Source organism: Winogradskyella sp. (genome assembly GCF_016744625.1).
Taxonomy (GTDB): Bacteria; Bacteroidota; Bacteroidia; order Flavobacteriales; family Flavobacteriaceae; genus Winogradskyella.
The window spans coordinates 1-42,771 of sequence record NZ_JADGDZ010000023.1; the positions used below are offsets into that span (position 1 = coordinate 1).

General features: G+C 32.6%; 42 protein-coding genes. 28 read left to right on the forward strand and 14 right to left on the reverse strand.

Features of this window, described 5'->3' with window-relative positions:
- The 8 genes from QZZ53_RS07020 to QZZ53_RS07055 form a co-directional block, all read left to right on the forward strand.
- The coding region (locus QZZ53_RS07020; protein WP_296382981.1) for an adenylate/guanylate cyclase domain-containing protein at positions 1-1,007 on the forward strand (1,007 nt) is incomplete at its 5' end.
- A gap of 20 nt (positions 1,008-1,027) precedes the next feature.
- On the forward strand, positions 1,028-1,564 hold the full coding sequence (locus tag QZZ53_RS07025; RefSeq protein WP_296382982.1) for a Pycsar system effector family protein: 537 nt from the start codon (positions 1,028-1,030) through the stop codon (positions 1,562-1,564).
- A 31-nt stretch (positions 1,565-1,595) separates the two neighbouring features.
- Positions 1,596-2,756, forward strand: a complete 1,161-nt coding sequence (locus QZZ53_RS07030) for a DUF6265 family protein (protein WP_296382984.1) — start codon at positions 1,596-1,598, stop codon at positions 2,754-2,756.
- A gap of 11 nt (positions 2,757-2,767) precedes the next feature.
- Entirely contained in the window at positions 2,768-4,099 is a 1,332-nt protein-coding gene (locus tag QZZ53_RS07035; RefSeq protein ID WP_296382986.1) for a M28 family metallopeptidase, read from the forward strand.
- A 28-nt stretch (positions 4,100-4,127) separates the two neighbouring features.
- Positions 4,128-4,478, forward strand: a complete 351-nt coding sequence (locus tag QZZ53_RS07040; RefSeq protein WP_296382988.1) for a hypothetical protein — start codon at positions 4,128-4,130, stop codon at positions 4,476-4,478.
- A 3-nt stretch (positions 4,479-4,481) separates the two neighbouring features.
- Entirely contained in the window at positions 4,482-6,116 is a 1,635-nt protein-coding gene (locus tag QZZ53_RS07045) for a M1 family metallopeptidase (RefSeq protein WP_296382990.1), read from the forward strand.
- A gap of 103 nt (positions 6,117-6,219) precedes the next feature.
- Complete coding sequence (locus tag QZZ53_RS07050; RefSeq protein WP_296382994.1) at positions 6,220-6,792, forward strand: YdeI/OmpD-associated family protein; 573 nt, start codon at positions 6,220-6,222, stop codon at positions 6,790-6,792.
- Between the two features lie 104 nt (positions 6,793-6,896).
- Positions 6,897-10,112 (forward strand): hypothetical protein, encoded by a 3,216-nt coding sequence (locus QZZ53_RS07055; protein ID WP_296382996.1) that lies wholly within the window; start codon positions 6,897-6,899, stop codon positions 10,110-10,112.
- Between the two features lie 65 nt (positions 10,113-10,177).
- Here QZZ53_RS07055 and QZZ53_RS07060 read toward each other — a convergent pair whose 3' ends face one another.
- Positions 10,178-10,855 carry a Crp/Fnr family transcriptional regulator gene (locus tag QZZ53_RS07060; RefSeq protein ID WP_296382998.1) on the reverse strand — a complete coding sequence of 226 codons (678 nt, stop codon included), beginning with the start codon at positions 10,853-10,855 and terminating at the stop codon, positions 10,178-10,180.
- A gap of 111 nt (positions 10,856-10,966) precedes the next feature.
- Between QZZ53_RS07060 and QZZ53_RS07065 the strand changes: the two genes are divergently transcribed.
- From QZZ53_RS07065 to QZZ53_RS07120, 12 genes are all read left to right on the forward strand, one after another.
- Positions 10,967-13,342, forward strand: a complete 2,376-nt coding sequence (locus QZZ53_RS07065; RefSeq protein ID WP_296383000.1) for a heavy metal translocating P-type ATPase metal-binding domain-containing protein — start codon at positions 10,967-10,969, stop codon at positions 13,340-13,342.
- A 127-nt stretch (positions 13,343-13,469) separates the two neighbouring features.
- Positions 13,470-13,655 carry a cbb3-type cytochrome oxidase assembly protein CcoS gene (gene ccoS / locus QZZ53_RS07070; RefSeq protein ID WP_296383002.1) on the forward strand — a complete coding sequence of 62 codons (186 nt, stop codon included), beginning with the start codon at positions 13,470-13,472 and terminating at the stop codon, positions 13,653-13,655.
- 10 nt (positions 13,656-13,665) lie between these two features.
- Positions 13,666-15,864 (forward strand): cytochrome-c oxidase, cbb3-type subunit I, encoded by a 2,199-nt coding sequence (gene ccoN / locus QZZ53_RS07075; RefSeq protein WP_296383004.1) that lies wholly within the window; start codon positions 13,666-13,668, stop codon positions 15,862-15,864.
- Between the two features lie 6 nt (positions 15,865-15,870).
- On the forward strand, positions 15,871-16,056 hold the full coding sequence (locus tag QZZ53_RS07080) for a CcoQ/FixQ family Cbb3-type cytochrome c oxidase assembly chaperone (protein ID WP_296383006.1): 186 nt from the start codon (positions 15,871-15,873) through the stop codon (positions 16,054-16,056).
- Complete coding sequence (locus QZZ53_RS07085) at positions 16,053-16,943, forward strand: cbb3-type cytochrome c oxidase N-terminal domain-containing protein (RefSeq protein WP_296383008.1); 891 nt, start codon at positions 16,053-16,055, stop codon at positions 16,941-16,943. The genes QZZ53_RS07080 and QZZ53_RS07085 overlap by 4 nt, the downstream gene beginning before the upstream one ends.
- Before the next feature lie 77 nt (positions 16,944-17,020).
- Positions 17,021-18,445 carry a cytochrome c oxidase accessory protein CcoG gene (gene ccoG, locus QZZ53_RS07090; protein ID WP_296383010.1) on the forward strand — a complete coding sequence of 475 codons (1,425 nt, stop codon included), beginning with the start codon at positions 17,021-17,023 and terminating at the stop codon, positions 18,443-18,445.
- Positions 18,446-18,488: 43 nt separating this feature from the next.
- Positions 18,489-18,935 carry a FixH family protein gene (locus QZZ53_RS07095; RefSeq protein WP_296383013.1) on the forward strand — a complete coding sequence of 149 codons (447 nt, stop codon included), beginning with the start codon at positions 18,489-18,491 and terminating at the stop codon, positions 18,933-18,935.
- Positions 18,936-19,637, forward strand: coding sequence for a sulfite exporter TauE/SafE family protein (locus QZZ53_RS07100; protein WP_296383015.1), 702 nt, complete (start codon positions 18,936-18,938; stop codon positions 19,635-19,637).
- Between the two features lie 256 nt (positions 19,638-19,893).
- A complete protein-coding gene (locus QZZ53_RS07105) occupies positions 19,894-21,321 on the forward strand; it encodes an aspartate aminotransferase family protein (protein WP_296383017.1) in 1,428 nt (475 codons plus the stop codon).
- A gap of 199 nt (positions 21,322-21,520) precedes the next feature.
- Entirely contained in the window at positions 21,521-21,955 is a 435-nt protein-coding gene (locus QZZ53_RS07110; RefSeq protein ID WP_296383019.1) for an Rrf2 family transcriptional regulator, read from the forward strand.
- Positions 21,956-22,003: 48 nt separating this feature from the next.
- Positions 22,004-22,735: an iron-sulfur cluster repair di-iron protein gene (ric, locus tag QZZ53_RS07115; RefSeq protein WP_296383021.1), complete on the forward strand. Its 732-nt coding sequence runs from the start codon at positions 22,004-22,006 to the stop codon at positions 22,733-22,735.
- 109 nt (positions 22,736-22,844) lie between these two features.
- The gene (locus QZZ53_RS07120; protein ID WP_365940412.1) at positions 22,845-24,053 is read left to right on the forward strand and encodes a hypothetical protein; all 1,209 of its coding nucleotides are present in this window, start codon (positions 22,845-22,847) and stop codon (positions 24,051-24,053) included.
- On the opposite strand, the gene QZZ53_RS07125 is transcribed toward QZZ53_RS07120, so the two are convergent.
- The 10 genes from QZZ53_RS07125 to nirK all read right to left on the reverse strand — a co-directional run bounded on the left by QZZ53_RS07125 (position 24,040) and on the right by nirK (position 33,720).
- The gene (locus tag QZZ53_RS07125; protein WP_296383023.1) at positions 24,040-24,273 is read right to left on the reverse strand and encodes a cytochrome C oxidase subunit IV family protein; all 234 of its coding nucleotides are present in this window, start codon (positions 24,271-24,273) and stop codon (positions 24,040-24,042) included. The genes QZZ53_RS07120 and QZZ53_RS07125 overlap by 14 nt on opposite strands.
- A 1-nt stretch (position 24,274) precedes the next feature.
- Positions 24,275-24,856 carry a cytochrome c oxidase subunit 3 gene (locus tag QZZ53_RS07130; RefSeq protein WP_296383025.1) on the reverse strand — a complete coding sequence of 194 codons (582 nt, stop codon included), beginning with the start codon at positions 24,854-24,856 and terminating at the stop codon, positions 24,275-24,277.
- A 42-nt stretch (positions 24,857-24,898) separates the two neighbouring features.
- Positions 24,899-26,170 carry an alginate export family protein gene (locus QZZ53_RS07135; protein WP_296383028.1) on the reverse strand — a complete coding sequence of 424 codons (1,272 nt, stop codon included), beginning with the start codon at positions 26,168-26,170 and terminating at the stop codon, positions 24,899-24,901.
- 43 nt (positions 26,171-26,213) lie between these two features.
- Positions 26,214-27,989, reverse strand: coding sequence for a VWA domain-containing protein (locus tag QZZ53_RS07140; protein ID WP_296383030.1), 1,776 nt, complete (start codon positions 27,987-27,989; stop codon positions 26,214-26,216).
- Between the two features lie 31 nt (positions 27,990-28,020).
- Positions 28,021-28,794: a CbbQ/NirQ/NorQ/GpvN family protein gene (locus QZZ53_RS07145; RefSeq protein ID WP_296383031.1), complete on the reverse strand. Its 774-nt coding sequence runs from the start codon at positions 28,792-28,794 to the stop codon at positions 28,021-28,023.
- 80 nt (positions 28,795-28,874) lie between these two features.
- Positions 28,875-30,218, reverse strand: a complete 1,344-nt coding sequence (locus tag QZZ53_RS07150; protein ID WP_296383033.1) for a cbb3-type cytochrome c oxidase subunit I — start codon at positions 30,216-30,218, stop codon at positions 28,875-28,877.
- Positions 30,219-30,236: 18 nt separating this feature from the next.
- The gene (locus QZZ53_RS07155; protein WP_296383035.1) at positions 30,237-30,671 is read right to left on the reverse strand and encodes a cytochrome c; all 435 of its coding nucleotides are present in this window, start codon (positions 30,669-30,671) and stop codon (positions 30,237-30,239) included.
- Between the two features lie 27 nt (positions 30,672-30,698).
- Complete coding sequence (locus QZZ53_RS07160) at positions 30,699-31,376, reverse strand: SCO family protein (protein ID WP_296383059.1); 678 nt, start codon at positions 31,374-31,376, stop codon at positions 30,699-30,701.
- 89 nt (positions 31,377-31,465) lie between these two features.
- Positions 31,466-32,245: a formylglycine-generating enzyme family protein gene (locus QZZ53_RS07165; RefSeq protein ID WP_296383037.1), complete on the reverse strand. Its 780-nt coding sequence runs from the start codon at positions 32,243-32,245 to the stop codon at positions 31,466-31,468.
- Positions 32,246-32,268: 23 nt separating this feature from the next.
- On the reverse strand, positions 32,269-33,720 hold the full coding sequence (nirK, locus tag QZZ53_RS07170; protein ID WP_296383039.1) for a copper-containing nitrite reductase: 1,452 nt from the start codon (positions 33,718-33,720) through the stop codon (positions 32,269-32,271).
- Positions 33,721-33,979: 259 nt separating this feature from the next.
- Between nirK and QZZ53_RS07175 the strand changes: the two genes are divergently transcribed.
- Positions 33,980-34,468 carry a hypothetical protein gene (locus QZZ53_RS07175; protein WP_296383040.1) on the forward strand — a complete coding sequence of 163 codons (489 nt, stop codon included), beginning with the start codon at positions 33,980-33,982 and terminating at the stop codon, positions 34,466-34,468.
- A 72-nt stretch (positions 34,469-34,540) separates the two neighbouring features.
- Here the strand turns inward: QZZ53_RS07175 and QZZ53_RS07180 are convergent, their stop codons facing one another.
- Both QZZ53_RS07180 and hemN read right to left on the reverse strand, forming a co-directional pair.
- Positions 34,541-35,374: a universal stress protein gene (locus tag QZZ53_RS07180; protein ID WP_296383042.1), complete on the reverse strand. Its 834-nt coding sequence runs from the start codon at positions 35,372-35,374 to the stop codon at positions 34,541-34,543.
- Positions 35,375-35,385: 11 nt separating this feature from the next.
- On the reverse strand, positions 35,386-36,750 hold the full coding sequence (gene hemN, locus QZZ53_RS07185) for an oxygen-independent coproporphyrinogen III oxidase (RefSeq protein ID WP_296383043.1): 1,365 nt from the start codon (positions 36,748-36,750) through the stop codon (positions 35,386-35,388).
- A gap of 246 nt (positions 36,751-36,996) precedes the next feature.
- Between hemN and QZZ53_RS07190 the strand changes: the two genes are divergently transcribed.
- The 7 genes from QZZ53_RS07190 (at position 36,997) to QZZ53_RS07220 (ending at position 42,371) form a co-directional block, all read left to right on the forward strand.
- Positions 36,997-37,578, forward strand: a complete 582-nt coding sequence (locus tag QZZ53_RS07190; RefSeq protein ID WP_296383045.1) for a superoxide dismutase family protein — start codon at positions 36,997-36,999, stop codon at positions 37,576-37,578.
- Positions 37,579-37,667: 89 nt separating this feature from the next.
- Positions 37,668-38,198, forward strand: coding sequence for a sigma-70 family RNA polymerase sigma factor (locus tag QZZ53_RS07195; RefSeq protein WP_296383047.1), 531 nt, complete (start codon positions 37,668-37,670; stop codon positions 38,196-38,198).
- A gap of 1 nt (position 38,199) precedes the next feature.
- Positions 38,200-38,994 (forward strand): anti-sigma factor, encoded by a 795-nt coding sequence (locus QZZ53_RS07200; RefSeq protein WP_296383048.1) that lies wholly within the window; start codon positions 38,200-38,202, stop codon positions 38,992-38,994.
- Positions 38,995-39,419: 425 nt separating this feature from the next.
- Positions 39,420-39,629 (forward strand): hypothetical protein, encoded by a 210-nt coding sequence (locus QZZ53_RS07205; protein ID WP_296383049.1) that lies wholly within the window; start codon positions 39,420-39,422, stop codon positions 39,627-39,629.
- 4 nt (positions 39,630-39,633) lie between these two features.
- Positions 39,634-40,089, forward strand: a complete 456-nt coding sequence (locus QZZ53_RS07210; protein WP_296383051.1) for a hypothetical protein — start codon at positions 39,634-39,636, stop codon at positions 40,087-40,089.
- A 389-nt stretch (positions 40,090-40,478) separates the two neighbouring features.
- Positions 40,479-41,621, forward strand: a complete 1,143-nt coding sequence (locus QZZ53_RS07215; RefSeq protein ID WP_296383053.1) for a DUF6090 family protein — start codon at positions 40,479-40,481, stop codon at positions 41,619-41,621.
- Between the two features lie 54 nt (positions 41,622-41,675).
- The gene (locus tag QZZ53_RS07220) at positions 41,676-42,371 is read left to right on the forward strand and encodes a DUF6090 family protein (protein WP_296383054.1); all 696 of its coding nucleotides are present in this window, start codon (positions 41,676-41,678) and stop codon (positions 42,369-42,371) included.
- Positions 42,372-42,425: 54 nt separating this feature from the next.
- Here the strand turns inward: QZZ53_RS07220 and QZZ53_RS07225 are convergent.
- The coding region (locus QZZ53_RS07225) for a transposase (protein ID WP_296383056.1) at positions 42,426-42,771 on the reverse strand (346 nt) is incomplete at its 5' end.

Genomic DNA, 42,771 nt, shown 5'->3' on the forward strand with positions numbered 1-42,771 from the left:
ATTTAGAGGTTTTAATCAAACAAAAATTTAGAAAAAAAATTAGACAAAACGAATACGAGTTTCTTTTCGCGGAGAATGGTAAAGTAGCACTACAGAAAATCGCAGATAATACTGAAGTAGATATTGTGTTAAGTGACATCAATATGCCAGAAATGGATGGCCTTACACTACTCTCAGAACTCAATGAATTAAGTCCTCTTATAAAATCGGTAATTGTTTCTGCTTACGGAGATATGGAGAATATTAGAACTGCAATGAATAGAGGAGCATTCGATTTTATCACTAAGCCCATCAATTTTGAGGATTTAACCCTTACCATAGAAAAAACCTTAAAACATGCAGAACATATTAAACAAACCATTCAGGCGATTAAGGAAAACAACATTTTAAAAATGTATGTAGATGAGAATGTCCTTAATTTTATGGGAAATCGTGAGTTTGAATCCACAATTATGGCAAATGAAACTATTGAAGCCACAGTAGTATTTATTGACATATGTGGGTTTACTGCTATTAGTGAAAATGCACCTGCAGATACTGTTGTTAAATTAATTAATTCCTATTTTGATGAAATGGTCAAAGAAATTATGGACCAGGATGGTTTTATTGATAAGTTTATTGGAGATGCAATTATGGCTGTATTTAAAGATGATTATCATTTAGATAGAGCAATAGATGCCGTTCTTGCGGTACGTAGTAAAATTAATAGTTTACCAGCAATTGGTGACAAATTACAATATAAACCAAAGGTATCTATAGGTATAAAAAGTGGAGAAATGATTTCTGGTAATATTGGTTCTTCTAGTTTAAAAAGACTAGATTATACCGTTATTGGTGATTCAGTGAATACTGCTGCAAGATTACAAGATGCGGCAGAAGAAAATCAAATTATTATTGCTGAAGATTGTTATGAACAAATAAAGGAATCCTTTAAATGTGAGAAAGTAGGTAATATCAGCTTAAAGAATAAAGCCAACCCAATTACTATTTACCAAGTATTAGAATAAATTCTGCTATAACTAAAACAATGAATAATCAAAAAAATAAACATACCGACGATTTAATAGATCATTATTGGGGAACCATAAGTTATCTTACTAGTTTAATAAAAGCTTCTGAACTTAAAGCAGGTTTGATTCTGTCGTTTTATGGTATTCTATTAAATTTCATCTATCAAGGCACAAGCAATTTTTTAGATAAATTAAGTAATGACACGCTTTTATTTATACTCATTGGTTCTTGGGCAATTTGTACTGTAGCTTCAATCTTTTTTTGTGTACGTTGTTTTATTCCTAAAATTGAAGGTAAATTCTCAAAAAATATGTTTTTCTTTAAAGACATTATTTCCAAATTTGGAGATATTAAAGAGTTTTCAAAAACGTTTTTAACTTTGAGTAAAGACGAAGATTCATTATTTGAACAATTAGGAGAGCAAATTTTTATTATTTCAAAAATTTCAGATTGGAAATTCAGAAATGTAAAACGTGCTATAAGCTTTTTGGCTATTGGACTTGTAATATTATTTATAACAGGATTATACCATGTTATTTTTCTACTGACCTAATAATACTATAATTAATTTTTAATACTATTAAATGAAATATATCTTAATATTCCTATTCACTATTACCTGTTTTGCACAAAACAAGAATAACACACTAATTGAAGGTAAATTATCTCCACGATTAGAAAATGTAAAATGGATAGCTGGTACTTGGCATGGTGAAGCCTTTGGCGGAATAACCGAAGAAATATGGAGCGAACCATCTGGTGGCTCTATGATGGCAACCTTTAAATTAATTAACGACGGAAAAGTGACATTCTACGAGATTGAAGTCATTAGAGAAATTAAAAACACATTAGTTCTTCAGCTCAAACATTTTGGACCAGATCTAAAAGGTTGGGAAACTAAGGATGAAACTGTCGATTTCCCTCTAAAAGAAATCACAGAAAATAAAGTCGTTTTTGAAGGTATGACTTTTCAAAAAGTATCTAAAAGTGAAATGAATGTTTATGTAGATATCGAAGAAAATGGAAAAACTGAAACTGTAAAGTTTAACTATAAAAAGACTTCAAAAACTAAAAAACCAATTAAACAACTTATTAAAGTAAAACAAGCAGATGTAAAACCAACAATTGATGGTATAGCAAACGAAGCGATATGGAATAATTCGCAATGGCATCAAATGGATCAATTATGGTTAGGAAACCCCTACACTTCTGAAGATTTTCAAGGCAAATATAAACTCACTTGGACAGAAGATGCACTTTATCTTTTGGCAGAAATAAAAGATGATATTCTTATTGATTCTTATGAAGATCCATTAATGACCTGGTGGGACGACGATTGCTTAGAAATTTTTATAGACGAAGATAACAGCGGTGGAACACACCAATTCACCCATAATGCCTTTGCTTATCACATTGCTTTAGATGGTAACGTAGTAGATATGTCACCAGAAAAAAAAGGAAAACTATACAATTCGCATATAGAATCTAAACGTATAACAATTGGCAAAACTTCACTATGGGAAGTGAAAATCTCTATATTTAATGACTCATATTTAGATGATAAAAATAATTCACCTGTAAATTTAGAGGCTAACAAAAATATTGGCTTTGCACTCGCCTATTGTGACAATGACAATAGTAAAACACGCGAAAATTTTATTGGGTCAATTCCTGTTGAAGGCAATGATAAAAATCAAGGTTATAAAAACGCAAATATTTTCGGAACATTATTATTAGTAAAATAGAAATCATTAAAATGAAACAATTTCTTCTCACTTTAACCGTAATTATATCTGTTGCCGTTCAAGCACAAACAGATCCTAAAATCTATGATATTATTGACGCCGTTTCAGAAGAACGCTTACGTAATGATGTCAAAACTTTAGCCGATTTTGGGACACGACATACTTTAAGTGACACAATATCTAATACTCGAGGAATTGGTGCTGCTAGACGTTGGATAAAATCTCAATTCAATAATATTTCAAAAGAGTGCAATAACTGTTTAGATGTTTTCTATCAAAAAGATTTAGTTGAAAAAGGGAGAAACCAACGTATTATTAATGATGTAATGGTAGTTAATGTTGTAGCGATTCAACGTGGCACCAAATATCCAAATCGTTATATCATTATGAGTGGTGATATCGATTCTAGAGTATCTGATCCTACGGATTTCACTTCAGACTCACCAGGAGCAAACGACAATGCAACTGGCATGGCAGGTGCTATTGAAGCGGCTCGTGTTTTATCCAAGTATAAGTTTGAAAGTAGTATTGTTTATTTAGGTTTATCTGGTGAAGAACAAGGCTTATTTGGTGGTCAAGGCATGGCAAAATATGCACAAGACAATAATTGGGATATTATTGGTGTTTTAAATAATGATATGATAGGTAATATTTCTGGAGTTGATGGAGTGATAGATAATCGTACATTTCGTATTTTCTCAGAACCTGTGCCTCCAACAGAAACTGAGCGTCAAAGACGTTCTCGACGTTTTTATGGTGGTGAAGTAGATGGGACCTCACGTCAATTAGCACGTTATATTTATAAAACCACAAAAACATATATGCCAGAAATGAATCCAATGATGGTCTACAGATTAGATCGTTTTGGTCGTGGTGGACATCACAGACCATTTAATGATGTTGGCTTTGCAGGCATAAGAATTATGGAGGCTCATGAAAATTACACACAACAGCATCAAGATATAAGAATAGAAAATGGTATAAATTATGGAGACACATTTGAGCATGTAAATTTTCCTTACTGTAAAAAATTAACAGCTGTAAATGCCATTACTATGGCGAGCCTTGCCTCTGCTCCACCAACTCCTAAAGAAGTTGGTATTGGAGGTATTGTAGAACCTTCTGCAAAGCTAAAATGGGATAAAGTTGAAGGAGCAAAAGGGTATAAAATCTATTGGAGAGATACAACGTCACCAACTTGGGATAATAGTCGTTCTGTTGGTGATGTATTAGAGTTTACCTTAGAAGGTATAGTAATTGACAACTTCTTTTTTGGTGTTGCTGCCATTGGAGAAGATGGACATGAAAGCATGGTAGTGTTTCCGAATAAAATTATTAGGTAAATCTACTCATCAAACAAAAAATAAAACTATGAACGTTAAAACATTAAAATCTTTCATACCAGAATTATTCTTAATTGCTTCAGTTATCTATTATTGGATATTGACTTCCAATCTATTAAATCCAATTGCAATTGCATTATTGACTATTATTGTTTATCAAATTATTAGCAAGAAATCTACTTTAGGGTTAATTATTTCAGGCGTATTTATATTGCTAAATTTATTTTTGGTGTTAGCATTGATTTCAGAATTATCTGAATTCGATGTCGTCAATCAAAATTATAAGAACCTTATTATTTTTGGTTCATTATATCTCGGTTTAAATTTATTTTTGGCAGGATTAATGTTCTTAAAATATTTAAAACTAAAAATCAACTAAAAAGTGAAGCATACACTACTCCTAATTTTTGTACTTATTTTCTCAGCTACACAAGCACAATTACTTCAAGATAAAACCGAATTTACAAAACAAGATACTCTAAGAGGAAGCATAACACCAGAACGTGAATGGTGGGATTTGACTTACTATCATTTAGATGTCGAAATAAAACCAGATTTAAAATTCATATCTGGTCAAAATACGATACAGTATAAAGTGATTTCAAAGCCCAATAAGTTTATGCAAATAGATTTGCAACAACCTATGGAGATAACTAAAGCTATACAAGATGGCAAAGAATTAGAAGTCCTAGTAGAAGGAAATGCAAATTTTATTTTAATACCTACTAAGCAAAAAATTGGAGACCTAAAAACTATTGAAATCTATTATAATGGCTATCCTAGAGAAGCAAAACGTGCACCTTGGGATGGCGGATTTTCTTGGAAAAAAGATAAAAATGGAAACCATTTTATAGCAACGTCTTGCCAAGGTCTAGGTGCAAGCGTTTGGTGGCCAAATAAAGATCATATGTACGATGAAGTGGATAGTATGTTGATTAGTGTAACGATTCCGAAAGGACTTACTAATGTTTCAAATGGTAGGCTTAGAAAACTTGAAGATTTAGGCGATAAGGTGAAATCACACTGGTTTGTAAGCAATCCCATTAATAATTATGGCGTTAATGTAAACATTGGCGATTACGTTAATTTTTCTGAAGTATATCATGGTGAAAATGGTAAACTAGATATGGATTATTGGGTATTAAAAGACAATCTTGATAAAGCCAAAGAACACTTTAAAGATGCTCCAAAAATGATGAAAGCTTTTGAACATTGGTTTGGTCCTTATCCCTTTTATGAAGATAGTTTTAAATTGGTAGAAGTACCCTATTTAGGTATGGAACACCAGAGTTCTGTAACTTATGGTAATCAGTATAAAAAAGGTTATTTAGGAAGAGATTTATCTCGTACTGGTTGGGGCTTAAAATGGGATTTTATAATTGTTCACGAAGCTGGTCATGAGTGGTTTGCCAACAATATCACTAATAAAGATGTGGCAGATATGTGGATTCATGAAAGCTTTACTTCCTATTCTGAGAATCTATTTTTAGATTATTACTATGGTAAAAAAGCTTCGGCAGATTATGTAATTGGCACGCGTGCCAACATACAGAACGACTGTCCGCTAATTGGTAAGTACAACGTTAATCAAGAAGGCTCAAGTGATATGTATTACAAAGGTGCAAATATGCTCCATACGTTACGTCAATTGATTGAATATGATGAAAAATGGAGACAAATACTTCGAGGTCTAAATTCAACTTTTTATCATCAAACGGTTACAACAAAACAAATCGAAGATTATATAAGCGAACAAACTGGTATTGATTTAACTGAGTTTTTCAATCAGTATTTACGAGATATTCGCATTCCAACTTTAGAATATAAGATTAATAATGAGCAACTAAAATACAGATATGTAAATATTGTTAACGGCTTTGATATGCCAATTGAAGTTGAAATTGATGATAAAACAGAATGGCTATTTCCTAGCTCAGAGTGGAAAACAAGAACTGTTGAAACTTCTGATTTTAAAGTAGACCGCGATTATTACATATATTCTAAACAAATAAAATAACAATTACTCTGTTACATCGAGCATAGTCAAGATGTCATTCTAATTTATTGACAATCATGACAGTAATCATGACAGTGTTGGTTTTTAAAAAATTATATTCCCAATGCAAACACCTGAACTTTATTTTAAACGAGATATAGATTGGTATGATTGGTTACTTCAAAACCATGACAAGCATAAAGCTGTACATCTTGTTTTCTATAAGCTTGAACTTAATGTGCCCACAATGCGATGGGAAGAAGCTGTAAAAGTGGCATTATGCTTTGGTTGGATTGACTCTACGGTTAAGAGTTTAGGTAACGGAAAGCGCATTCAATATTTCTCACCGAGAAATCCAAAAAGTACCTGGAGTGCATTAAATAAAAGATATATCGTTGAGCTTGAGAAAGCTAGCTTAATTCAGACGTCTGGTTGGAATATCATTAACTTTGCTAAAGAAACTGGCAAATGGACAGAAATGGATGCTGTTGAAAATGGTATCATCCCAGAAGAATTACAATTAGCTTTCGATAAAAACCAAAGTGCATATGCAAACTACTTAGGGTTTTCAAAAGGCTATAGAAAAAGTTATCTATCGTGGTTACATAGTGCAAAACGAGAAGCTACGCGACAAAAAAGAATCGCAGAAATCATTAAACTTTGTAATGCAAATATTAAGAGTCGTGATACATGGTAATAGTATAATTTATTTAATAGAGCTTACAACAACTTAACAACTCTTTTTGAATTCTATAATTTCTTTTCCTTAATTTTAAGCATTACTAAACTAACTTTTAATAAATGAAACGTTTTTTCTCAATTGTTATGCTATTCTGCGTAACACTCATTTCCGCACAAGAATTTTCAATGGACATGGTCAAAAATATGGCACCCAGAAATATTGGTCCTGGTGGCATGTCTGGTCGTGTTACTGCTATTGATGTGGTTACTAATAATCCTGATGTGATGTATGTCGGAACAGCTTCTGGTGGTTTATGGAAATCTACTTCTGGTGGAATAACTTGGGAGCCTATTTTTGAAAAAGAGTTAACAGCTTCCATTGGTGCTGTTGAAATTCAACAATCTAATCCAAGTGTGATTTGGGTTGGTACAGGTGAAGGAAATCCACGTAACTCATTAAATGGTGGTTATGGTGTGTATAAATCTCTTGATGGTGGAAAAAATTGGATGGCCATGGGACTTGAAAAAACAAGACACATTCATAGAATTATAGTTGACCCAACAAATCCAGATATTGTTTATGTTGGAGCTATTGGCTCTCCTTGGGGAGAACATCCTGAACGTGGTGTTTTTAAAACCACTGATGGTGGAAAAACATGGAATAAAATCTTATTTACTAATAATAAGACCGGAGTTGCAGACTTAATAATGGATCCTACAAATCCGAATAAATTAATTGCTGCTATGTGGGAACATAAGCGAGATCCTTGGTTCTTCAATTCTGGTGGTGAAGGTTCTGGTCTTCATATTACTCATGATGGTGGAAAAAATTGGAAAAAAATAACAGAAGATGATGGTTTTCCAAAAGGAAATCTAGGACGCATTGGTGTTGCTATAGCACCTAATAAACCAAATATAATATATGCTTTAGTAGAAGCAAAAAAGAATGCGCTCTATAAAAGTGAAGATGGAGGTTTTAAATGGAAGATGGTTAACAATAAAAGTGATATTGGGAATCGTCCTTTTTACTATTCTGAAATCTATGTAGATCCACAAAACGAAAATCGTGTGTATTCGGTTTTTACCTATGTGAATTCTTCTGACGATGGTGGAAAAAACTTCTCGCAATTGATGCCAGCTTATGGAGTAAGTAATGGTGTGCATCCAGATCATCATGCTTGGTGGATTCATCCTGAAAATGGCAACTTTATGATAGATGGTAATGATGGTGGTATGAATATTACAAAAGATGGTGGGAAAACTTGGCGCTTTATTGGTAATTTACCTGTGGCGCAATTCTATCATATTAATGTAGATAATGAGTATCCTTATAACGTTTATGGTGGTATGCAAGACAATGGCTCTTGGAGAGGACCAGCTTATGTTTGGCGAGCTCAAGGCATAAGAAATAGTTATTGGCAAGAAATTAGTTTTGGTGATGGATTTGACGTTGTACCAGATAGAGATGATTCACGGTATGGTTGGTCCATGAGTCAACAAGGTTATGTTAGCAGATACGATTGGCAAACTGGTAATAATTATGGTGTACGACCAACGCATTCTGATCCTAATGTGCGCTTACGTTTCAATTGGAATTCTGCAATTAATATTGATCCTTTTAATAATAGCACATTATACTTCGGAAGTCAATTTGTACATAAATCTATAGACAAAGGAGAAACATGGACAGTCATATCTCCAGATTTATCAACCAATGATCCAGAGAAGCAAAAACAGTCAGAAAGCGGCGGATTAAGTATGGATGCAACTGGTGCTGAAAATCATACAACGATTTTGGTCATAGAACCATCTGTTCTCGAAAAAGATATGCTTTGGGCTGGTACTGATGATGGACGAGTACATTTCACTACTGACGGAGGAAACAACTGGAATGAAGTTACTAAAAACATAAAAGGACTTCCAGAAGGCAGTTGGATAGCCCAAATAAAAGCCTCTAATAAAAATAAAGGTGAAGCCCTTTTAATCGCTAATGATTACAGACGTTTTAATTATACACCTTATGCATACAGAACTAAAAACTATGGTAAATCATGGGAACGCATTGTTGACGAGAATGATGTACAAAGTTACACCTTAGCAATAGTAGAAGATATTGTAGAACCTAATCTTATGTTTTTAGGTACAGATGATGGTTTATATATCTCTGTCAATGCAGGTGAGAAATGGACCAAATGGACTGAAGGTTTTCCAACAACTTCAGTTAAAGATTTAGTGATTCATCCAAGAGAACACGATTTAGTAATCGGGACTTTTGGACGAGCAGCATGGGTTTTAGATGATATTAGACCTTTACGAGAAATGGCAAAGAATGCTTCTGTGATGACTTCGAATATTGAGTTATTTGATCCTCCAATAGCATATCAAGCTGCATACCAACAACCAACAGGAAGTCGTTTTGGAGCAGATGCAATGTATCATGGTGAAAATCGTGGTGGTGGAGCTCGTTTTTCTTATTTATTTAATAAAAAAGAAATGCCAAAAGACGACAAAAAGGAGAAAGATGAAGACAAAGATGATGAGGCAGAAATGGATTCTGAAAAAGATGAGGCAAAAGTCAAATGGGATTCTTTAACACTCAAGTTATATGATGACAGTCGATTAATTAGAACACTAAAAACAAAAGCTCCTAAAGAAAATGGCATCCATAAATGGACTTGGTATATGAGTGAGGCTGGAGTTAATAGACCATCGCGACGTATTAGAAAGCAAACTAGAGAACCAAGAGGCATATCAGCAAAACCAGGAACTTACAAAGCTGTTTTACATTACGGAGACCAAATGTCTGAAACCACAATAAAAATAGAGTCAGATCCTCGACTAAAAGTTTCTAAAAAGAATATTGATGAAGTATATGCAGCAGCTAAACAGTTAGAGAAAATGCAAGAAACATCTGCAAATGCCGTTAAACAATTAATAGAAAGTAAAACTATTGCTGAAACGTATAAAAAGAATCTTTTAAAATTAGATAAAGAGACATATAAAGATCAAATAAAAGCTTCAAAAGAAATTGTAAAATCAATTGATAGTTTAGTTGATAAATACTTAGGTAAAGTTGACAAGCGTCAAGGTATTACGAGAAACCCTGAAGTAACTCCATTACAGCGTCTAAGAAATGCAGCTAATTATGTTTACAACAGTCAAACAGGATTAACATCTACAGAAACTACATTAATAAAACATGCAAAAAATGCTCTAGGTAAATTGTTAGGTGAAACTAATAATTTCTTTAATAAAGAATGGGTAAAATATCAAACAAACATGAAACAAGTTCAAGTAGATCCTTTTAAAGAAACGAAGACATTTGGAATTGACTAAGTAAGATAGATATCTTAACAAAAAAACGCTTTAGAAGATTCTAAAGCGTTTTTTTGTTTTGTATGTTATTCTATCCATTTAAGACCATTGGAATCTTCTATTTTTATGCGTTTTCCAGAGGTAGAAATCAAACCATCTTTTTTAAATTGCGAGAGAATTCTAATAGCAGACTCTGTAGCTGTACCAACAATACTAGCATAATCTTCACGAGATAACACAATACTTAAAAAGCCTTCAGTATCAGTACCAAAATGATCATGAATGTACAGCAAAATTTCAGCTGTTCTTGCCTTCACAGATTTCTGAGCCATATTAACCAATGACTCATCAGCTTCTTTTAAATCTTCAGCCATTTCCTTTAAAACATCCATTGTGAATTTTGGATTCTTAGATAAATCTTTCATGATTTCAGCCTTTGGAATAAAACACATTTCCATATCGTTTAAAGCCACAGCACTTAAATTAGTTTTTTGATCAGAAACTAAAGAGCGTTTCCCTAAAAGACCTCCTTTAACCACTAATTTTACAACCTGATCTTTTCCATTTTCACTCAATTTAGTGAGCTTACAAACACCATCTCTAACACAATACACGCCATTTAGAGTTTCTCCCTCCTCAAAAATCACTTGTCCCTTTCTATAAACCTTACCTGTTTTACAAGCAGACACACGCATCAACTCATCTCTGGTTAAGGACTTTAGAGAATTAAACTCCTTTATAATACATGAATCACATTTGCTCATAATGATTGTTTTTTGTAGTATTCCAAATATAATGATTACCTGACAAATATCATATTCTAAAAACGAAGGAATTATCATTTTTGTTGTAGGTATACAATGAGCAAATAAAAAATGGAAAACAAGACTTGTTTTCACTGTGGAGACGATTGTGATAATCGCACTATTACATTTCAAGACAAATCGTTTTGCTGTAATGGCTGTAAAACTGTTTTCGAAATTTTTAACGAAAATGATTTAACCTGTTACTACGATTTACAAAATTCCCCAGGTTCAATTCCGAAAGAGATTGAAGGTAAGTATGATTTTCTCTCTCAAGAAAATATTATTGAAAAACTAACGGAATTTAGAAGTGACACCATAGAAGTTGTAACACTTTACATTCCGCATATTCATTGTAGTTCTTGTATATGGATTCTTGAAAACTTAAATAAGTTGAATCCAAACATTTCTGATTCTCAAGTTAATTTTGGCAAGAAAACGGTTAGAGTCAGCTATAATTCAACAGAGACCAATTTAAAATCAGTTGTTTTATTATTAAGTTCCATTGGTTATGAACCATATATCAGTTTAGACGATTTTAAATCTGGGGAAAAGCATATCAACAGAACCTTAATTTATAAATTAGGTGTTGCTGGCTTTGGATTTGGCAACATTATGTTTTTGTCTTTTCCAGAGTATTTTGAAGTGAATGAGTTTTGGCTAGAGCAATATAAACCAATGTTTCGTTGGTTAATGTTTGCATTGTCACTTCCTGTGGTATTCTATTCTGCTCAAGATTATTTTATTTCAGCCTATAAAGGTTTAAAAGCTAAACTACTGAATATTGATGTGCCTATTGCTCTTGGTCTTTCAGTGTTATTTATAAGAAGTACTATTGAAATTGCTTTCGATTTAGGTTCTGGCTTTTTTGATAGTTTAGCTGGCTTGGTGTTCTTTCTCTTAGTTGGAAAGTTCTTTCAACAAAAGACTTATGATTTCTTGTCCTTTGAGCGAGATTACAAATCTTATTTCCCTATTGCAATCACAAAAATTGATAAAGATGGAAACGAAAATTCAATTCAAGTTTATGATATTGAAAAAGGTGACCGCATTCTAATTAGAAATGAAGAGTTGATACCTGTTGATGGTATTTTAATCAATGGAAAAGCAAGAATTGATTACAGTTTTGTTACTGGAGAGTCGCAAACAGTATCAAAACAATCTGGTGACAAGTTGTTTGCTGGTGGTAAACAAACGTCTGGTGTCATTGAGCTTGAAGCTTTAAAATCTGTTGAACAAAGTTATTTAACACAGTTGTGGAGTAATGATGTTTTCAATAAAAACAAAGAAGATGGTTTTACTAATATTACAAACACTATTAGTAAACATTTTACTATTGCCATTCTAGCCATTGCCGTCATAGCGACAACATTTTGGTTGTTTACAGATGCTAGCAAAGCCATGAATGTATTTACTGCAGTCCTAATTATCGCATGTCCATGTGCCATAGCACTTTCTGCACCTTTTACATTTGGAAACTTATTACGAATCTTCGGAAAGCTAAAGTTCTATGTTAAAAATGCTAGTGTTATTGAACAATTAGCTCAAATCAACACTATTATTTTCGACAAAACCGGAACCATCACTTCTAACAAAAGCAGTACAGCTAAATATGATGGTAAATTACTATCTGATTCAGAAAGTCTGGTGCTCAAAAACTCACTACGTGGTTCTAACCATCCATTGAGCAGAACTTTATATAACATTCTCGAAGAGAATAATATTATCATACTCGATACTTTTGAAGAATATATTGGCAAAGGGATTGAGGCTAAACATGATGCTGTTAATTTAAAAATAGGTTCGGCAAGTTTTGTAGGTAATCCTAAAGAAATTTCAGTTCTAAATACGGCTGTTCATGTAAGTAGTAATAATATTTACAAAGGCAAGTTCACATTTTACAATAGTTATAGAAAAGGGGTTTCAAAGTTGTTTAATCAACTAAAAAAACAATTCGATTTAGTAATTCTTTCAGGAGATAATGAGGGTGAACTCGAAAACTTAAAAAAGTTATTACCCGCTAAAACAAAACTGATTTTTAATCAGAAACCAGAAGATAAATTAGAATTCATCAAGTACCATCAATCTGAAGGTGCAAAAGTATTAATGATAGGTGACGGATTAAATGATGCAGGTGCTTTAGCGCAAAGTGAGGTTGGTATTGCCATATCTGAAGATGTTAATGTCTTCTCACCTGCTTGTGATGGAATTTTAGATGCGTCAAAGTTTAAGCAATTATATCAATTCATAACGGCTTCTAAATCAGCAATAAAAATTATTAAATGGAGCTTTGTACTTTCGTTTATTTATAATATTATTGGTTTATATTTTGCAGTGACTGGACAATTGGCTCCTGTTGTTGCAGCGATATTAATGCCTTTGAGTTCAATAAGCATTGTAATATTTACTACTATTTGTACTAACATTTTGGGTCGAAAATTAAAATAAATTTAGCCCTTAATTCGTCCTAAAAAGGAATAGAAATAGACTGTAACAACAAAATTAATCTAACATGATAAATATCATGTTTTAAAAAAAAGTTCAACAGTAATTTTGAACCATAACTTCAGTAGGTATGAGTGTTATTTATATTTTATTAACAGTAAGCGTCATTGTTGGCGTGGCTTTCTTTATTGTGTTTATTGTAGCAGTAAAGTCTGGTCAATATGATGACAGTTATACACCTTCTGTACGCATGCTTTTTGAAGATGAATTGGTAAATACGCAAACTAAACAATCAACAAACACAAAAACTGACTAATTTTTATAATATGGAAATGCAACAATTCTATTACGATAATAAAATCGTTAAAAAATTCCTTTACGCCACCATTCTTTGGGGAGTTGTTGGGATGCTTGTAGGCCTTATTCTGGCCTTTATGTTTTTATTCCCAAACATGACTGATGGTATCTCATGGTTGAGTTTTGGTCGCTTAAGACCTTTACACACCAACGCTGTAATTTTTGCCTTTGTCGGTAATGCTATCTTCGCTGGTGTTTACTACTCTCTGCAACGTTTACTTAAAGCAAGAATGTTTAGTGATCTCTTGAGTAACATTAATTTTTGGGGCTGGCAACTTATTATCGTCGGAGCAGCAATTACTTTACCATTAGGATATTCAACCTCTAAAGAATACGCAGAACTAGAATGGCCTTTTGATATCGCTATTGCATTAATTTGGGTAGCTTTTGGTGTCAATATGATTGGTGCTATACTTAAGCGTCGTCAACGTCACTTATATGTTGCCATTTGGTTCTACTTAGCAACTTTTGTTACTGTAGCTGTGTTGCATATTTTTAATAGTCTAGCACTACCTGTTAGCTTTACTGGTATGAAAAGTTATTCAGTTTATGCAGGTGTACAAGATGCCTTGGTACAATGGTGGTATGGACATAATGCAGTTGCATTTTTCTTAACCACTCCATTCCTTGGTTTAATGTATTATTTCGTACCTAAAGCTGCCAATAGACCAGTATATTCTTATCGATTATCAATTGTTCACTTTTGGTCATTAATCTTTATCTACATTTGGGCAGGACCTCACCACTTATTATATACTGCTTTACCAGAATGGGCACAACATTTAGGTGTTGCATTCTCTATTATGTTACTCGCACCATCTTGGGGAGGAATGATAAACGGGTTATTAACATTGCGTGGAGCTTGGGACAAAGTTCGTACAGATCCTGTTTTAAAATTTATGGTTGTAGCCATTACAGGTTATGGTATGGCAACTTTTGAAGGACCAATGTTATCACTTAAAAATGTTAATGCCATTGCACACTTTACAGATTGGATTATTGCTCACGTTCATGTTGGAGCCTTGGCTTGGAACGGTTTCTTAGCCTTTGGTATGATCTATTGGTTAATTCCAAGGTTATTTAAAACCAAACTGTACTCTATTGGATTAGCTAACGTTCATTTTTGGATAGGTACTCTAGGTATTATGTTATATGCGTTGCCATTATATGTTGCTGGTTTTGCACAAGCAAGTATGTGGAAACAATTTAATCCAGATGGTACATTAGTTTACGGAAACTTCTTAGAAACAGTAACAGAAATTATGCCGATGTACTGGATGCGTGCCATAGGTGGTACACTCTTTATCACAGGTATGCTAATCTTAGTCTATAACGTAATAATGACCATTGTAAAATCTGAACACAAGGTTACAGATGAATTAGCAGAAGCACCAGCTTTACAACGTGTGTCTAAAAGACGTGTAGCTGGCGAAGGATGGCATACTTGGTTAGAACGTAAACCAATTATGCTTACAATATATGCTACAGTTGCAATTTTAATTGGAGGTATTGTTCAAATTATACCAACTATTGTTGTTAAATCTAATATACCAACTATAAGTAGTGTTAAACCTTACACGCCTTTAGAACTTGAAGGACGAGACCTTTATATAAGAGAAGGTTGTGTTGGATGTCACTCTCAAATGGTACGTCCTTTTAGATCTGAGGTAGAACGTTACGGAGAATACTCAAAAGCTGGAGAATTTGTTTACGATCATCCATTCCTTTGGGGAAGTAAACGTACAGGTCCAGATTTACATAGAGTTGGTGGAAAATATTCAGACAATTGGCACTTTAATCACATGTACGATCCTCAAAGTACATCTACTGGATCTATTATGCCTGCGTATCAGTGGTTAGTTAGAGACGAATTAGACAAATCCATGACAGAAAATAAAATGGAAGTTATGGTCACTTTAGGTGTACCATATACAGATGAAGAAATTGCAAATGCACAAGCTTCTATGTTAGAGCAAGGTACAGAAATTGAGAAAAGTTTATATAACGATCCAGATTTTGTAGCCTCTTATGAAGCAGACAAAGCATCTGCAGGAGAGAATTTTATAGAAATGCGAAATAGAGAAATCGTTGCAATGATTGCTTACTTACAACGCCTTGGCACTGATATAAAAGTAAAAGATATTATAGACGAAACTGCGCAAAACTAAGAAACCATGCTAAAATTTGTAAAAAACCACATGGAAAGTATCACAGGTATAGAAATCTACCCAATGATATCGCTCCTTATATTCTTTATCTTCTTTGTTGTACTCTTTTATTGGGTATTTACAGCCAAGAAGGATTATATAACAACTGTTAGTAACTTACCATTAGATAACCAAAACGACACTATATTATGAGACATTTAATCCCATCATACATACGAGTACCTTTGGTATTTTTCATCATTGCTGGACTTGTAGAATACTTTGTAGATTCAGGCGATCAACCTGCTTTTATTGAACAACCTATCATTCTTTTATTTCTTTTATTAGTGTTATTAATACTAATTGCTATTGAAGGTATCGTTGGTTCAATGGATAATATCCTTTTTCAAAGTTTGGATGAAGAAGGAAAAGAACGCTATTTAGCTTCTAGAACTAAGACACCTCAATTTAAAAAGGTAAATGCACTTTACTCAAAATTAGTAGGTAAGACTAAACCTATAGAGGAGGAAGGCGAAATTATACTAGACCATAACTATGATGGTATTAAAGAATTAGATAACAGTTTACCACCATGGTGGGTTTATACTTTTTATGCATCAATAATTTTTGCTGTAGTTTATTTGGTTCGTTATCACGTTCTTAATGCTGATGATCAATTTGCAGAATATGAAACTGAATATGCCGAAGCTAATCGTGCCATTGAAGAGTACAAAAAAACAGCTAAAGGCCTAGTAGACTTTAATACAGTTGAAGTATTAACTGAAACATCAGATCTAAATGCAGGTCAAAAGATATTCGAAACCAACTGTGTGGCCTGTCATAAAGCTGATGGTGGAGGTGGAATTGGCCCAAACTTAGCTGATCCAAATTGGATTTTAGGTGGAGGTATTAAAAATGTGTTTAAAACTATTTCTGAAGGTGGACGAGATGGTAAAGGTATGGTAGCATGGAAATCTGAATTAAAACCTTTAGAAATGGCTCAGGTTTCAAGTTATGTTTTACAATTTGAAGGAACAACACCTGCAGAACCTAAAGCTGCCGAAGGTGATGTTTGGGTAGAAGAAGCACCACAAGAATAGTTCTAAAGCAATTAAAAGTTGAACAGTTACTAGAAACTATATACAGTAGTTTCTAGTAACTATTATTAGTTATTAAAATGGAAACGCCAGAAAATGAAATTTTCAGAGATTCTATTGGTACCATAGATGAAGATGGTAAACGTAAATGGATATTCCCTAAAAAACCTTCAGGTTATTTTTACGAAAAGCGAAAATTAGTAAGTTACTTTTTATTAGCCTTTCTCTTTGCAGCTCCATTTATAAAAATCAACGGCAACCAATTTCTATTATTTAATATACTAGAGAGACGTTTTAATATTTTCGGATTTCCATTTTGGCCTCAAGATTTTTATCTATTTGTAGTATCAATGTTGATTGGTGTTGTCTTTATCACACTATTTACGGTAGGTTTTGGTCGTGTTTTTTGTGGTTGGATTTGTCCTCAGACAATTTTCTTAGAAATGGTTTTTAGACGCATTGAATATTGGATAGATGGAGACAGAAACAAACAAATGCGTTTGCAACGTCAGAAATGGAATGCAGAAAAAATCAGAAAACGATTGCTCAAATGGTTTATCTTTTTAGTGATTTCTTTCTTAATAGCCAATGTATTCTTAGCCTATTTAATAGGTGGAGATAAACTCTTAAAGTATATTGTCGAAGGTCCTTTTGAACATGTTAGCACACTCATTCCTCTTATAATATTCACAGCTGTATTCTATTTTATTTTCGCATGGTTTAGAGAACAAGTTTGTATAATTGCTTGTCCTTATGGACGTCTACAAGGTGTACTTTTAGACAATAAATCTGTTGTTGTTGCTTACGACCATAAACGTGGTGAAGCAGAGAATGGTAGAAAAAAATTCAGAAAAAAAGAAGATCGTGAAGCTTTAGGTCATGGTGATTGTATTGATTGCTCTCAGTGTGTTAATGTCTGCCCAACTGGTATTGATATAAGAAACGGTACACAATTAGAGTGTGTTAATTGTACTGCTTGTATTGATGAGTGTGATCATATTATGGAAAGCATTAATCTTCCAAAAGGATTAATTCGATTTGCAAGTGAAGATAATATAGAGAAAAAAGAGCCTTTTAAATTAACAGCTCGTATGAAAGGCTACATTGCTGTGCTAACCATATTAATTGGAGTTTTAGCAGGTATGCTAGCTTTGCGTAACGACGTTGAAGCTCGTATTTTACGTTTACCTGGACAACTGTATGAACATAAAGATAATGGTATTATTAGTAATGTTTATACCTTTAAATTGGTTAATAAAACCTCTAAAGAAATAGATGATTTAAGCTTTAAACTAAGAGGATGGGATGGTACAATACATATCGTATCTACTTCCGAAACGTTTATCGTAGAACCACAAGGTATTGCAGAGGGCACTTTATTTATTGAGCTTAAACAAAGTGATTTATCAGGAGATAAAAATAATTTAATGATTGATGTTTATAGCAAAGATGAACTTATTGAAACGACATCTGTATCTTTCTTAGGACCTAGAAGTTTTAATTAGTAAATAAACTAAAAATGGAGATTCCCTTTTGGGAAATTGAGTTATGAAAATAAATTGGGGAACAGCAATAGTAATTGCATTTGTATGTTTTATAGCATTCATTATGTATTTTGTAATTAGCATGAGTACAGATAAAAAGTACGGTCACGATTTAGTAGTAGAAGATTATTATCAACAAGAACTGAAATTTCAAACAGATATTGATAAAGAAGCTAATTCTAAATCATTAGACAGCAATATCTCATGGACAAAAACTAATAATGGCATCCAAATCAATTTTCCTAAAAATTTAGACTTAAAACAAATTAAAGGTACAGTGTTCCTATATAGACCATCTAATAAACATTTAGATTTTGAAATTCCGATTTCATTATCTAACCACACTTTGCTCATACCTGACAAACGTTTATTAGGTGGTCGTTGGAACATTAAAGTAGATTGGGAATACAACAATAATGCTTATCTATATAAAACAGACATCACCTATTAAATGTTAGTTTCTGCATTCATACTAGGCTTATTAGGAAGTTTGCACTGTGTTGGCATGTGTGGTCCAATTGCCTTTATGTTGCCAGTAGATCGTTCTAATACGTTCAAGAAAGTGAGTCAGATTGGCATCTACCATTTTGGTAGATTACTTGCTTATAGCATCATTGGATTGGTATTTGGTTTAGTAGGTAAGAGTCTTTACATTTTTGGTATACAACAACAGCTTTCTATTATTATTGGTATTTTAATGATTGTGGTTGTGCTTTTACCTCATAAAACTATCGGAAAATACAATCTTTCAAAACCACTATATAAAACCATTTCTAAAGTAAAGTCATCTTTAGGTAAAGCTCTAAAAAAGAAAACCTCAGACACCTTTTTAACTATTGGTTTTCTAAATGGCTTTTTACCATGCGGTCTAGTTTATATGGCTGTTTTTGGCTCTATAGCAGCAGGCAATTTATTAGAAGGAAGTTTATATATGGTTTTATTTGGACTTGGTACTATTCCTTTAATGACTACAGCTATTTATTTAGGCAAGTTTTTAAACAGTACTGTAAAACAGCGCATCCAAAAAGCAATACCAGTTTTTGTCATTATTATTGGTGCTTTATTTATTCTTCGTGGAATGGGATTAGGTATTCCTTACCTCTCACCTGCTCCAATAGTAGAAATGGCTTCTAGCGTAATAGAATGTCATTAATGTTCGCTTGACAATTTACAGTAAATAAGAGATTATAATAAGTTTTGGAATTTCTTACTTTCTATTGCATAAAAACGTAACCATTAGTTCTAGGTTATTGACATATAGTTTAATTCTTAAATCGCTATATGAAGACGCTATTGAAATTTGATTTTGGAACAAAAAAGGGAATAGTATGTGCTAATAAATATAGCAAAAACAATGCACCTCAACTATCTTTATTCTAACTTTGTAGTCCTAAATGAAAATTTAATTTATGCCACAATCACATAAGTTGCAATTAAGCAAAAAAGAAATGAAACAATATGGATATCAAGTTATTGATACCATTGTTGAGCACTTTCATACAGAACATTCAAAGAAACCAGTAGCATTCGCTTCAAGGGATGAAATGGATACGCTTTTTAAAACGGAAGCTCCAGAAAATGCATCAGATTTTAAAGAAGTCTTAGATTTTGTAACTAAAGAAGTGCTACCGAACAGTAATATTGTTTCTCACCCAAAATCTTATTCTTTTGTACCTGGTCCAAGTAACTATGTAAGTGTAATGGCAGATACATTAGCAACGGGTTTTAATATTTTTTCTGGAGGTTGGGCAGCATCTCCTGCAGCGGCAGAATTAGAGATTGTAACCATGAATTGGTTACTTAAACTTTTTAAGTTTCCAGCTAAAAAAGGTGGTGGAATATTTACTAGTGGAGGTTCTATGGCTAATTTAACAGCTCTAGTAACCGCAAGACGTCAACGCTGTGGCGACGACTTTTCTAAAGCAATTATTTACTTGTCGGATCAAGCACACTCTTCTAACATCAAAGCCATTAGAGTTCTTGGTTTTAAAAAAGAACAAGTTCGCATTATCCCAACAGATATAGAATTTAAAATGGCAATTAATAAGCTTAAAAATGCAATTGCTAAGGACCGTTTAGAAGGTCTGCAACCGTTCTGTATATTGGCTTCGGCAGGAACTACCAATACTGGTACTGTAGATCCATTAAACGAGATTTCTAAAATTTGCAAAGCTGAAAAATTATGGTTTCATATTGATGGTGCTTATGGTGCTGCTGCAATTCTTTCTAAAAAAGGGAGCCAGCTACTAAAAGGTATCGAAAAGGCAGATTCTCTAACTATCGACCCTCATAAATGGCTATACCAACCTTATGAAATGGGTTGTTTAATAGTTCGCAATCATAAATGGTTGAGTCAAACTTTTACAGAAAAACCAGAATATTTACGTGATATAGAAGGTAATACTTCCGAGATTAATTTTTACGACCACGGAATTCAATTAACAAGACGCTTTAGAGCCCTTAAATTTTATATGTCAATAAAAACCTTCGGGCTTAATGCTTTTAAAAAAGCAGTGACTTATAATATAGATTTAGCAGATAAAGTTGAATACCTATTACGGAAAAGTCCTCATTGGGAAGTTATTTCACCAGCAACTTTAGCTGTTATTAATTTCAGATACAATCCAATAAGTAAATCCTTTTCTGAAAAAGAATTAGACAGCATAAACCAAGAGATTTCTAGGCGTATAGTGGAATCTAGAGAGGCCTTATTGGTTACTACAGTGTTACAAAACCAAGTAGTATTACGCATGTGTTTAATTAACCCAAGAACAACACTCGAAGACATTAAAGAAACCTTACTTTTAGGAGAAAGCTTTGCTAAAGAAATTGTGTGAAATTAGAGACGCCTCATTTTCCTATTGCAAAAGAATTGATTTCTGTTGAATGTCCTATTTTTTGAGAGTCCATGAAAAAAGAACCTTATAATAGATTTAACACCAAATAAACTTCAAAATATTTAGTGAAATTTTAATTAAGACAAATTAGTCTTAATTAAGAATATATCTTATCTTTGCTAAGAATAAATTGTATAATATGTTCTCCAAAGCTTGTGAGTATGGTATAAAAGCATCTATCTTCATTGCGATTAACTCGTATGAAGGCAGACGTGTTAGTCCTAAAGAAATTTCTAAAGAAATTGATTCTCCACAAGCCTTTACCGCAAAAATTCTTCAAGATTTAGTAAGGCATAACATCATTAATTCTGTTAAAGGTGCTTATGGTGGTTTTGAAATTGATAAAGATAAAATTGCAAGCACTAAACTCTCGCAAATTGTTAATGCCATAGATGGTGATAAAGTATATAATCATTGTGGTTTAGGGTTACACACATGCGATGAAAATCATCCTTGCCCTGTACATGATAAATTTAAAACAATTAGAGCAGAGCTTAAGGATATGCTTGAAAACACCAACTTAGAAGAATTGGCTTTAGACATTAAATCTGGATTAACATTTTTGAAAATCTAAAAAAAATTGAACACAAATAGGATAAAATTATCCGAAATAAAAAATAGTATGGAAACACTTCAAAAAAACACTCAAAAAGAAATAGGACAATATGTTGCGGACGACTTTAGAACTGCAGCTATTTTTTCAAAATACAAAATTGATTTTTGCTGTAATGGTAATAGAACAGTTGTAGAAGCATGCAATAAAAAAGGCATTGATAGTAATGCAGTAATGGACGAGATTAATCACGTTTTAAATTCTAATACTGGAGAAACTATTGATTATAAATCTTGGCCAATAGATTTGCTAGCTGAATATATTGAAAAGAAACATCACAGATATGTTGAAGAAAAAATTCCAGTATTACGTCAGTTTTTAGACAAGCTATGCCGTGTACATGGAGAGCGTCATCCAGAGTTATTTAAAATCAATGAGTTATTTACAGCTTCTGCTGGCGAATTAGCTTCTCATATGAAAAAAGAAGAGCTGATTCTTTTTCCGTTTATAAAGCAATTAGTAAAAGCTAAATTAGAAAATGGAGCAGTACAATCACCACAGTTTGGGACTGTTGAAAATCCAATAGCAATGATGAAGCATGAGCACGACAACGAAGGAGAACGCTTTAGAGAAATTGCAATGCTTACCGATAATTACAATCCACCAGCAGATGCTTGTAATACTTACAAAGTTACGTTTTCGATGTTAGAAGAGTTTGAAAAAGATTTGCATTTACATATCCATTTAGAGAATAATATTCTCTTTCCTAAATCTATAAAATTAGAACAACAGTTTAGTTAATAGCAACCCTTTGATTAATTTTTACTGATGAAAAGTCCTAAGATGTTATTCCTTAAACATCTTGGGATTTTTTTCATTTAATCATTACATTTCAGAATTGTAAACTTAAATGATGCCAAAAAAGTTAGTTGTAATATGTTTAATTAATTTTCTAGTTGCTGCCTTAATGGGTTTGGCATTACGCTTTTCTTTTTTAGAATCAATTGGGTTGAATTATAGATTTCTAACGCATGCACACTCTCATGTAGCTATGTTAGGTTGGGTGTATCTAATGTTGTACACTTTGTTTGTCTATTATTTTATTCCGAATAAAGCCAGAATATTCCATCGCTTATTTTGGTTAACAGAGTTTGCTGTAATTGGTATGATGTTAAGTTTTCCTATTCAAGGCTATGCTGTAGTTTCTATTTCATTTTCAACATTACATATTTTTTGTAGCTACTACTTTGTATATCTTATATGGAAACATCATAAAATCAAATCCATAGTTACAGAAAGATTACTAAAGACTTCTCTTCTTTTGATGGTATTATCTACATTAGGAGTTTGGTGTTTAGGACCTGCTGTATCAATGCTTGGACAAGCATCTGCATTTTATCAAATTGCCATCCAATTCTTTTTACATTTTCAATTTAATGGTTGGTTTTTAATAGCAGTAATTGCTATCTTTTTTCATCTAATTAAGATTGAAAATTCTAAACTATTTAGGCAGTTTTTTAAGTTACTAATTGCCTCAACTATTTTAACTTTAGCTTTACCAATTCAATGGTTTGCTCCTCACCAAATATTGCTATGGATTAACAGTATTGGTATTCTTTTACAAATACTTACACTCATTATTTTTTTTAAACTTATAAAACCTAAACTAGTCTCCTTGACAAAAAAAGAATCAAAACTTCAATTCTATATGTACAGCTTTGCGATTTTCTGTTTTACCTTAAAAGTGTTATTTCAAACACTATCAATCTTACCCGAATTTTCAGAAGTTGTGTACTCACATCGCAATTTTGTTATAGGCTTTATTCATCTATTAATGCTAGGAGTTATTTCTGGGTTTCTGTTTTCTTTTATTCTAAAAAATAAACTCGTAACCCATTCTAAAACTTTGTACATAGGTATATATAGCTTTCTACTGGGTTTTGCTCTAACTGAATTACTGCTGTTAGTACAAGGTTCTATGTTTTACTTTGGTGTTGGAATGCTCTCAAGCTATTATATGCTATTATTCCTTTTTAGTATTTTATTGCCTTTTGGTATCGGCTTTCTTTTATATAATATTATAAGGCATAGAAAGCAGTTACCAATTAGTATAAAATAAGAATAGGTATTAAAAATAGTCCTAGAAAAATAACCAACATTATTCTCCATACGACATGTGCCTTAATTAAATCCATAAAATAATAAGCAATCCCTAAAAATTTTAATCCAGCTAATATGAGTATTATCGTGGCTGTATAATTGGTACTATAATTAGAAACAACTGCAGATAGTATTGTTAAAACTACTAATACAACTAATGTAATTATGAAGCGTTTCATATTAAAATATTAAATAAATTACAGGAAATAACAAAATCCAAATTAAGTCGCACATGTGCCAAAATGCTGCACTAGCTTCAATATTTTCTAAACTTGCTTCAGCTCCTTTTTTACGAATATCTAGATACATCATTATTAGTATCACAATCCCAACCAAAACATGAATTACATGAAATAAGGTGAGCATCCAATAAAAAGAAAAGAAGGAGTTATAGCCTATAGAATAACCCATTTCTATTTTATCGTAATATTCAAATCCTTTCAATCCCAGGAATAACAAGCCTCCCAAAATCGTAAGTTTTAAAAAAAGAGAAGCTTTAGAAATTGCTTGCTGTTTAAAAAAATGAACAGATTGTGCCATACAAAAACCACTGACTATTAAAAACAGTGTATTAACTGCTCCTATAGTGCTATTTAAAAGTAATCTTGAATTATGAAAAACTTCTGGTTCGTCCTTGCTAGAATACACCATTACAATCATAGCAATTCCAAAGGTAAAAAGCTCAATAAAAATAATAATCCAAATAAGAATACCGCCTGGAGGATAATATATGTTTTTGTTATCAATTCTTTCTGTAGTCATAAAATCAAATCTAAATGCGCAAGCATTTATTTTTTAAAGAGTTTATTCAGTTGGCATAGACTTCTTAGTATAAGTAAACAGCTTTGGTTTAACCGTAATCATCAGCCAAGCCCAATTGTTAGTATTGTCCTTATTGCCAGTCTTTAAAACTTCCATGGTTTCTGTTACAAACAACTGAGAATAACCTGCATTAAAACTGATATCCTTTGACCATTTATAACCTAAAACTAAATCTAGTTCTGTTCCTAGATTGTTAGACATTTCTTCCCCAGAACCATTAACAACAGTTGCAGCTGATGAAAAAATATGAGGCACTAATTTTGCTGAGAACTTACCTTTTTGGTAACCTAATGTTGCATTAATATCTAGCAAGCCTACAGAATTTGCATGGTTACCGACATAGAAATAATCCATTAAACCATTAAACTTATGGTTAGTACCAAACCAAGGACTAAACGATTTTAGTTTATTCTCAGTACTATTCATATCTGTTCCAGAAAGATACTCTAAACCTAAACCAGCTTTAAAAGTATCATTAATATTAAAGAATATGTTCACAGCAGCATTTAGAGCACTTAAATCAGTATCTGCAATTTTTCCAGTTTGTACATATATAGAAGCATCAGCCTTTATTTTGTTTTTGCCATAAGTAACTCTAGATCCTATAGTTTGGTTATAATCTACCTGTTGTTCATCATTATCGTCTTCATAAGTAATACCATTATTTAAAACTAAAAAACTTAAACCAAAAGCATCAATATTAGTATGGTACCACAGATATTGAAACGCTTTATAATTATTTACAGCGTAATCTGTATCAAACAATGTTTCTGAGTTTTCGTTCATCGCTAAACCAAAGTCTAATCGATTATTTTCATTAGGCTTGTATGTAGCAACAAATGCATCATGGCTTCTCGCTTGTTGTGCCCAACCTACAGAACCAAATATTCTGTGATCGTCATATATCAATTCTTGTCTCCCTAGTTTTAAAGATAATTTAGAGTTTAAAAGTAGTTGTGCCCAAGCTTCGTGTACTGCAATTCCGTTTTTGTCTGAAAGTGCTAACGTAGAAACATCTCCCCAAACTCTCACATTTTGAAAGGTTACATAAGCGTTTAATTTTTCGCTTCCATATTTTAAATTTAACCGCGTACGTTGAGATATAAATGATGCTGCATCTATATCATCTGGAATTAAGGTTTTATAACCATGTCTATATTCAAAACGTGGTCTTAATTCTGCAGAGAGCTCAAACTCTTGTGCAGAAATAGATGTCACTGTAAATATTAGTAATACTATTATTATATTCTTCATTTTATAATTTTTATGCGTTAGGCTTATATCTTAAATTATTGTTTTAGGATTGATGTTTTATTTTTTCATATAGCTTTACTAAAGATTGAAGTAACTCTAAAGGGTTAGTGAGTATTTGATAATGATTTTGTCCAAACATTTGCGGTAAGTAATATTTTGCTTGTGCTTCTATTGCTAAGGCATACGAATTTATTTGGCGTTCATTTAATTCGCGTAAGGCTTGTTTTACATCATTTATTCCATACTTGCCTTCGTATTTATCATAATCATTTGGCTTTCCATCAGAAATTAAAATCACCCATTTATTTTTTGTATCTCTTTGATCTAATAATGTTCCAGAGTGTCGCAATGCTGCACCAATACGTGTATAACCATTTGGTTCTATTGCACCAACCTTATATTTGGCTTTATCCCAATTTTCATCAAAGCCTTTAAGGGTTAAATAACTTGAGTGATTTCTTGTTTTTGAATAAAAACAATCGATAGAAAAGTCGATATTAAACTCACTTAAAATCTCACCAAATAAAATAGACACTTGTTTCTCTACATCAATAACACGATTTCCAGCTGCGTAGCCATCACTAGACAAACTAATATCTAGTAATAATAATATGGATAAATCCTTTTCCTTTTTACGTTTAGACAGGTATATATTTTCTGAAGGCGTATGACCAGACTTCACATCTACAAATAAATCGGTAACCGCATCAATATCTAGTTCTTCGCCTTGTGGTTGCCTTCGCTGCTGCTGGTATTTATTATTAACCGTAGTCAACATTTTTCGTAAACCCATTAAGGTTGAACGATTATCATTAAGTGTTTTGTTATAGAATGCACTATCGGTCTTTAATTGTGTTTTAGGGTATACTTTACAGAAATCTTGTTTGTAGGAACGATCAGCATAATTCCATTCGTCATAGGTTACAAAATAGCCATTGCTTTCATTTTCCGCACTTTCAGCAATTGTTGTATTTTCAATAAAATCGGCTTGATAAACAGAATGTGCGGTGTCATCTACACGAACGGTATGCTTCATATTAACCTCATCTAGAGCATTTGAATGATCTTCTAGATCATCATCCCCATCCATGTCTCTAAAATTGCCTCCAAACTCTTCAGCAGTTTCTACCTTTTCAAACTGATGCTGCAAAACAGAATCATCTAACTGCTTTTGATCAATTTGAACTGAAATTATCTCTTCTACAGCTTTTGATTTAATTATTGTTTTTGGCTGTTCTTCATTTGTCTTTTTCACCTTATCAGTAAAGTTTTCTAACCGTTCTACTGAATTATCTTTTATATCATTCCGCATCCACTTTCCATAAATAAACGAATAATCTGCCGGAAGTTTTTCGGTAACTATATCATTATAATGCGCTACGAACTTTTGATAATAGGATTTTGAAATTGGAAATTGTTCGAATAAAGATTGTAGTACTTTCTCTGAAGTTTCTAATGCTTTTTGTTGAGACTCTTCAGTAACATGTTCTTTATTATCATTCCAATTTAAGTTTAATTTTTTTTGAACTGATAGATATAAAACTCTGAATAAATAAAATGCAATATTTCCTTCTACAGTTTGAAACGAATAATATTTTGAAGGCAAGAAGAAATTATTATTCCGATAACCACCTTCACGTTCTGCTTCATAAATTTCTATAGCCTCACCAGTTATAGCGCGCGCAAAAATGGTAAGTCTTGGTTTTAAATCACTTAGATCTACAGCATGCTCAAGCTCTTTTTCTTTCGCTTTTCTGCGTTTTTTAAAGAAAAATGCAAACTTGGTAAAAATATATTCATCTGGTTCGAACTCAAACATAATGCTATGCTTCTATCTTAAGTTTTAAGATTTAAATCATTAAATCACTTAAATCTTTTAAGGCTTGTATAACTTCTAAATCGTCTGTTAATGGTTCAATTATTGCTACATGAACTGCCAAACGTTTTGGCAACCCATTATGAATCAATAATGCTGCATCAACTAATAATCGAGTCGAAACAGTTTCTGTCAATCCTAATTCTGTAAGATTTCTAATTTTTGTAGCAATGTTCACCAACTTTTTAGCAATATCATTCTCTACTTGTGTTTCAGAAACTAATATTTCAGCTTCAATTTTCGCTTCAGGATACGCAAATGATATAGCAACAAAACGCTGTCTTGTTGAAGGTTTTAATTCTTTAAACCCTCTTTGATAACCAGGATTAAATGATGCTACCAACATAAAATCTTTATGTGCTTTCACTGTTTCGCCTAATTTATCTATGAATAACTCACGTCTATGATCGGTTAAAGAGTGAATAGCAACAATAACATCTGGTCTAGCTTCGGCAATTTCATCTAAGTACAAAATATAGCCTTCTTTTACAGCTGTTGTTAATGGTCCATCTAACCACATTGTTTCTGCTCCCTTTATTATAAATCTGCCAATTAAATCTGTTGAAGATGTTTCTTCATGACAAGAAATAGTTAATAGTTTTGTCTCTAATTTGTGAGCCATATGCTCAATAAATCGAGATTTCCCTGTTCCTGTTGGTCCTTTTAATAAAAAAGGTATTTTACAGTTATAAGCATGCTCAAATACTGTTATTTCTTTACCGATTGGATGATAATAAGGAGTACTCATATTGTAGTAGTGTTTTATAAAAAAACCAGAGTTTACCTTCTCACAAATGATAACTCTGGTCTATTTTTATTGCTTAATTTTTATAAGTTAGAATCTGGTTCTAGCGCTTCGTCATTTGGTCTTCCGTGCTTGTAAAAATCAATGAAGTACAGAATAATACCTGTCATAAATAATGTCGCACAAATAATAAGTACTATAAAATGAATTTCCACTTCCTTTTGCACCTCCATAAATTCCATTTTCATTTTACGTTCTAGATATACTTGCACTACTCCAGCGACTCCAAAAGCGACTGTCATACCAATCATACCAATATTAGACATCCAAAATGCCATTCTTCCTCTAGTACTTTCATATAATTTTCTACCTGTCATGTTTGGTAAGCTGTAACTAATAATTGCTAGTACAATCATTGCATAAGCTCCCCAAAATGCTAAGTGACCATGCATTGCAGTAACTAAAGTTCCGTGTGTATATAAATTAGTTTGTGGTAAGGTATGCGCAAATCCTAATAGACCTGCACCAATGAATGAAACTATGGCTGCTCCTAATGTCCAATACAAAGCCAACTTATTTGGATGTTTCTTTTCTCCTTTTCTATACATATTAACTGCAAATAATGCCATTGCTAAGAATGCTAAAGGCTCTAAAGCTGAGAATATACCACCAACGATTAACCAAATTTTGTTAACACCAATATAATAGTAGTGATGTCCTGTTCCTAAAACACCAGACAAGAAGGTTAACCCAACGATAACGTATAACCACTTTTCAATAACTTCTCTATCAACACCAGTTAGTTTAATTAATAAGAATGATAAAATACCTCCCATAATTAATTCCCAAACACCTTCAACCCATAAGTGAACAACCCACCATCTAAAGAATGAATCTTTTACTTGACTATCAAATGGCAACATACCAGGTAAGTATAATAAAGCTGCAAAAAGTAGTCCCATTGAGAGTACTAATGCAGTTGTAGTTCTTCGTTTACCTTTAAAAAGCGTAGTTAAAATAATCCCTAAAAACAAGAGTACATTTACAACTACTAAATAATCTAAAGGTCTAGGAATTTCTAAAAACTTACGTCCTTCCCAATAATTAAAATGATATCCAACAATAGCAACAACACCTACGACAGCCAAACTTATTAATTGAACATAAGCCAATTTTACACTTACCAATTCGCGTTGTGCTTCTTCGGGAATAATATAATATGCAGCTCCCATAAAACCAGATAACAGCCAAACAACTAATAAGTTAGTATGTACAGCTCTTGCTGTATTAAAAGGAATAACACTATGCAGCCCATCAAAGCCTGCGTGTGCAAATCCCATTATAAATCCGTAAATAATTTGCAGACCGAATAATAACATTGAAAGCGCAAAAAACCAATACGCTACTTTTTGTGATTTATATTTCATAATTTCTTTTCAGTTAGGTTAGTTATCATCTTTAGATAATGGTGATACTACGGTATCAAATCCATTTAAATCAATATCATCGATCCAGTCAAAAAAGGCTATTAAATCGTCAGCTTCTTCTTGTGTAAAACCATAAGCCACCATTTTTCTTCCGTTAGGAGCCCAATCTACAGGTGATGTTAAAACGGCTCTAATATAGCCTTCACCTCTACGGTCAATTACTTTAGTTAATTCTGGAGCGTAATAAGCTCCTTCACCCATAATAGTATGGCAACCCATACAATTATTTTCTTCCCAAAGGACTTTTCCTCTTACGACTGCTTCTGTAATATTTCCGTCATTACTTTGATCTTGCGCTTTAGTAAACGAGAAAATTGTAAGACCAATAAATATCAGAAATGTCACTACAGTTCCTCCTAGAAAGAAGGCTCTTGCTTGTTTTTTTGATAACATATTAATTTGTTTTGGTTAGTATTTATTTTAATTCGCTAATTTTAAAATGGTTTCTATAGTCTCTTTATTATCGACACCTAAACCTTCTTGTTGATGGACTAATTCTCCCTTAGTATTAAACACACTTATAATATTTGAATGTGAAAAATCTAAAGGTGTAATCTGTTTGTATTTTACTGCTAAAACGTTCGCAAATTCTCTAACTCCGCTTTCAGTACCTTGTAAAAAAGTCCAGTGTAAATCATCCATTAAATTCTCTTTTGCAAATGCTTTTAAGCGTTGTGAAGTATCTGTTTCTGGATCTATACTAATTAATATAAAGTTCAAATCCTTTAAACTTTCTTTTGGGATTTTTGCTTCAATATTTCTCATGTCAGCAACCAATCTTGGACATGCAGCTTTACATGTTGTATAAATCATTACCATTACTAAAGTCTTTCCCTTTAAATCTTCTAATTGAATAACTTCAGCTTCTTCTGTATTCCATTTGCTAGTCAAATTAAAAATAGATTCATCCGAAATTTCATCTAATACCAATTCACTTGAAGATTCTTGGGCAATAGCCTTCAAATCCATTTTACAAACAGGACAACTACCAGTTTTACTATAAGTTTTATCACTTTCGCATTGCATTGGACATTGATATACTGCCAACTCTTGCTCTCCTTTTTTTGATTTATCTGAATTGCATGAAGCCATAGCCATGAACAATACAAACACTGAGAAAACTATTTTTAAATGTTTACTCACGTAATTATTATTGATTAAGTGTTTGTGATTTTTCTTTGAAAAGTTCATTTTTCTTCTTTAATATCTTGCACACACCTAAACCCTAAATTCTTCATAGAATATTTAGCTTTTAAACTTCCACGAATGGCATAACGCATAAATGCGGCATAATTCATTAAATCGGTTGCGCCTATTGCTGCACTTCCACAAAATAAATTTAAGTCTGTATCTACATCTTTACGCGATTCACCAGACACTAAAACCGAATTAAAGTCTAAGGTCCATTCCCAAACTAAACCGTGTAAATCATATACATTCCAATAGTTTTTAAACGTGGATCCTATTTCGTTATTAAATGTTTTAGGCTTTTCGTACCACCCAAGAATATATTCGTTATAACTATCTTTTGTCCTTGCATCTGCAATGTCTTCATCTGCCATAGCAACATATTCCCATTCATCGACAGTTGCTAGTCGCTTTCCTTGACAATCACAATAGTCATTTGCTGCAAACCAAGACATATTAGTTATTGGAGCTTTTAAAGATTGATTATCATTTAAAATTGTATCAGACACCCAATTAACCAAGTAGTTTTTATCAGCAAATAACCGCTTTACTTGCGAACGTTGCCATTTAGGATGCCTTTTCACAAAGTCTAAATACTCTTGATTTGTAACTGGAAATACATCTATTTTAAAATCTGAAATTGTCACTTGCAATGAGTCCCTTCCATAAAGTGGTATATAGTTACCGCCTTTAATAGAAACCATTTCAGACTGACAAAAAGCTGCTGACAGATATAAGGTAAACATTATGCTTAATGTCAGTCTCAAAATAGTTTTCATGTATGTGTTCTTACAATTAATAATTAGTGACCACTTTTAACCTGCTCTACGCGAGATGTAGTTACATTAGTCTTATTATTATCCCAAGAATTATATATATAGGTCATAACATCTGCAATTTCTTCTGAAGTAATAAATTGTTTTGTCATAACACTATTATAAACTTCTCCATTTACAGTGATTTCTCCTGTTTTACCTTTTAATACAATATTGATGGCACGATTTACATCAGCATTTAAGTAATCTGATTTAGCTAATGGAGGGAATGCATTTGGTATACCTTGTCCTTCAGCTTGGTGACAAGCAAAACAGGTATTCATATAAATTTGCTTTCCAGATTCCATCTTCTCCGCTAAACTTTTGTCTGATGTAGATACTTTTGGTTTATCCTTCCCTTCATCTGGCATAGACTGTATTCCACCACCTTCAGGTAAATAAATACCTTCTTGCATTGTACCAGAATATATTTTCATATCATCTTCTCCTTCTACTTTAAGCATTCCTAATGCTCCTTTATTAAAAGCTCTGAAAATAGAGTGATCCACTAAAATAAATGTACCAGGCACATCTACTCTAAACTCTACAATAGCAGCTCCACCAGCAGGAACTAATGTTGTCTGTACATTTTCATTAATCATATCTCCACCTTCTACAAATACTTTATCGAAAATTTCACCAATAACGTGGAATGAAGACACTAAATTAGGTCCACCATTACCTACATAAAGACGTACAGTTTCTCCAACCTTAGCTGTTATAGCATTATCTCCTGTTAAGGCTCCTACACTACCATTAAACACAACATAGTCTGCATCTTCGTCAACTGCTTTTTGCATGTCAAAGGCTTGTAATCCTGGTGCACCATTTTCTCCTTTTGTATAGAAATCACCTTGCATTACATAATATTCTTTATCTACTACAGGTAATCCACCTGCAGGCTCAACTAATATCAAACCATACATTCCATTTGCAATATGCATTCCTACTGGTGCAGTAGCACAGTGATACACATATAATCCTGGATTTAATGTTTTAAAATTGAATGTCTTTTCATGACCTGGTGCCACAAACGATGATGTTGCTCCACCACCTGGTCCAGTTACGGCATGTAAATCGATGTTGTGTGGTAACTTGTTGTCTGGGTGATTAGACAACGTAAACTCTACCTCATCACCTACTCTAGTTCTAATAAAACTTCCTGGAACTGAACCACCAAATGTCCAATAATTATACGTTGTTCCATCAGTCATGGTTCCTACTTCTTCGAGGATTTCCATTTTAACAATAAGTTTTTTTGCTCTACGTCTTCCAACTGGAGTTGGCACATTAGGAGGAGCCGTTAACTCTGCCATCATTTCTCTACTTACAGGAATGTCTGCATTGCTAGAATCTTCTTTTTTATCAGTCTCACTGCAAGACATAAAAAAAAGCATCCCAAATAATAGAACACCTAGTACTAGTTTTACTTGTTTCATTTAGTTGTGGTTTTAGCTGTGGTTTTTAGTTAGTTTCCAATTATAATTGAATTGGTCTTATTTTAATTAGGACATTTTTATCCTATTAATAATCAAAAATAGTCTAGCGATTTCTCTAAAAACATGACATTTATCATCTCTAAGGTGAATTACATTAAAAAAAACAACTAATACACTAAAACTAGTGTAAAATTCCTACATAGAAGATTAGAAAATAGTGAAGTCTTTTTTATATTTTAGTCATTCAATTATTAAGTTTATGAATAACACAAATCAACCTCAGACACCAAAAGGTATTTTAAAAACAATCACTATCATCTATTATGCATATTGTGCTGCCATCTTAATTTTTGGAATTGTAGCCTTATATATTACAGAAAATGTAGAAATAAAAATTGCTGATTCTGAAGATCCTTTCTTTTATTTAGTGCCTGTTTTTGCAATTGCAATTGCGTTTTTAAGCCATTTTCTTTTTCAAAAGAACTTAAAAAAAACGCAAGAGAAATCAACCTTAAAAGAAAAACTTGTGCAATACCAATCAGCTCGAATTATACGATATGCCATGTTAGAAGCACCAGCATTATTAGGCATTGTTATTTTTATAATAACAAGCAACCCTTTTTACTTACTGATAGCTGCGATAGTATTAGCCTATTTAGTATTGTTAAGACCAACAAAACCAATTCTAAAAGAAGATTTAAATCTCAACATAGAACAAGAACCTGAGTTTTATGAGGCTATGAAATAAAAAAGCGCCAAAGTCCCTAGTCCTTGGCGCTTATCTTGATATTAATAATACTAACTAATAAAAAATCAAGAATTATATTTTAAAGGTCATTACGGGTAATGTGGAGTGATTCGCTATATCCTCAGAAATACTACCTTCAAAGAAATGAGCTAAACCTTTTCTACCATGTGTAGCAACTGAGATAACATCAGCTCCAATTACATTAGCAAAATTTAGAATCCCTTTTTCAATAGAATAATCTGAAACCACATTTACATCATTTAAATGTCTTAGATCACCATCTGCTTTCTTCAAAAAGTTAGCTACGCGCTTATCAATTTCTGACGAACTTCTAAAATTGCCATCTGGAGAATTTACATAAACCAAATGCATCTTAGCATTAAGTTTATTAAAGGTTGCTTTAGCCTTTAGATATGGTGCAACAGCATCATCAGAAAAATCACATGCAAACACTCCGTTTTCAAAATCAAATAATATCGGATTGTGTTTTATTACCAAAACTGGAATATCAGAATGACGCACTACCTTTTCTGTATTAGAACCAATCAAAACTTCCTTTATACCACTTGCTCCATGAGAACCCATTACAATTAGGTTTACATTATGCTCATTGGCTACCTCATTTACTTCACTAAACACTTTAAAGTGCTTAACAATAGGTGTAATATTAAGACCTTCTAAATAAGGTTTATCTAAAAATGTTTCAAACTTTTGTTCGGCCAGTTTTAAATAAAACACAGCTTCTTCATTTAGAGATGCGCTACCAGCTGTTAAAATTGCATTAGATAATTCTAGCATATGCAATACAATCAGTTCTGAATCATACTTGCGAGCAATATTTGAAGCAGCTTCTAATGCAAATTCTGAGTGTTCTGAGAAGTCTATAGGAACGATTATTCGTTTCATTGTTGATGTTTTTAAATTGTCATTGAAAATAATTGTGTGCCTGGCTTTTTGCGTTGTAGCAATAAATCGAAAGCCATACATATATTTCTGATATAAGGTTTTCCCTTTTCAGTAACGGTAACTTGTTTTCTTTCAAACTCAAGTAAACCATCTAATTCAAATTCTTTTAGCTTTAATAGGATATCTGGCAATTCATCAAACATCATGGCATTATCTAGCCAAGAAGTTTTAAAATTACACATTAGATTAAGCACATGCTTTCTAATGATAAGGTCTTCAGTATTTAGAATGTGTCCTTTAAAAACCGGAATAATACTTTCGTTAATTAAATGATAGTACTCTTCAATAGATTTTACATTCTGTGCAAAACCATACCAACTATCACTAATAGACGACACTCCTAAACCAATCATTGATTGCGTTTTTGAAGCTGTGTAACCCATAAAATTGCGATGTAAAGTTTCATTTTGCATCGCTTTATAAAGAGAATCACTTTTTAAAGCAAAATGATCCATTCCTATCTCTACATAACCAACTTTTTCTAAAAGCTGCTTGCCAGTTTCGTATTGTTGTCGCTTAGAGTCTCCTGATGGTAAATCATCGTCTTTAAAACCACGTTGTCCATTTCCTTTTATCCAAGGAACATGAGCATAGCTATAAAAGGCAATGCGATCTGGCATTAAGGCTTCTGTCTTATTAATCGTTTCTATAACATCAGCTTCTGTCTGAAATGGTAAGCCGAAAATAATATCATGACCAACAGAGGTATAACCAATTTTGCGAGCCAATTCTGTAACACGTTTTACATTCTCAAAAGGTTGCACACGATGAATCGCTTTTTGTACTTTTAAGTTATAATCCTGAACACCAAAACTCACACGTCTAAAACCTAAATCGAATAAGGTTTGTAAATGCTCTTGGGTTGTATTATTTGGATGACCTTCAAAACTGAATTCATAATCCTCGGCAATCTCAGATACTTTCAACAATTCAGAAATTAAAAACTTCAAATTCTCTGGAGAGAAAAATGTAGGTGTTCCTCCACCAAGGTGCAATTCTTTAATCTTTGGTTTGCCATCTAATAGTTTACGATACAAACTCCACTCTTTTAAAAGTGCTTTTATATATGGCAATTCTACTTCGTGACGTTTAGTAATACGTTTATGACAACCACAAAAGGTGCATAAACTTTCACAAAACGGTAAGTGCAAGTATAAACTTAGACCTTCACTAGTATTACTTTCTTCAAAAGATTTTTGAAGCGAGTTCTTCCATTGCTGCAAGGAAAATGTATCCATATTCCAATACGGAACTGTTGGATAACTTGTATAACGTGGACCTGCAACGTTGTATTTATTAACTAAAGAATGACACATATTTACTATGAAGTTGATAGTCAAAATTACTCGTAAGCCATGGTAAAAAACATGACATTTGTCATATCCCTCAAAAATAGGGGCTTTCAAGAATATGTATCGTACTTGCATGAACGCATTTATCTACTTAACTTTACTACAAACTAAAATGATTAGCCATGAAACGAGCTTGTTCAAAATTTTGTCATTTAGGAAATGATTAATAGCGAACAGCATGTGACTATAAAAAACAATAAATAAAAACACATGAAAAACTTAAAATTAATAGCACTTGCTTTTTCTGTTGTATTCGCAACATCTTGTAAAGAGAATAAAACTGAAACTGATGAAATTATAGATACAGAAGTTGAGGAGATTGTAAAAGAAAACTCTACTGAAAAGAAGCTTTCTATTACACTTTCACCAAAAAGTGGTAGTAATGTTGAAGGCACTATAAATTTTACTGAGAAAAATGGGATTGTAACCATGGTTGGTACTATTACAGGACTAGAAGAAGGAGAACATGCTATTCATATCCATGAAAAAGCTGATTGTTCTTCAGTAGATGGTAAGTCTTCAGGTGGACATTGGAATCCTACAGCACAACCTCATGGTGCTTGGGGAGATGCAGCTGGCTACCATAAAGGTGACATTGGTAACTTTAAAACCAATGCTAATGGTAGAGCAACAATTACCAAGACAACAGACGAATGGTGTATTGGTTGTGGAGATGCTTCTAAAGATATACTAGGAAAAGCCATTATTGTTCACATTGGTGTGGACGATTTAAAATCTCAACCTTCTGGTGCTGCAGGTGCTCGTGTTGGTTGTGCAGGTATTATAGAATAAATAATTATAACATATATAAACTAACTTTTAGAGTTAGCGTAGAAATATCTTCTTCCCCATTTCTGCGAAACCTCTAGAATAAATCTCGTATGACAGATTTAGAAACACTGGTAAAGCAGTTTCAGAATAAAGATCAGGTTGCATTCGAAAAACTCTATGATATGTATAGTAAAAGCATCCATGGAGTCGTTTACAATATTGTAAAAGATTCTGATATTGCGGATGAATTGATGCAAGATGTCTTTATTAAGGCATGGAACAAAGCAGATACATACTCGTCAAAAAAGGGAAGATTTTTTACGTGGATTTTAAACATAGCTCGCAATACTGCTATTGATAAGACACGCTCTAAGACATACAAGCAATCTAAGCAAAACCTCAATGCTGATTTTTTCGTAGATATTATAAAAAGCAATGATAATTTAGATGCTTCTACAGATGCTATTGGTATTAAAAAATTTGTGACCAATTTAGGTCAAAAATGTAAAGAAGTTATTGAGTTGCTTTACTTTAAAGGGTTTACACAAAAAGAAGCCTCAGAAGAATTGCAGATGCCAATAGGCACAATAAAAACAAGAAACCGAAGCTGTATTCAACAATTAAGAGATATAGTATTATAATATGGATATTATAGCATACATAGAATCAGGCATTTTAGAGCTATACGTAGCTGGCCACCTTTCTGAAAAAGAAAATCAGGATGTCTATGACCTTTTGCAGCAATATCCTGAATTGTTACAAGAGGTTATAGAAATAGAAATTGCTGTTGTTAAATTAACAGCTGTTGTATCTCCACACGCCATAAATTTTGATTCTTTTAAAGGAAAATTAGATTTCTCAGACACTAAAGTTGTAGACCTAAAACCTAAGAAACCAAACTGGATATCGTATGCAGGTTGGGCTGCCTCTATTTTATTGACTGGTGGATTATTATGGACACTCAACAACAAGAATCAATTAGAAGAGAACTTACAAATCGTTGAAACCGAAAAACAATATCTCGAAATACAAATTGAAGATGCTAAAACAAATTTAGCAGCAACCAAGAACTTACTTGATGCCATAAGAGATAAAGATATCTTAGCTGTACCACTTGGTGGACAAGGTGATTATGCTTCAACGTATGCGAAAGTCTATTGGAACAAAAACGACAATACCATTTACTTAGATGCTGAAGGTTTACCAAATGCACCAGAAGGGAAAGTTTGGCAAGTATGGTCCTTAACTTTAAACCCATTAACACCAACAAGTTTAGGTACAATTGACGATTTCAATACAGACGACAATAAAATATTTGCTATTGCTAACGCTAACGCAAGCCAAGCGTTTGGGATTACTTTAGAACCAGCAGGTGGTAGTGCATATCCTAATATGGAACAGTTGTATACACTTGGTATTGTGGCTTCTGCTCCTTAGATATAAAACTTCAAACAAATTATTGATAGGAGTCTATAACCAACTTTCCATTTCTAAAATAAAAGATTTACTATCTTAGCTCTATAGCGCGGATATAGTTACTAACTATATTCTTTTGTTGGTATGAAATTGCCTGCGGCACGTAGAATCGCGTTTTGCAAACGCTGCCTTTCTACTAATTACATACCAACGTCCACTGTTTGTCGCACCTCGCCAATTTTGTGTATATTTAGTCGAGTCTACGAGAACTACACACGAAACTACACACAACAGCATGTATAGCGAATGAGGCGCAACAATGGCTATCCGTGAGGCGCGCCTCACTACGCCATACACAGTGGACGTTGTAACACATTTGAGAACAAACTATGATAATTGAAACAATAAACCCAGGGATTTACAAAATCGAAGTCCAAATTAAATCAATGATTCTCGGAAATACACTTGTGGATTCAATAACTGGTTGGAACCAAATAGAAGCTACCACACTAAAATTAAAGTGTACTGATTGTACAGTTATGGTTTTTAAAAGAGATATGGAATTATTTAAAAACTTTCAAACGGGAGATAAATTTCTAGCTATCGCATCTGAATGGAAAAAAAATATATACAATTTCAAAAAAATGGTAAACTAAGTTTATGGCAATATCATTTAGACACTCTGCTGGATTTGGTAAAAGAATGGAGTATTGGCTTGTTGGAAAAATGCTAAAAGAAGGTTTAGATGTTTATATGCCTTTAGTTGATGACTTTGGAATTGATGCAGTTTTACGCAAACCTAATGGTGATTTTATAGAAATACAAATAAAAGCTAGGTCTAAAAATGTAACTTTTGGAGATGCAGCTCTATTTGCAGCAGTAACCCACGAAAATAGAGACAATTATTATTTTCTATTCTACTCTGAAAGAATGGAATCTATGTGGCTAATGACTAGTGAGGAATTTATTAAAGAATCAAACCAAAATAAAAACGGAAAGAATAAAGGAAAACGTTCTATTTGGTTTAATGGACGAAATACAAAACTTCAAAAAGAACATTGCAAACCTCAATTTGAAAAATATTTAATTACAAATTTTGAGAAATTTAGAGAATAAAAACGTGTTACAACAACGTGTATATTTCATGCTCGCATTTGAACTTCAATTAAAAGTTATATATTTAAACGTACGATTCGCAACAACTGAAAATCCTGCGGATTCTAAGTCGCACAAATCATACACGAACACGTTGGTATGCAATTGCCTGCGGCACGTAGAATCGCGTTTTGCAAACGCTTCCTTTCTACTAATTACATACCAACGTCCACTGTTAATCGCACCTCGCCTATTTTATGTATATTTAGTCTAGTCTACGAGAACTCCGAACGAAACTACACACAACAAAATGTATAGCGAATGAGGCGCAATTATGGCTATCCGTGAGGCGCGCCTCACTACGCCATACACAGTGGACGTTGTGCTTCATTATCAGAAACCGCTAACCAATGATTAAATTCTTTAGAAAAATTCGACAAAAGCTGCTCTCTGAAAACAAGTTCAGTAAATATCTACTCTATGCTATTGGTGAGATTATCCTCGTGGTTATTGGAATTTTAATTGCACTACAAATTAATACTTGGAATGAACTTAGAAAAAAAGAAGATCTTGAAAAACAGGTTTTAAAAAGCTTATTTCAAGAAATCGATAAAGACAGAATAATGCTCAATGATATTGATAATCAATATAAAAATGACTTGCGTTATTTAACTTATTTTAGTAATCTAATCTGGAAAGATAAGCACAGTATGGAAGATGCCCTAACACTAAATGAATATAGGGGACCAGCATTTAGAGATGTAAATCCAAATCGTATCACTTATGATGAAATGATTAGTACTGGCAAACTTTACTACTTATCAAGTCAAAATTTAGTGAACAACATAATTAATTATTATGAACTCATGGAAGATCATGTTTATAAATCAAGACAACAAAGAGTTGAATTTAGAGCAAATTTCTTCAATTTGGACATTATGAATGATTTCTGGTTGACTGTTTGGGATAATAATAATAAAGAATTAGCGTATAGTTTTGCCAATAATCAAAACTCTGATGTTTATAAAAATTTAAAAGTAATTACAAAATGGAGCATTAATAACACTCAAGGTATGAAGGCCAGAGTTGCTAACTTACATGAAAAAGCTAAAGAACTACAACTATTGATTAATGAAGAACTAGAGTATTCTCAAATCTTGGTTGATGACATTAAGCCATCTGATGAAAAAATAATTATTGATGATGATTCGCCAAAAAACTTATCTGAATTAGCATCATCTGGAAAAAACATAGATGATATAATTAAAATAATTAAAAATCAGGATTCAGAAACACACAACTACATTATTTCAGAAATTCAAATTAATAGATTAGGATATGAGCTTATGGGACAAGATAAAAATGAGGATGCACTAAAAATATTTAAACTCAATACGGAATTATATCCAAATGAATTTAACACGTATGATAGTTATGGAGAGTGTCTTTTAAAATTGGGTGATACCGAAAATGGAGTAAAAGCCTATCAAAAATCTCTGGAGCTAAATTCAGACAATACCAATGCTAAAATTGTACTTTCTCAATTTGAATAAATAATGAAAGGCTAATCAATGATAAAATTCTTTAGAAAAATTCGCTATAACCTTATGAGTGAAAATAAAACAGGTAAGTACTTTAAATATGCTATTGGAGAAATAATTCTTGTTGTTATTGGAATTTTGATTGCGCTTCAGATTAATAATTGGAACGAAAATAAAAAATTGAGAAAAATAGAAACTGAAATTCTTAAAGAAGTTAAAGCTAATTTAGAAAATGATTTAGATGGAATTCGTGAAAATTTAAATCAATTTAAACATAAAAATATAAGTGAAAATATAATAATTAATTGGATTGAAGGTAATGAGTCATTTAATGATTCACTATCCATTCATTTTAATAGCATTCAGTTTGGGGTAGAGTTTAATTATAACGTAACTCCATATGAAACATTAAAGCAAATGGGCATGCGAACCATTAAGAACGACTCGCTACGCAACCAAATAGCCACATTATATGACACAAACTATGAAGGATATAATAGATTAATAGAGTATCAACATTCATATCAGAGCAAAATCCATGATTTAGAGGTTAAATACTTCAATGAAATTGGGCTATTGGATTTAACCATAATGAAACCCATTAATATTAATGGATTAAGAACAGATCACGACTTAATGTTCCGATATAAAAGTTTCAGAAATTATAATGAAACATTTCTTAAATTCTTTGTTCCGGAAATTGAAATAGAGATAATTAAATCAATCGAAATGATTGATCAAGAATTATTGATGAGAAACTAAAGCACAAAAAAATAACGAAAGCACAACAAGAACTGAGTTAAAAAACAAGCAATTTTAAGCTAATCTTGAAACAAAGTTTTCATCATAAGGTCGTCCACTTTTAGCAATAGCAAATGCCTGTTTTAATAACTTGTTTGCTACTGCTATTAATGCCAGTTTCTTACTCTTTCCTTTGGCTACTAATCGTTCATAGATTTCTCTGCAAGACTTATTATGTTTACATGCCGAAAAAGCACATAAAAGCAATAAATTCCTCAATTTCTTATTTCCTACTTTACTTATTCTACTGCGTCCTCTAACGCTACTGCCAGATGTGCGTATTGTTGGTGTAATGCCAACATAGCTGCATAACTGAGATGCGGTCTCAAACTTCTTAAACCCATCGGTTACAACTATTAAA

Excerpts from the sequence above, each read along its gene's own strand:
- ccoG (WP_296383010.1), top strand. The coding sequence starts at position 17,021 with ATGGAAACGCCAGAAAATGAAATTTTCAGAGATTCTATTGGTACCATA.
- QZZ53_RS07145 (WP_296383031.1), bottom strand. The coding sequence starts at position 28,794 with ATGAGTACTCCTTATTATCATCCAATCGGTAAAGAAATAACAGTATTT.
- QZZ53_RS07155 (WP_296383035.1), bottom strand. The coding sequence starts at position 30,671 with ATGTTATCAAAAAAACAAGCAAGAGCCTTCTTTCTAGGAGGAACTGTA.
- QZZ53_RS07080 (WP_296383006.1), top strand. The coding sequence starts at position 15,871 with ATGCTAAAATTTGTAAAAAACCACATGGAAAGTATCACAGGTATAGAA.
- hemN (WP_296383043.1), bottom strand. The coding sequence starts at position 36,750 with ATGTGTCATTCTTTAGTTAATAAATACAACGTTGCAGGTCCACGTTAT.
- QZZ53_RS07175 (WP_296383040.1), top strand. The coding sequence starts at position 33,980 with ATGAATAACACAAATCAACCTCAGACACCAAAAGGTATTTTAAAAACA.
- QZZ53_RS07200 (WP_296383048.1), top strand. The coding sequence starts at position 38,200 with ATGGATATTATAGCATACATAGAATCAGGCATTTTAGAGCTATACGTA.
- QZZ53_RS07095 (WP_296383013.1), top strand. The coding sequence starts at position 18,489 with ATGAAAATAAATTGGGGAACAGCAATAGTAATTGCATTTGTATGTTTT.
- nirK (WP_296383039.1), bottom strand. The coding sequence starts at position 33,720 with ATGAAACAAGTAAAACTAGTACTAGGTGTTCTATTATTTGGGATGCTT.
- QZZ53_RS07195 (WP_296383047.1), top strand. The coding sequence starts at position 37,668 with ATGACAGATTTAGAAACACTGGTAAAGCAGTTTCAGAATAAAGATCAG.
- QZZ53_RS07030 (WP_296382984.1), top strand. The coding sequence starts at position 1,596 with ATGAAATATATCTTAATATTCCTATTCACTATTACCTGTTTTGCACAA.
- QZZ53_RS07150 (WP_296383033.1), bottom strand. The coding sequence starts at position 30,218 with ATGAAATATAAATCACAAAAAGTAGCGTATTGGTTTTTTGCGCTTTCA.
- QZZ53_RS07065 (WP_296383000.1), top strand. The coding sequence starts at position 10,967 with ATGGAAAACAAGACTTGTTTTCACTGTGGAGACGATTGTGATAATCGC.
- QZZ53_RS07040 (WP_296382988.1), top strand. The coding sequence starts at position 4,128 with ATGAACGTTAAAACATTAAAATCTTTCATACCAGAATTATTCTTAATT.
- QZZ53_RS07140 (WP_296383030.1), bottom strand. The coding sequence starts at position 27,989 with ATGTTTGAGTTCGAACCAGATGAATATATTTTTACCAAGTTTGCATTT.
- QZZ53_RS07130 (WP_296383025.1), bottom strand. The coding sequence starts at position 24,856 with ATGACTACAGAAAGAATTGATAACAAAAACATATATTATCCTCCAGGC.
- ccoN (WP_296383004.1), top strand. The coding sequence starts at position 13,666 with ATGGAAATGCAACAATTCTATTACGATAATAAAATCGTTAAAAAATTC.
- QZZ53_RS07110 (WP_296383019.1), top strand. The coding sequence starts at position 21,521 with ATGTTCTCCAAAGCTTGTGAGTATGGTATAAAAGCATCTATCTTCATT.
- QZZ53_RS07125 (WP_296383023.1), bottom strand. The coding sequence starts at position 24,273 with ATGAAACGCTTCATAATTACATTAGTTGTATTAGTAGTTTTAACAATA.
- QZZ53_RS07025 (WP_296382982.1), top strand. The coding sequence starts at position 1,028 with ATGAATAATCAAAAAAATAAACATACCGACGATTTAATAGATCATTAT.
- QZZ53_RS07105 (WP_296383017.1), top strand. The coding sequence starts at position 19,894 with ATGCCACAATCACATAAGTTGCAATTAAGCAAAAAAGAAATGAAACAA.
- QZZ53_RS07180 (WP_296383042.1), bottom strand. The coding sequence starts at position 35,374 with ATGAAACGAATAATCGTTCCTATAGACTTCTCAGAACACTCAGAATTT.
- QZZ53_RS07160 (WP_296383059.1), bottom strand. The coding sequence starts at position 31,376 with ATGGCTATGGCTTCATGCAATTCAGATAAATCAAAAAAAGGAGAGCAA.
- ric (WP_296383021.1), top strand. The coding sequence starts at position 22,004 with ATGGAAACACTTCAAAAAAACACTCAAAAAGAAATAGGACAATATGTT.
- QZZ53_RS07100 (WP_296383015.1), top strand. The coding sequence starts at position 18,936 with ATGTTAGTTTCTGCATTCATACTAGGCTTATTAGGAAGTTTGCACTGT.
- ccoS (WP_296383002.1), top strand. The coding sequence starts at position 13,470 with ATGAGTGTTATTTATATTTTATTAACAGTAAGCGTCATTGTTGGCGTG.
- QZZ53_RS07190 (WP_296383045.1), top strand. The coding sequence starts at position 36,997 with ATGAAAAACTTAAAATTAATAGCACTTGCTTTTTCTGTTGTATTCGCA.
- QZZ53_RS07060 (WP_296382998.1), bottom strand. The coding sequence starts at position 10,855 with ATGAGCAAATGTGATTCATGTATTATAAAGGAGTTTAATTCTCTAAAG.
- QZZ53_RS07215 (WP_296383053.1), top strand. The coding sequence starts at position 40,479 with ATGATTAAATTCTTTAGAAAAATTCGACAAAAGCTGCTCTCTGAAAAC.
- QZZ53_RS07120 (WP_365940412.1), top strand. The coding sequence starts at position 22,845 with ATGATGCCAAAAAAGTTAGTTGTAATATGTTTAATTAATTTTCTAGTT.
- QZZ53_RS07035 (WP_296382986.1), top strand. The coding sequence starts at position 2,768 with ATGAAACAATTTCTTCTCACTTTAACCGTAATTATATCTGTTGCCGTT.
- QZZ53_RS07165 (WP_296383037.1), bottom strand. The coding sequence starts at position 32,245 with ATGAAAACTATTTTGAGACTGACATTAAGCATAATGTTTACCTTATAT.
- QZZ53_RS07135 (WP_296383028.1), bottom strand. The coding sequence starts at position 26,170 with ATGAAGAATATAATAATAGTATTACTAATATTTACAGTGACATCTATT.
- QZZ53_RS07205 (WP_296383049.1), top strand. The coding sequence starts at position 39,420 with ATGATTCTCGGAAATACACTTGTGGATTCAATAACTGGTTGGAACCAA.
- QZZ53_RS07085 (WP_296383008.1), top strand. The coding sequence starts at position 16,053 with ATGAGACATTTAATCCCATCATACATACGAGTACCTTTGGTATTTTTC.
- QZZ53_RS07210 (WP_296383051.1), top strand. The coding sequence starts at position 39,634 with ATGGCAATATCATTTAGACACTCTGCTGGATTTGGTAAAAGAATGGAG.
- QZZ53_RS07055 (WP_296382996.1), top strand. The coding sequence starts at position 6,897 with ATGAAACGTTTTTTCTCAATTGTTATGCTATTCTGCGTAACACTCATT.
- QZZ53_RS07050 (WP_296382994.1), top strand. The coding sequence starts at position 6,220 with ATGCAAACACCTGAACTTTATTTTAAACGAGATATAGATTGGTATGAT.
- QZZ53_RS07220 (WP_296383054.1), top strand. The coding sequence starts at position 41,676 with ATGAGTGAAAATAAAACAGGTAAGTACTTTAAATATGCTATTGGAGAA.